Origin of the sequence: Streptomyces sp. NPDC002054, assembly GCF_040296685.1 — a bacterium.
In the GTDB taxonomy this organism is placed as follows: Bacteria; Actinomycetota; Actinomycetes; order Streptomycetales; family Streptomycetaceae; genus Streptomyces.
This window is the reverse complement of record NZ_JBEOXT010000002.1, coordinates 285,140-340,796: the sequence shown is the minus strand read 5'-3', so window position 1 is coordinate 340,796 and position 55,657 is coordinate 285,140. Positions and strand designations below refer to the sequence as shown.

Here is a 55,657-nt window from a genome sequence, read left to right as displayed (position 1 = left end):
GGGACGGTCGGTGAAGGCGTCGACGATTCGGATACGCATGCCCCGACGGTAGGGCGCCCCCGCATCGATCACCCAAGGCCAATTCGGGAGCACTGGCCTGGCCCGCCGTCGGCCCACGCGCCGCCTTCCCCTGCGGCCGTTCCCGGCTGTCTCTGGTGTCCCTGGTGTCCCCGGTGGGCCCGGGCCGCGGCCATCAGCCCGTCGAGCGCGTCCCTGGTCCGCACGAGGTCGGCGATGTGTGCGGAGAGCCGCTCGCGCTCCAGCGCCATCCGCTCCAGTGCCGCGTCGGAGTTCTCCGCGCTGGGCGCGTCGACGCAGGGCAGCAGTTCGGCGATGGTGCGGCTGGACAGGCCCGCGGTGTAGAGCCGCTGGATGAACGCGACCCGCTCGACCTCCTCGTCCGTGTAGTGCCGCTGACCGCTGGGACTGCGGGTGCTGGTGAGCAGCCCCTGCTCCTCGTAATAGCGCACGGACCGGACGCTGACTCCGGTCCGTGACGCGAGTTCCCCGATCCGCACGATGCCTCCCGGCTGTGTCCCGCGCCACAACAGCTTGCCTCTGACGTCAATGTCAGGTTCTAGCGTAGCTGCCGTGCCCGAGGTCCGGGCACGGTGGTTCGCGAAGGAGTCCTGACATGACGACCCTTTTCACCGGTTACGAGCTCGGTGGCCTCATGCTGCCCAACCGGATGGTCATGGCCCCGATGACCCGGGCCCGGGCCGCCGCCGGCGGTCTGGCGACTGCGTCCATGGCGACCTACTACGCCCAGCGGGCCTCGGCCGGGCTGATCGTGAGCGAGGGCGTGCAGCCCAGCGCGGTCGGGCAGTCCAATCCGGGCACGCCGGGACTGCACACCGACGAGCAGGTCGAGGCCTGGCGTCCGGTGACTGCAGCCGTCCACGCCAACGGTGGACGGATCTTCGCCCAGCTCATGCACGGTGGCCGGGTCTCCCACGCCGACACCACCGGCCTCCAGCCGGTCGGGCCCTCGGCCGTCCCCGCCGTCGGCGAGGTGTTCACCCCGACCGGACCCCAGCCCGCTCCGATGCCTCGCGCGCTGGACACCGCCGAGGTGCCCGAGCATGCACAGTCCTACGCCCGGGCCGCCCGCCGCGCCGTCGACGCGGGTTTCGACGGCGTGGAGCTGCACGGTGCCAACGGCTACCTGATCTCGCAGTTCCTCTCGTCCAACGCCAACCTGCGCACGGACCGCTACGGAGGCCCGATCGCCCACCGCATCAGGTTCGCCGTCGAAGCCGTCGCCGCCACCGTGGCGGAAGTCGGCGGGGCCAGGACCGGCATCCGGCTCTCCCCGGGCGCAACGTTCTGGGGGGTCGAGGAGGCCGATGTCCTCGAGCTCTACACCGCGCTGCTGACCGAACTGGCCTCCCTCGGGCTGGCCTACGTGCACCTCGAAGCCACCGCCGACGAAGAGGTGCTGATCGCCCTGCGCCGGGCGTGGCCGGGAACCCTCGTCATGAACCCCGTACTTCCGATGGGGCCGAAGCAGGCCGGCCGGGACGACGCCGAACACTGGCTCGGCCTGGGGGCCGACCTCATCAGCTTCGGCCGCGGCTTCCTCGCCAACCCCGACCTGGTCGAGCGGTTGCGGGGCGGGCTTCCGATCGCCCCCGTCGACGAGGCCACGTACTACCAGGGGGGCGACGCGGGCTATCTGACCTACTCGGCCCACCAGCACGCGGCGTAGGACGTGTGGCTCCGAGGATCCTTGCCGAACGAACAGTCCCGATATATCGTTGACGCATCGCGAACGATCGACGATGAAAGGAGCGTAACCATGCGTTCACGTGGACACGGGCACGGGCACTGTGGGCCCGATCGTCAGGGAGAGTTCGAGGGGCGCCGCGGGGCCTTCGGTCCGTTCGGCCCCGGCTGGGGTGGCGGTCCCGGCGGGCCCTTCGGGGGTCGTGGCGGCCGTGGCGGCCCGCACCGGCGCGCCCGGCGCGGCGACGTACGCGCCTCGATCCTGGCGCTGCTCGCCGACCGGCCGATGCACGGCTACGAGATGATCCAGGAGATCGGCCAGCGCAGCGACGGAGCCTGGAAGCCCAGCCCGGGCTCGGTCTACCCGACCCTGCAGATGCTCGAGGACGAGGGCCTGATCACCAGCGCGAGCGAGGGTGGCAAGAAGCTGTTCACGCTCACCGAGGCCGGCCGCACCGAAGCGGAGGCCGGTCCGGCGGCGCCCTGGGAAGAGGCCGGGCGCGGCGTCGACTGGGAGGCCATGAACGAGATCCGGGCGGCCGGCTTCGGTCTCATGGAGGCGTTCGGGCAGGTCTGGAAGGCCGGCACGCCCGACCAGCGGCAGAAGGCGATCGCGGTCATCAACGAGGCGCGCAAGAAGCTCTACCTGATCCTGGCCGGCGAGCACTGATGACGGACGGCAGGCAGCGCGGCCGTGCTGCCTGCCGTGGCCGAGGTCAGGCGGGTCAGGCGACCAAGACCGCCAGCTTGCGCAGCGATTCGTTGAGCGCGGCCGTGGCCGAGTCCTTCAGCTTGCCCGCCATCAGCGAGACGGCTGCGCCGGTGAACTCCCCGTCGATGCGGACCGTGGTCGCCCCGCCGTCGGGGATCAGGGTGTATTTGGTGCCCACGATCACGCCCATCGGGCCCTTGCCCTTGATGGCGAAGACCCGCTCCGCCTCCAGCTCCTCGATCGTCCAGGTGACTTCGGCGGGGAAGCCCATCATCTTCATGTTCTCCTCGAAGGTGGACCCGACCGCGAAGGTCTCCGGTCCGCCCTTGGGGAAGCTGGTGTGGGTCATGCTCCACTGGCCGTACGCACCCCAGTCCGTCAGCTGGGACCAGACCTTCGCGGCAGACGCCTCGATGCGTGATTCCGCGGTGACTTCAGCCATGCGACCAGCCCTTCTCGTCGGGTACGTGCGCGGAACGTAGCCCCGGCGGCCGTAAGATTCAATACTGGCGGCCTGTCAGAAAATCTGTGACCGTCTCAACAGGCGTCACCGGCGTGACGCTCCTGACGGCGACTGTCATGATGGCCCGATGCAAGCGTCAGGGAAGAACGCCGGACTGGGCCTCGCGCTCGTCTCGGCAGCCGCGTTCGGCGGTTCGGGAGTTGCGGCGAAGCCGCTGATCGAGGCGGGTCTGGACCCGCTGCACATGGTGTGGCTCAGGGTGGCCGGGGCCGCGCTGGTGCTCTCGCCGCTCGCGTGGCGGCACCGCGATCTGGTGCGCCGCAAACCCGCCCTGCTGGCCGGCTTCGGCCTGATAGCGGTGGCCGGTGTGCAGGCCTTCTACTTCGCCTCCCTGTCCCGCATCCCGGTCGGCGTGGCCCTCCTCCTGGAGTACCTGGGCCCGGCGCTGCTCCTCGGCTACATCCGCTTCGTCCAGCGCAAGCCGGTCACCCGGGCCGCCGCCGCCGGTGCGGCCGTCGCCGTGGTCGGGCTGGCCTGCGTGGTGGAGATCTGGGCGGGGCTGAGCCTGGACCCGCTGGGCGTGGCGCTGGGTCTGGCCGCTGCCTGCTGCCAGGCCTGCTACTTCATCTTCGCCGACCAGGGCACGGACGGGGACGACGTCCCGGACCCGCTCGGCGTCGCGGCGTACGGGCTGATCATCGGAACCCTGGTGATGACGCTGATCGCCCGGCCCTGGCAGATGGACTGGGAGGTGCTCTCCGGGGACGCCTCGCTGGGCGGCGCGGAGGTGCCGGCCCTGGCGCTGCTCGCCTGGGTGGTGCTGATCGCGACCGTGCTCGCGTACCTGACCGGGGTGGTCTCGGTGCGCAGGCTCTCGCCGCAGGTGGCCGGGGTGGTGGCCTGCCTGGAGGCGGTCGTCGCCACCGTGCTGGCCTGGGTGCTGCTCGGCGAACACCTCTCCGCGCCCCAGATCCTGGGCGGCGGCCTGGTGCTGGGCGGGGCGCTGATCGCCCAGACCGCCCGGCCGCAGGCGCCGGCCGGGCCCGAAGTGGACGCGGTGGACGCGTTGGACGCGTTGGACGCGTTGGGCGCGGTGGACCGGGCAAAGACCACGGCTTAGGGTGAGGACCGTGCATTCGACCGTGCTTCCGCCGCCTGCCGCCTGACGCGGGCGGCCACCGCTGAGAGCGAGACCTCGGCCCGGGCAGTTCCCGGGCCGGTCCGTGCTGCCCGCGAAGCGATGACACACACCCTTCATCCTTCACGCATTTCACGCACGCACGGAGAAACACGTGTCGAACCACTCGCCCGCCGGGCGCAGTCTGCTGTACCTCGTCGTCGCCGGAGCCGCCTGGGGCACTGCCGGGGCGGCTGCCTCCCTCCTCTTCCTGGCCAGTGATCTCGGGCCGCTGTCCCTGTCGTTCTGGCGGTCCGCGGGCGGCCTGGCCGTCCTGCTCGGTGTGCTGGCGGTGCGCCGCCGCGGCCCGGCGAGCGGCGCACCGCGCCCGTCGTTCGGCTCGCTGGTCTGCACCGGCCTGCTGTTCACCCTCTTCCAGGCCGCGTACTTCGGTGCGGTGCAGCAGACCGGGCTGGCCGTCGGGACCGTGGTCACCCTGGGCGCCGGCCCGGTGCTGATCGCCCTGGGCGCGCGGTACTGGATGGGCGAGCGGCTCGGGCGCGGTGGCGCGGCGGCCGTGGTGGGGGCGCTTGCCGGGCTGGTGGTCCTGGTGCTGGGCAGCGGGGGCGGCGAGGTGCGTCCGCTGGGCGTCGGCCTGGCCTTGCTGTCGGCGGCGGGATACGCGGGGATGACCCTGCGGACCCGGTGGAGCGGGCAGCGCGGCGCGGCCGGGGACCCGCTGGTGACCACGGCGTGGTCGGTCGGGGTGGGGGCGGTCTGCCTGTTCCCGCTCGCCGCGGTGGAGGGGCTGCTTCCGCACACCGCCGAACTCGGGCGGGTGCTCTGGCTGCTGGTGTACGTGGCCACGGTGCCGACCGCGCTCGCGTACGCGCTCTACTTCACCGGAGCCGCGGCGGTGCGGGCCGCCACGGTGTCGGTGATCATGCTGATCGAGCCGGTGAGCGCGGCGGTGATCGCCGTTCTGGTGCTGGGGGAGGAGCTGACCGGGGCGGTGGTGCTGGGCACCGTACTGCTGCTGACGGCGGTCCTCGCGCTGATTGTCGCGGAGGCCCGCCGTCCGGTGTCGGCCCGGCAGGAGCCGGAGCCTGAGCAGGAGCAGGTGCCCGTGCCGGTTCAGAGCGCGGCGAGGTAGTCCGGGGTCGCGATGCCGGGGGCCAGATCGGCGGCCGGGACGGGAGCCCCGTACGTCTGCGCGACCGGGACCACGCCCGACCAGTGCGGGAGGGACAGGTCCGCGGGGTCGTCGTTCGGGCCGCCGGTACGGATCTTCGCCGAGACCTCGGCCAGGTCCAGCCGGATCACGGCGGTGGCGGCCAGCTCCTTGGCGTTGGCCGGCCGGGAGTCGGCGGCGCGGCCCGGAACCACGTGGTCCACGAGGGCGTCGAGGGCGCTGCGGCGCTCCGCCTCGTCGGTGACGGTGCGGGCGATGCCGTGGATCACCACCGAGCGGTAGTTGATCGAGTGGTGGAACGCGGACTTGGCGAGCACCAGGCCGTCCACGTGGGTGACGGTCACGCAGACCGGCAGGCCCGGGTCCGCGGCGGAGGAGCGGAGCGGGCGAGATCCGGTGGAACCGTGGAGGTAGAGGGTTTCGCCGACCCGGCCGTAGAGGGTGGGCAGGACCACCGGAGCGCCGTCGCGGACGAAGCCGAGGTGGCAGACGTACGCCTCGTCGAGTATCGCGTGCACCGTTTCGCGGTCGTAGTGGGCCCGGTCGGCGGACCGGGTGGGGACGGTCCGTTCGGTGGGCTGGTAGGTGGCGGGGGCTTCGGTGGGGGCGGTGGTGGAGGTGGCGGGGGCGGTCATGGTGCGAACTCCATTGCACTAGTGCATAATGCTGTTTGTGCTAGGAGATTACCTGATCACTGGTGGCCGCGCATCGGAGATTGCGGCGAGCGTCGAAGCGGGGGTGGGCTCGGGGGAGCTCGCGCCCGGCGCACTGCTGCCCCCGATGCGGGAGCTCGCGGCCCGGCTGGGCGTCAACCCGAACACGGTTGCGGCGGCCTACCGGACGCTGCGCGAGCGGGGGGTCATCGAGACGGACGGCCGGCGCGGCAGCCGGGTCCGGGCGCGGCCGGCCAGCGCCCCGCGGGAGGCGATGGGCATCGCCGTACCGGCGGGCGCCCGGGACCTGTCCAGCGGCAACCCGGACCTGGCGCTGCTGCCCGCGCTGGCGGGGCCGTTGGCGGCGGCTGCGCGCCGGTATGCGCAGGCGCCCACGGAGTACGGGCAGGAACCGGTGGTCCCGGAGCTGGCGAGGCTGGCGCGCGCCGGGCTGTCGGCAGAGGGGGTGCCGGACGGGCCGCTGGCACTGACCTCGGGCGCCCTGGACGGCATCGAGCGGGTGCTCGCGGCGCACCTGAAGCCGGGCGACGCGGTGGCGGTCGAGGACCCGGGGTGGGGAAGCGTGCTGGATCTGGTGCCGGCGCTGGGGCTGCGGGTCCTGCCGGTCGAGGTGGACGAGGAGGGGCCGCGTCCGGCCGCGGTGGCCGCGGCGCTGGCGGCCGGGGCGCGGGCCCTGCTGGTCACCTCGCGGGCGCAGAACCCGACAGGGGCGCTGGTCGGCGCCGCCCGGGCAGCCGCGCTGCGGTCCCTGCTGGCCCGGTACCCCGGGGTGCTCGTCATCGAGGACGACCACGGCCACGGCATCGTGGACCTCCCGCTGCATCCGCTGGGCGGGCTGACCCGGCACTGGGCGCTGGTGCGGTCCACCGCGAAGGCGTACGGGCCGGACCTGCGGCTCGCGATCGTCACCGGCGACCCGGTGACCCTGGACCGGGTGCGCGGCCGGCAGCGGCTGGGGCCCGGCTGGGTCAGCCGGCTGTTGCAGTACGCGCTGCTGGAGCTCTGGAACACGGGTGCGGTGGACCCGGTCGTGGTGGCGCGGGGGTACGGGGAGCGGCGTGATGCGCTGGTGGCTGCGCTGGCGGCGCGGGGCGTGGCCGCGTACGGGCGCAGCGGGATGAACGTGTGGATCCCGGTCGGGGACGAGACGGCCGTGGTCACCCGCCTGCTGGCGGCGGGCTGGGCGGTGGCTCCGGGGGCGCGCTTCCGGGTGGAGAGCGCGCCGGGCATCCGGATCACGGTCTCCCGCCTGACCCCGGCAGACGTCCCGTCCCTGGCGGAGGCCATCGCCACCGCGGTCCGCCCGACCTCGGCGACCCGGTACGTCTAGGCCCTGTCCGGGGCCGGCCTCGCCCGGCGCCGCCCTCGCCCGGCGCCGCCCTCGCCCGGCGCCGCCCTCGCCCGGCGCCGCCCTCGACCTCGCACGTCAGGTCCGGCGGCGGGGTTGGGTCAGGGCGGCGCCTGCCAGGATGATGGCCGCGCCTACCGGGGTGTTCCAGTGGAGCTGTTCGCCGAGGACCAGGACGCCGGCCGTCGTGGCGATGACCGGGATGAAGTAGGTGACCATCTGGGCGGTGGTCGGGCCGATCTCGGTGACCAGGGCGTACTGCATCTGCAGGGCCATACCGGTGCCCAGCGCGCCCAGCGCGATCACCGAGAGGGTCGGCCAGAGCGGGAAGGCGGCCGGGGCCGTGGTGAACAGCGCACTTGTCAGGGCGAGCTGGAGGGTCGACAGCAGCAGCTGGCCGCCGGTCAGGGCGACCGGGGATCCCGGGGTGTCCGCCAGGGTGCGGCGGACGTAGATCCAGCCGATCGGGTAGCAGAGCGCGGCCAGCAGCGCGAGCGCGGTGCCCTTCGCGTCGACGCCCGCGAAGCCCTGCCAGGCGCCGAGCACCGTGAGCACCCCGAGGAAGCCGAGGCCCAGGCCGGCGACCCGGCGGCGGGTCGGGCGGTCCTCGGAGAGGGCGACCAGAGAGAGCGCCATGCCCCACAGCGGCGAGGTGGCGTTGCAGATCCCGGCGAGGCTGGAAGGGATGGTCAGCTCGGCGTACGCGAACAGCGAGAACGGCGCGGTGTTGAGGAGCAGTGCGGCCACCGCCAGATGGCCCCAGGTACGCAGGCCCCGCGGCAGCGGTTCACGCCGGACCAGCAGGACGGCGAGCAGCGCGAGCGCGCCGAAGAAGACCCGGCCGAGGGCCACCTGGAACGGTGCGTACGCCTCGGTGCCGACCTTGATCAGGAGGAAGCTGAAGCCCCAGATCACGGAGAGCACGCCGAACCGGATCCGCCAGTCGAGGGCGGCGCGGCCGGTGCCGGTGCCGGTGCCGGTGCCGGTCGTGGCGGGGAGGGAGCGGAGGGAAGGGGACCGGGTGGGGGTGCTCATGCACCTACTCTGCGACCGGTGATCTCGTAGGACAAGCGAGATTCTTTTGGGTGCACGGCGTAGCATTGCTTACATGTTGAACCTGGAGCGCCTCCGCACCCTCGATGCCCTCGCCCGCCACGGCTCGGTCAGCGGCGCCGCCGAAGGACTGCACGTCACCACCTCGGCCGTGTCCCAGCAGATGGCCAAGCTGGAACGCGAGGTCGGCCAGCCGCTGCTGGCCAAGTACGGCCGCGGGGTGCGGCTGACGGACGCGGGGCGGCTGCTCGCCGGCCATGCCGCGCGGATCATCTCCCAGGTGGAGCTCGCCCAGGCCGATGTGGAGGCCCAGCGCGGCTGTGCGGTGGGGGAGCTGCGGATCGGGGCGTTCCCCACCGCCATGCGGGGGCTGCTTCCGGACACCCTGACGGGACTGCGGGCGGACCATCCGGAGCTGCGCGTGCGGGTGCGCGAGATGGAGCCGGAGGAGAGCATGGCCGCCGTGGTGCGCGGCGACCTCGATCTCGCGCTGGCGATCGACTGGTACAACAAGCGGATGCCCGTCCCCGGCGAACTGGTCCGGGCGCACCTCCTCGACGACGCGGCCGATGTGGCGGTCCCGGCCTCGCATCCGCTCGCCGACCGCACCGAGATCTCCCTGGCGGAGTTCGCCGAGGACGACTGGGTCTCCTGGAACGAAGGCCAGTTCTGCCACGAATGGCTGGTCTTCACGCTCCGCGGCACCGGCATCGAGCCGCGCATCGCGCACATCGCCGAGGAGCACCACACCCAGCTGGCCTTCGTGGAGGCCGGGCTCGGCGTCTGCATCACGCCTCGGCTGGGCCGCGGCCCGGTGCCGCCCGGGGTCCGGCTGCTGCCGGTCTGTGACACCGTACGGCGCCATGTGTACGTGGTCTGGCGCGCGGACGCCGACCGCAGGCCCTCCGTCCGGGCGGCGGTGGACGCGCTGCGCGCCACGGCGGCGCGGATCGAGGGCTGAGCCCCGGCTGCCCCCGAACGCCCCGGCCCTCCCGGCCGCCCTACAGCTTGCGGAAGTCCCAGGAGACCACGGCATCCGGGGTGAGCCGCAGCCATGCATGGCGTCCGTCGTGCGGCATCTCGTCGATCCCGAAGTTCTTCGCCGGAAAGAGGCGTTCGACCTCCTCCAGCTCGGGGCAGGGCTCGCCGGTCCGGGGGGCCTCGCCCACGAAGTCGGCGCTGCCCGAGAGTTCCACCCCGCGCAGCTCCTCGTACGACTCGCCCGCGTCCACCACCACCGAGATCCGCGGGTCCTTGCGCAGGTCCGCCCAGCGCCTGCTGCGGGTGATCGAGTACAGCCAGAGGGAGCTGCCGTCCCAGGCGAACCACAGGGCGCCGACGTGGGGGCGGCCGTCGGGGGACACCGTGGCCACCCGGCAGGTCCGCTGTTCCCGCAGGAAGGCGTCGACTTCCTGCTCGGTCATCATGATCCGCCGGCCGCGCCGCTGGGTCTCGTCCATCCGTGCCGCACCCCTTCACATCTGACTGTGTGTCAGGAATCATGCGGGTTCCGCCGTCGTCACACCAGGGGGAGAGATGCAGAGGCTGGAACCCGCAACCACCGCGCTGCTCACCGTCGAATGCCAGAACGGCGTGGTCGGCGAGGACAGCGCCCTGCCCGAGCTGGCCAAGGAGGCGCAGGCCTCCGGCATGCTCGCCCGGGTGGCCGAGCTGGTGGCCGGCGCGCACCGGGCCGGCGTACAGGTGCTGCACGCGGTCGCCGAGCGGCGGCCGGACGGCCGGGGCGCCAACACCAATGCGCGGCTGTTCCGCGCCGCGGGGAAGCTGCCGGTGCAGCAGCTGACCGGCAGCGCGGCCGTGCGGGTGGCCGCGCCCATCGAGGTCGCCGAACAGGACCTGGTCGTCCGGCGGCTGCACGGCCTGTCCCCGATGGCCGGGACCGATCTGGACGCGCTGCTGCGCAACCTCGGCTGCCGGACCCTGGTGGTCACCGGGGTGTCCTCGAACGTGGCCATTCCCAACACCGTGTTCGACGCGGTGAACCTCGGCTACCAGGTGGTCGTCCCGGCCGATGCGATCGCCGGAGTGCCGGCCGAGTACACCGCGCAGGTGCTGCGGAACTCCCTCGCCCTGGTCGCCGCGGTCACCACCACCGAGGAGGTCCTCGCCGCCTGGTCGTGACGAATCGCTTTATGGCTCCACCGCTGTCGGATAGTTGGTCTATCTTCCTTCCGTGGACGATCTCCTTGCCGAAGACCCGGCTTCCATAGGCCCGTACCGCCTGATCGGCCGGTTGGGCGAGGGCGGAATGGGCCTCGTCTATCTGGGACGCTCAGAGGGCGGACGCACCGTTGCCGTGAAGGTGGTGCAGGCCGAATACGCCGGCCACCCCGAGTTCCGCAGGCGCTTTGCGCGCGAAGTGGCCGCTGCGCGGCGGGTGGGCGGGAGTTGGACGGCCGCCGTGCTCGACGCCGATACCGAGGCCGCCGTGCCTTGGGTGGCGACCCAGTACGTCCCCGGGCCCGACCTGCACTCCGTGGTCGCCCAGGACTTCGGGCCGCTGCCCGAGCACTCGGTCCACACCCTCGCCAACCGCCTCGCCCTCGCCCTGCAGACCGTGCACGAGGCGGGCCTGATCCACCGCGACCTCAAGCCGTCCAACGTGCTCGTCACCGTGGACGGCCCCCGCGTCATCGACTTCGGCATCGCACGGGCGATGGACAGCCTCGCCGGGGACAGCCTGCACACCCGCACCGGCACGCTGATCGGCTCGCCCGGGTTCATGTCCCCGGAACAGGTCCGCGGCCTCGAACTCACCCCCGCCAGCGATGTCTTCTGCCTGGGCGCCGTCCTCGTGTACGCCGCCACCGGGCGCCTCCTGTTCGGCGCCGCGGACACCGGGCTGAGCGCCCACCTCTTCCGGATCGCCGAGGAGGAGGCGGACCTGACCGGCGTACCGGAGACGCTGGTGGAACTCATCGGCGCATGTCTGCACAAGGACCCGGCGAAGCGGCCCACTCCCGAGGAGGTGGCCGCGCGGACGGCAACCGATCAGGCGGCGGAATGGCTGCCGGGCGCGGTGCTGGCCCAACTCGGCCGCCATGCGGGCCGGTTGCTCGACTACGCCCCGGCGGCAGCCGCCGGAACCACGGCGGACCCGCGGATCCGTCCCGTGGCGCCCCAGTCTCAGTCCCAGCCGCCGCTGTCGCCCCCGCCGCCCCCGTACGCCCCGACGGCTCCGGTGCACGCCGTCCCCGGGCAGGGATTCGGACCGCCCCCGGGCCCGCTTCCCGGTGCCTGGTCCGCGCCCCCGCCCCCGCCCGTCTTCCAGGAGCAGGCGCCCCCGCACCCCAGGCGCTGGTGGGGCCTGGTGGTGATCGTCCTGGCGCAGCTGCTGGTGCTGCTCGAAGCAACGACCTTCACCCTGGTGACGCCGATACTCCAGCAGGACCTGAACCTCGCCCCCGACGACATGGACCCGCTGTACCGGGCCCATGTGCTGGCCTTCGGCGGCATGCTGCTGCTCGGCGGCCACATCGCGGACCTGGTGGGGCCCAAACGGACCTTGACCATCGGACTGGTCGGATCCGCAGCGGCGTTCGCGCTCGCCGGCTCAGCCGACGGTGCCGACCTGCTGGTCTGGGCGCGCGTCGCGCAGGGCGTCTTCGGCGCGCTGGTGACCACGTCCGCGCTGTCCCTGGTGGCCAACGGCTTCACCGAACCGAAGGAACGCGGCAGGGCTTTCGGGATCTACGCCGCGACCGTCGGCAGCGGCACGGCACTCGGACTGCTCATGGGCGGCTGGCTGCTCGAGAGCCTGGACTGGCGCTGGTCCCTGTACGCCGGCATCCCCGTCGCCGTGATCGCCGTCATCGGCGCGCTGACCCTGCTGCCCAACCGGCCGGTCGGCCGCACCGGCGCCCGCTTCGACGTACTCGGCGTGCTGCTCGGCACCGGCGGACTCACCGCCCTTGTGTACGGCCTCCACGAGGGCCAGCCGCGCGGCTGGATCGACCCCTTGACCCTGACTCTGATCGTCGGGGGCGTCCTGCTGTTCGCGGGCTTCCTGGGGTGGCAGGCCATCACCTCGAGCCCGCTCCTTCCGCCGTACGTCTTCCGGGACCGCAACCGCCTCGGCTGCCTCATCGCCATGGTCCTGGCGGGCGCGGTCACCCTCACCTTGTTCCCGCTGCTGAGCTTCTATCTGCAGCGCGCCCTCGGCTACCCCCCGGCCAGAATCGGAGTGGCCCTGCTGCCGATGGTTGCCGCACTCGTCATCGGCGCCACCCAGGTCTCCGCCCGCCTGCTGCACCGCACGGCGCCCCGGATCCTGATCGTGGCGGGCCTGGCGATCACGGCACTCGGGCTGGCGCTGCTGACCGGCCTCGAGCCCGGGGGCACGTACGCGGCGCAGGTCCTGCCGGGCATTGTCCTCGTCGGCTTCGGCACCGGTCTGTCCTCCATGCCGATCTACGCCACCGCGACCGCCGGCGTCGCCCCGCAGCACTCCGGCGCGACCTCGGCCACCCTCAATGTGGCCGATCACGTGGGCGCGGCGATCGCCTCGGTGGTGCTCGGCAGCATCGTCACCGCGAACCTGCGCGAGGCGCTGCCCCAGGAGTTCGGCCTGGTGGTGCTGGACGCCTACACCACCGGCCTCTGGTGGGCGGCGGGCGGCCTGTTGCTCGCGTGCCTGATCGTCGGAGTGCTGGTCACGGCCAAGGGCAGCGCCGCGGCATCGCTCGCGCGGCAGGCCGGCGAGCCGGCCCGGTAGGGCGTACCCCCGGCGCCGACTCGAACGCGGCCGGGGAGACCGCCGCCCGATGGGGATTCCGCCATCAGGCGGACTTCAGCCGCGCCTTCCGGCTCTCGTACGCGATGTCTCCCACCGACTTCCGTCGTATGGCCACGGCCACGGTCCGCGCTTCGGATCGTGACGTTCGCGGATAACCTGGGCGGATGTTGTCCGAAGTGATCGCGACCCGCTACGTCACGCCCTTGCGTGAGGGCGGCTCGCTCCCGGGAATCGTCGAGGCCGATGATCTCGGTACCTACGTCATGAAGTTCACCGGAGCCGGTCAGGGGCGCAAGACCCTGGTCGCCGAAGTCATCTGCGGGCGGCTGGCCCAGCGGCTGGGCTTTCGGGTTCCCGAGCTGGTGCAGATCGAGTTGGACCCGGTCATCGGGCTCGGCGAGCCGGACCAGGAGGTGCAGGAACTGCTCAAGGCGAGCGGCGGTTTGAACCTCGGGATGGACTATCTGCCGGGCTCGATCGGCTTCGACCCGCTGGCTTATGTGGTGGACCCGGTGGAGGCGGGCCGGGTGGTCTGGTTCGACGCGCTGATCAACAATGTCGACCGGTCCTGGCGCAATCCCAACATGCTGGTCTGGCACGGCGATCTGTGGCTCATCGACCACGGCGCCACGATGATCTGGCACCACAACTGGCCGGGCGCGCAGGGGGCGGCTGCCAAGCCGTACAACGCCTCCGACCACGCGCTGGCCCCGGTCGGGCCGGACATCGCCGCGGCTGCGGCGGAGCTGGCCCCGCGGGTCACCGAGGAACTGCTGACCGAGGTCGCGGCGGACGTTCCGGACGAGTGGCTGGTCGACGAGCCGGGCTTCGGCTCCACCGACGAGCTGCGGCGGGCGTACGTGGAGGTGCTGCTGGCGCGGGCGGCCACGATCCACGAACGGATCTCCATGGAGGCCGAGGCGAAGGCCCCGTCCCAGCCGCCCGGCTGGCTCGCCGACCGACTGGCCGTACGGCCCCGCGAGAAGAAGAGCGACAGCCGGTGACCAAGCGGGATGTGTTCGAGTACGCGCTGGTGCGGGTGGTGCCGCGGATGGAGCGCGGGGAGTGTTTCAACGCGGGGGTGATCGTCTACTGCCGGGCGCACGGCTTCGTGGCGGCGCGGACGCACCTGGACGAGGCGAAGCTGCTGGCGCTGGACCCGGAGGCCGATGTGACCGGCGTACGGGCCGCCCTGCGGGCGGTCGAGGGGGTCTGCGCGGGCGGGGAGGCCGCGGGCCAGGCCGCGGGGGACGAAGCGGGGCGGCGGTTCCGGTGGCTGATCGCGCCACGGAGCACGGTGGTGCAGCCGGGGCCGGTCCATACGGGGCTGACCGCGGACCCGGCGGCAGAGGTGGACCGCCTCCTGGACCTCCTGGTCCACTGACCCCCGCCCGGCGCCGCCCGGCGCGGGGCCGGGGCCCGCTGCGCGGGGCTGTCCCCTCCCCGCCCCTTCCCGAAACTGGGGCCTGCGGCCCCAGCCCCCGCCCGCGGGGCTGCGCCCCCCACCCCGAGGTGCCTGGGCTTCGCCCGGCACCGACATGCGGGCTGCGCCCTGCCCCCAGGGTGCACGGGCTTCGCCCGGCACCGTGACGCGGGGCTGCGCCCTGCACCCCGCCGGGGTGCACGGGCTTCGCCCGGCACCGACGGGCGCGATGCGCCCCGGGCCCGCCGGGGTGCGCGGATGCGGGCCGGGGCCTGGGGGCCCGGCTCGAACGTGGCGGCGGGAGGCGGATGGCGTTGACAGCGGGGGGTGTGATCCCTAGCGTCTCCTCAGCTGAAGCTACTAAGCGGTTGCTCAGGCCTGGGCGGCCGTATCTCAAGGGCGAGGAGAACCAGCATGTCCACCACCGAGCAGCGCGTCGCCGTCGTCACCGGGGCGGCCCGGGGGATCGGCGCCGCCACCGCCGTGCGGCTGGCCGCCGAGGGCCGGGCCGTGGCGGTACTCGACCTGGACGAGGGGGCCTGCAAGGACACCGTCGAGGCGATCACGGCCGCCGGCGGCACGGCCCTCGCCGTCGGCTGCGACGTGTCCGACGCCGCCCAGGTGGAGGCCGCCGTCGAGCGGATCGCCGCCACCCTCGGCGGCCCGACCGTCCTGGTCAACAATGCCGGCGTGCTCCGCGACAACCTGCTCTTCAAGATGAGCGAGAACGACTGGGACACGGTCATGAACGTGCACCTTCGCGGTGCCTTCCTGATGTCCCGGGCCTGCCAGAAGTACATGGTGGAGGCCAAGTTCGGCCGGATCGTCAACCTGTCCAGCAGCTCCGCGCTGGGCAACCGAGGCCAGGCCAACTACTCCGCCGCCAAGGCCGGCCTGCAGGGCCTCACCAAGACCCTGGCCATCGAGCTCGGCAAGTTCGGCGTCACCGCCAACGCCGTCGCCCCCGGCTTCATCGTCACCGAGATGACCGCCGCGACCGCCGCCCGCGTGGGCATGGGCTTCGAGGACTTCCAGGCCGCCGCCGCCACCCAGATCCCGGTCCAGCGGGTCGGCCGGCCCGAGGACATCGCCAACGCCATCGCCTTCTTCACCGGCGAAGCGGCCGGGTTCGTGTCCGGCCAGGTCATGTACGTGGCCGGCGGCCCGCTCAGCTAGCCCCCAACGCGAGAGAGGGCGTACGTCATGGCGTACCAAGGCAACGACAGTGGCAAGGTTGCGCTGATCACCGGCGCGAGCCGCGGCATCGGCTACGGCATCGCCGAGGCGCTGGTCGCCCGCGGCGACCGGGTCTGCATCACCGGCCGGAACGAGGAGACCCTCAAGGAGGCCGTCGAGCAGCTCGGCGCCGACCGGGTCATCGGGGTCCCCGGCAAGGCGCACGACGAGGCCCACCAGGCCGTCGCCGTCGAGCGCGCGATGGAGGCCTTCGGGCGGGTCGACTTCCTGATCAACAACGCCGGCACCAATCCGGTCTTCGGCCCCATCGCCGACCTGGACCTCGGGGTCGCGCGCAAGGTCTTCGAGACCAATGTGATCTCGGCGCTCGGCTTCGCCCAGCGCACCTGGCACGCGTGGCAGAAGGACAACGGCGGGGCGATCGTGAACATCGCCTCCATCGCCGGGGTCTCCGCCTCGCCGTTCATCGGCGCGTACGGGATGAGCAAGGCCGCCATGGTCAACCTCACCCTCCAGCTTGCGCACGAGATGGCGCCGGGGGTGCGGGTGAACGCGATCGCCCCGGCGGTGGTCAAGACGAAGTTCGCGCAGGCGCTCTACGAGGGCCGGGAGGCCGAGGCGGCAGCCGCCTATCCGCTCGGCCGGCTCGGCGTTCCGGCCGATATCGGCGGGGCCGCCGCATTCCTCACCTCGGCACAAGCGGAATGGATCACAGGTCAGACACTTGTTGTTGATGGGGGAATGTTTCTTAATGCCGGCGTTCACTAACCGATAATCGGACGGATTTGGCCCCCATAGGGTGGCAAATGTGTCCCGAATGTGTACGGAACCGGTCAAGTACCCCACGGAACCTGCCCATTGGATTCGTGGGGTACTGCGGTAGGGTCTGCCGCACCCAGCCTGATCGAGGAGCGTGCACGTGTTCAACCGGACCAGATGCCTGCAGATCACTGCGGCCCTTGCGTCCATATCCCTGGTTGCCGGCTGCGGGCTGATCTCGGGCGACGGGGGAGAGGACGGCAAGAGGATTGTCGTCGGCACGACGAGCGCGCCCAGCACGCTCGATCCGGCGGCGGCCTGGGACGGCTCGTGGGAGCTGTACCGGAACGTCTACCAGACCCTACTGGCATTCCCCACCGGCAGCCTCAAGCCGCAGCCGGACGCAGCACAGAGCTGCGAATTCACCGACTCCGTCAACGAGTCCTACCGCTGCACGCTCCGCAAGGGCCTCAAGTTCTCCAACGGCGAGCCGCTGGACTCCAAGGCGGTCAAGCACTCCTTCGACCGGATCCGGACGATCAATTCCAAGGTCGGCCCGAAGGACCTGTTCGGCAGCCTGGACAAGATCGAGACCCCGGACGCGCAGACGGTCGTCTTCCACCTGAAGGCCTCAGACGCGACCTTCCCCTACGTGCTCGGCTCCCCGGCCGCCTCCCTCGTGGCGCCCAAGGACTACCCGGCCGACAAGCTCCGCGAGGACGGGAAGATCACCGGCTCCGGGCCGTACGTCCTGGACGAGTACGTGGAGAAGGAGAAGGCGGAGCTCACCGGCTACGCCGACTACCAGGGCTTCGCACAGCGCCGGAACGACGGAGTCACCATCCGGTACTTCGACGACTCCGGAAAGATGGTGGCCTCCCTCAAGGACAAGAAGATCGACGCCACCTACCGCGGTCTGACCGCCGACGAGATCAAGGGACTGCAGAGCCCGCAGTCGCGCGATCTCGGCATCCAGGTGGTCGCCAACGTCGGGGCCGAGATCCGCTACCTGGTCTTCAACCCCAAGGACCCCGTCGTCCGCCAGCTGCCGGTGCGCCAGGCCATCGCCCAGGTCGTCGACCGCGGCACGCTGATCTCCGAGGTCTACCAGGGCACCGCCGAGCCGCTGTACTCGATGGTTCCCAAGGGCGTGCTGGGCCACAAGACGCCGTTCTTCGACAAGTTCGCCCACCCCGACGTCCCCAAGGCCAAGAAGCTCCTGAAGGAGGCCGGCATCCAGACCCCGGTCGACCTGAGCTTCTTCTACACCACCGACCGCTACGGCTCCTCCACCGAGGCGGAGTTCAAGGAGCTCAAGCGGCAGCTGGAGGACAGCGGCCTGTTCCGGGTCGCCCTCGAGGGCAAGCCCTGGAAGGAGTTCCAGGCCGGCTACAAGAACGGCCAGTACCCCGTCTTCGGGCGCGGCTGGTTCCCCGACTTCCCGGACCCGGACAACTTCATCGCGCCGTTCGTCGGCAAGGAGAACGCCGTCGGTACGCCGTACGAGCCCCCGGCGATCCTCAACGACCTGCTGCCCAAGTCCCGCCGCTCCGGCGACCGCTCGGCCGTCAGCAGCCAGTTCGAGGAAGCGCAGAAGATCTTCGCCGACGACGTGCGGCTGCTGCCGCTCTGGCAGGGCAAGCTCTACGTGGCCTCCGGCGAGGACATCGCGGGCACCGAGCGGGCGCTCGACCCGCAGACCGCCATGCAGATGTGGGAGCTGTACCGCAAGACCAGCTGGTAACGGGCGGTCGGCCGGACGCAGGTTCGGGCAGTGTCAGTGGTGGCGGGTAAGTTCTCCGATCAGTTGCAGAACGATTGTCGGAGGTTGTCGACGTGACCGAGATGCTGCCCGAATCCTGGCTGCCCGTACTGGGCGAGGAACTGGACAAGCCCTACTTCAAGGAGCTCACCGAGTTCGTCGAGCTGGAGCGGGCCCAGGGGCCGGTCTACCCGCCGCGCGAGGAGGTCTTCGCCGCGCTGGAGGCCACGCCGTACGACCGGGTCAAGGTGCTGGTGCTCGGCCAGGACCCGTACCACGGCGCCGGCCAGGGCCACGGCCTGTGCTTCTCGGTCCGCCCCGGGGTGAAGACCCCGCCCTCGCTGCGCAACATCTACAAGGAGATGCAGGCCGAGCTGGGCACCCCCATCCCCGACAACGGCTATCTGATGCCGTGGGCCCAGCAGGGCGTGCTGCTGCTCAACGCGGTGCTCACGGTCCGCGAGGCCGAGCCCAACTCGCACAAGGGCAAGGGCTGGGAGAAGTTCACCGACGCGGTGATCCGCGCGGTGGCCGAGCGGCCCGACCCCGCCGTGTTCGTGCTGTGGGGCGCCTACGCCCAGAAGAAGCTGCCGCTGATCGACGAGACCCGGCACGTGGTCGTCAAGGGCGCCCACCCCTCGCCGCTCTCGGCGAAGAAGTTCTTCGGCTCCCGGCCCTTCACCCAGATCAACGAGGCGGTGGCCGCGCAGGGCCACGAGGCGATCGACTGGCGGATCCCCGACCTCGGCTGAGGCTGACGCCCGATCGCGCGCCCGCGCCTCGGCGGCTTTGTCAGTGCCTCCGGCTAGCGTCGTGACGATCAGACCGGACCGGTCTGACGGGACGAAGCCGGAGGCCGCCTTGACGGAGCAGCAGGAGGCGTCGGAAGACGCCGTCATGACCAGGATCGGCCAGGCGATCATGCTGCTGCACGCGGGAGACCGCGAGGAGGCCCGCAACCGTCTCGGAGAGATCTGGGCGGAGATCGGCGAGGAGGGCGACCCCCTCCACCGCTGCACGCTGGCGCACTACATGGCCGATGCGCAGGACGACCCCGCCGACGAACTCTCCTGGGACCTGAGGGCCCTGACGGCCGCCGACGGGCTGGGGGACGAGCGGCTCGCCCGGCACGAGCCCGATGTGGCGGTACGGGCCTTCTACCCGTCCCTGCACCTCAATCTGGCCGCCGACTACGTCAAGCTGCAGCGGCCGGAGGCGGCCCGGATCCACCTGGCCCGGGCCCGCGCGGCCACCACCGCGCTCGCCGACGACGGGTACGGGAACGGGATCCGCGCGGCCATCGCCCGGCTGGAGCTCCAGCTGGCCGAGGAGCCGGGCCCGGACCCCCGCCCGGGCCCCTTCCCGGGCCAGCAATAGGAGACGCGGAGCGGGGGAGACGGGGAGGGGACGCGGGGGCGGGGCGGTCAGCCGTCGTGGACGCCCGCGCAGATACGGGCCTCCGGGCTGTCCGGTTGCCAGCTGCCGTGTTTGCGCCCCAGCGCACACACATCGGACGGCCGCACCGGCAGGCGCTTCATCAGCTCCCGCTCCACCTTCCGGGCCTCCCGCCGGTTCCGCTTCCTGTCGGCCTCGCTCTCGCCCTTGCCCTCGCTCCGCCCGGGCGCCGACCCGGCCGGGGCCGGCGGCTCCGGGATGTCCAGAACCGGCGGCGGCAGTTCCACGTGGGCCGGGGCCGTCCCCTGCGGGGCGCTCCCCGCGGGCGGGGCATCGGCCCGCGGGGCCGGGGCGGCCGGCGCCGCCGCGTCCTCCGCCACCGGATCCGGCGCGGTCCGCAACGCCTCCAGGGCCGGCGCCTGCACCTCCACCGGCGCGGCCCCCCGGCCGCTCCGCGTCTCGTGCTGCGGCGGCACCCCCGCCGCGGGGGCCACCGCGGGCCGCACCGCGGCCGGGTTCACATGCACGCAGCCGGAGACGGCCGATACGGCACAGGCCACTCCGAGCAGCAGGGTTGTCGTGGTTCGGGTTGGATGCACTCGCGCAACTCTGCTCTGCGCGGACCCGGTTGCGAAAATCCTGAGCCGATATTCACCCCGCATGAGTGACGCTACTCGCCGGTTGCCCCGTCTATCTGCTCGCGCAGCAGGTCCGCGTGGCCGTTGTGGCGGGCGTACTCCTCGATCATGTGGGTGTAGATCCAGCGGAGGTTGATCCGCTCCTTGCGGCGCGGGTGCTCGACCTCCGACAGCGCGTCCAGCGAGCGGCCCGCCACCGCCGCCCGGGCCTCCTCGATCTCCGACCGCCACCGCCGTTCGGCCTCCGCCCAGGTGTCCTCGGGGCCGAAGTGGAAGTCGCCGTCCACGTCTTCGGGCGTGGAGTACAGCTCGGGCAGGTCAAGGCCCAGCGTGATCTCCCGGAACCACCACTGCTCCACCAACGTCATGTGCCGCACCAGGCCCAGCAGGGTCAGTTCGGAGGGCGGCAGGGCGGCCCGCCGGAGCTGCTCCTCGTCCAGTCCACGGCACTTCAGGGCGAGGGTGGCCCGGTGGTAGTCCAGCCAGCCCTCCAACATCTCCCGCTCGCCTGCGGTGGTGGACGGCTCGGTACGCTCGTGTTCAGAAGAGATCATGGGCGTCATCCTCGGCGAATCCACCCTCCCGCACCAGGGATTAAGCTGCCGGCAACGAGCAGCAACGAGGAGGACCCCCGGTGAAGGTCGCATGCATCGGACTCGGCGACATCGCGCAGAAGGCGTACCTGCCGGTCCTCACGGCCCGCCCGGGTGTCGAACTGCACCTCCAGACCCGCAATCCCGCCGTCCTGACGGAACTCGGCGACCGGTACGCCGTCCCGGCCGCCCGCCGCCACGGCAGCCTCGACTCCCTGCTCGCCGCAGGTCCCGACGCCGCCTTCGTGCACGCCGCCACCCCGGCCCACCCGGAGATCGTGACCAGGCTGCTGGAAGCGGGCATCGCCACCTACGTGGACAAACCGCTCGCCTACGCCTACGAAGACTCCCGGCGGCTGGTCGAACTCGCCGAGGAACGCGGGGTGTCCCTCGCGGTCGGCTTCAACCGGCGGTACGCCCCCGGCTACGCGCAGTGCGCCGACCACCCGCGCGACCTGATCGTCATGCAGAAGAACCGGGTCGGGCTGCCCGAGGACCCGCGCACGCTGGTGCTGGACGACTTCATCCACGTGGTGGACACCCTCCGCTTCCTGCTGCCCGGCGAGGCCGACCACATCGACGTCCGGGCCCGGATCCGGGACGGCCTGATGCACCACGTGGTGCTCCAGATGTCCGGTGACGGCTTCACCGCCCTCGGCATCATGAACCGGCTCTCCGGCTCCACCGAGGAGATCCTGGAGGTCTCCGGCCAGGACACCAAGCGCCAGGTGGTCAACCTCGCGGAGATCATCGACCACCGGGGCCAGCCCACCGTCCGGCGGCGCGGCGACTGGGTGCCGGTGGCCCGCCAGCGCGGGATCGAGCAGGTGGTGGACGCCTTCCTGGAGGCCGTCGCCGCGGGCCGGCCGCTGAGCGCCCGGGACGCCCTGCTCACTCACGAGCTGTGCGAGCGGGTGGTTCTGTCGGCGCTGGAGCAGGATCCGTCATAAGCCGTGCCGTCAGCCGTGACCGGATCCTCCCGGCGGCCAGGACCAGGCCGTACCCGGCGAGGGCGGTCAGGGCGACGGCCACCGGCCAGTCCCCGAAGCGCAGGTAGAGCGTGCTGCCCCGGGCCAGCGGTACGGCGTACACCTCGGCCGTGCTCGCCGAGACCGGCACCGGCCGGCCCAGACGCTCCCCGGACGGGCCGTGCACGGCGCTGATGCCGGTCAGGGTGGCGTGCACCATCGGGCGGCCGGTCTCGGCGGCCCGCAGCGCGGCCAGCGAGGCGTGCTGGGCCGGAGCCCAGCTGTCCTGGAAGGTGGAGGTCGCCGACTGGGCGACCAGCAGGGCGGCCCCGTCCCGGGCCAGCCGCCGGCCCATGTCGGGGAAGGCCGACTCGAAGCAGACCAGCGGACCGACCGCCACCCCGGGCCGGCCCGGCAGCGCCATCAGCACCGGGGCGGTGCCCCGCCGGCGGTCCTCGCCGGCGGCCTTGCCCACCGAGGTGACCCAGCCGAGCGCGGTCCGCGCCGGCACGTACTCGCCGAACGGCACCAGCCGCATCTTGTCGTAGCGGGGGCCGGTGGGGCCGTCCGGGCCCACGAGCACCGAGGACTTGTAGATCCCGGGCCGATCCGCCGCCCGGGCGTCCACGTTCACCAGCACCGGAGCCCCCACCTCAGCCGACAGGGCCGCCAGCCGCCGGGCCAGGTCCGGCCGGGCCGCCAGGTCCGCCCCGACACTGCTCTCGCCCCACACCACCAGATCGAGCCGCTGCCCGGCCAGGCCCCGGGTCAGCCGCTCCCCGGCGTCGAAGCGCCGCTCCACACTGTCCACGCCGTTCACCACCCCGGGCTGGACCACCGCCACCCGCAGCCCGCCCGAGATCTCCGGCCGGGGGGCCCACAGCCACACCGTCCCGGTCAGCAGGGCGCAGCCCGTCAGCCCGGCCAGGGCGGGCACCCGGGCGGCGGGCACCGCCAGCAGCAGCACCAGCGCACAGTTCACCGCAACCACCAGCAGGCTCACCAGCCACACCCCGCCCACCGAGGCCAGCCGCAGCGCGGCCGGCACCTGCCACTGGCTGGCCCCCAGCAGCCCCCACGGCCCGCCCAGCCCCTCCCAGGACCGGGCCAGCTCGGAGAGGAGCCAGCCGGCCGGTACGAGCACCAGCGCAGCCGCCACCCGGCCCGCCCCCGGGCTCCCGCCGAGCAGCGTCCGCACCAGCAGGGCCCAGGGGATCCACAGCAGCCCCAGCAGCGCGGCCAGCGGCAGCAGGAACACATGGAGGCTCGGCAGCAGCCAGTGGTGCACCGCAAGGATGAACCCGGCCCCGCCCAGCCACCCCTCCAGCGCGGCCCGCCGCCCGCTCGACGCGCCCCGCAGCAGCAGCATCCACGGCACCAGGGCCACGTACGCGAACCACCACAGGGCAGGCGCGGGAAAGGCGAGCGCAGGCAGAGCCCCGGCCGGCACCGCAGCCGCGGCCCGCCACCACCGGGACCGGCCCGGCCGGTCGGTCAGCATGAGGCGCCTCCCCCTCCAGTGTGGACCGGACGGTCCGGGTCGGCCGGGGCTGTACGGCCGGTCAGGTCAGCCGGACACATCTGCCGGTCAGGTCGGCCGGAGCCGTCTCAGCCGGCTCAGCCGGACAGGTGGCGCCACTTCTCCTGCACCGTGACCGACGACAGCCGCCAGCCCTCGGGGGTCCGGGTGAGGCCGAAGGTGTACCGCCCGGCGGCCACGAAGTTCGGGGCCGTGACGCTGCCGTCCTCCGCCTCGCCCGCCAGCCGCATCGGGTTGACGAAATCGGCGCGCACCTCGGCCCGGTCGCCCGGCGAACCGCCCAGGTCCTCCAGCGTCACCCGACGGTTGACGATCAGGTGCTGGCGGACCGGGAACAGCTTCATCGTTTCCGCCAGCCAGTCCGCGACCTCCGCGGCGGCGCCCTCGATCCCGCCGGCCGAGCGGTAGTCGGCCCGCCCACCGGGCACGAACAGGGCCTTGTACGCCGCCCAGTCGCCGTCGTCCACGGCAACCGCGTACCCGGTGATCACCTCGTCCACGGCCAGCCGGTCCATTACGGTCGCCAGGTCCACACGCTGCGTCATCGGGACAGTGTGGATCAGCCGGGCACGGACGCCAAGGGGTGCGGCGGAGCCAGGACGCCCCCGAGCCGGTTCAGTGGCCGGATCGGGCGTCGCGCTGCCGCACGACGACCAGGAAGGCATCGGTGGCCAGATCCATCACCACCTCCGCCGGCACCCCCTCCCGCATCCGCTCCGCCGCATACTCCTCGGCCGGCCAGCTCCCCCTCGGACTCCCCGCCGGAAATCGCTCCAGCACCACACGCCCCATCGGACACCCCCTGCACGTCACCTGTCGTTCGTATGTCTGCCTTCTTCGGGAACAACGACGCAGGGCCCTCCCGGGAACGTTCCCGGGAGGGCCCTGCGCTGCGGAATACCCGCGGGTCAGTGGCCGGACTCGCCCGCATGGGGGCTCAGCGTGTCCGTGCCGACCAGCACGAACAGGGCGATGCCCAGCAGAATCCGGTAGATCACGAAGGGCATGAAGCTCTTCGTGGTGATGAACTTCATGAACCATGCGATGACGGCGTAGCCGACCACGAAGGCGATCACCGTGGCGAAAATGGTCGGCCCCCAGGAGACGTGGCCCCCCTCACCCGCGTCCTTCAACTCGTAGGCCCCGGAGGCCAGCACCGCCGGGATCGCCAGCAGGAAGGAGTAACGGGCCGCCGCCTCACGGGTGTAGCCCATCAGCAGACCGCCGGAGATGGTCGCGCCCGACCGGGAGACACCCGGGATCAGCGCCATCGCCTGGCAGACACCGAAGATCAGACCGTCCTTCACACCCAGGTCCTTGAGCGTCTTGCGCTCCCGGATCGCCCGGTGCCGACCGCCGATCTCGTCGCGGGCCGCCAGCCGGTCGGCGATGCCCAGCACGATGCCCATCACGATCAAGGTGGTGGCGATCAGCCGCAGATCACGGAACGGACCCTCGATCTGGTCCTTGAGCGTCACGCCCAGCACACCAATCGGGATCGAGCCGACGATCACCAACCAGCCCATCTGTGCGTCGTGATCGGAGCGCATCGCCTTGTTCGTCAGCGATCGGAACCAGGCGGAGATGATCCGCATGATGTCCTTGCGGAAGTAGATGAGCACCGCCGTCTCGGTGCCGATCTGCGTGATGGCGGTGAAGGCCGCACCCGGGTCCTCCCAGCCGGCGAACGCCGCGGTCAGCCGCAGGTGGGCGCTGGAAGAGATCGGGAGGAACTCCGTAAGCCCCTGGACGAGACCGAGGATTAGGGATTCGAACCAGCTCATGTCGGGGTGCGCTCGTCCTTGTGATCGTTGGGCAGGATGGGTCCGATGCTAGGGCCCGTTGGTTGCCCCGTTGACCACTGGGGTGGCCTGGGCGGAAATTCCGCCCGTCAGCCGGTGCCGCTTGCGCCACGCCACCGCACTTGCGAGCAGCCCCGATACGGCGATGAAGCCGAACGAGGCCAGAAAAGCGGGGGAGGTCGGGGAGGAGGCGTTGCCGCCCGCGATCACATAGGCCGCGGTGTTGGGCACCGTACCGATTGCCGTCGCCACCAGGAACGGCAGCCAGCCGCACCGGGAGACCGCGGCGCAGTAGTTGGCCGCCGCGAAGGGCACCCCGGGGAAGATCCGCACCGCCAGCATCGACCGGAATCCGTGCCGGCTCAGCTGTCCGTCCGCCGCCTGCAGCCAGCGACCGCGCACCAGCGGCCGGAGGGCGTCCTGTCCCATGATCCGGCCCAGCCCGAAGGCCAGCCCGGCCCCGAGCACGGTCCCGCCGACCGCCGCCACCAGCCCGAACTGCGCGCCGAAGACCGCACCCGCACCCAGGTTCAGCAGTGGCCGGGGCACGAACGCCGCCGTGCACAGTCCGTACCCGCCGGCGAAGAGCAGCACCGCCGTGCCCACCGGGAGCCCCGGCGGCCAGCCCTCGGACAGCAGCCGCTGGGGCTCGAACAGCAGCACGCACACGCCCGCCGCCGCCAGCAGCAGGACGAGCAGCGACAGCCTGATCCACGGCGCGAGGAGGAGGGACATCCGGGGAGACTAACCGACGCATGCGGCACTGCGCCGTAATCTGGACCTCATCCGGTCGAACGACCGGCCACGACGGGGGGCGGACATGGCGGTGACGGGCGACGGAACCGCACTGGTGCTGGGCGGCGGCGGGCTGACCGGCATCGGCTGGGAATGCGGCATCCTGCACGGCCTGGCCGAGGCCGGGGTGGACCTCTTCGACGCCGACCTCGTCGTCGGCACCTCCGCCGGCTCCGTGGTCGGCGCACAGCTCACCTCCGGGCTGCTCGACCCCCGGGAACTGTACGAACGCCAGCTCGTCGACCCCGCCCGGGAGGTCGCGGCCCGGTTCGGCACCGGCACCCTGGCCCGCTACGCCCTGGCGATGCTGCGCTCCCGCAGCGCCACCGCCTACCGGCAGCGGGTCGGCGCGCTCGCCCTCGCGGCGGATCCGGCGGACACCGGCGAGGAAGCGGACCGGCGCGGCGTGCTCGCCGCCCGGCTGCGCTCGCACACCTGGCCGCAGCGGAAACTGCTGATCAGCGCGGTGGACGCGGTCACCGGCGAGCTCAAGGCCTTCGACCGGGACAGCGGGGCCGGACTGGTCGACGCGGTCACCGCGAGCTGCGCCGTACCGCTGGTGTGGCCGGCCGTGACCATCGACGGGCGCCGCTACATCGACGGCGGCATCCGGTCCTCCGCCAATGCGGACCTCGCGGCGGGCCACCGCCGGGTGGTGATCCTGGCACCGATGACCCTGGGCACCCGGCTGGCCCCCTCGGCCCGGGCACAGGCGGCCGAGCTGCGGAAGGCCGGCGCGGAGGTGGTGGTGATCCACCCCTCGGACGAGGCCCGCAGGGCCTTCGGCCGCAATGTGCTGGACCCGGCGCGGCGGGCCCCCGCGGCCCGGGCCGGCCTGGCCCAGGCCGCTGCGCACGCGGACGAGGTGGCCCGGGTCTGGCGGGCCTGACCCACCGCCCACAATGGTGCGGTGAGCGACGAGCAGATCCCGGTGATCCGGGACGTGGGGCAGGGCACCGCCAAGCTGATGCCGGACGTGGACCGGGACCGGGCGTGGCTGCTGACCGTGGACGGGGCCCCGCAGTCGTATGTGGACCTCGACGATCCGGAGCACCTGGAGTTCGAGTACGTACGGCGCCTCGCGCACGTCCTGGACTGCGCGGCGGAGCCGGGCGCGCCGCTGGACCTGGTGCACCTGGGCGGCGGCGCACTGACCCTGCCGCGCTATGCCGCGGCGACCCGGCCCGGTTCCCGCCAGCAGGTGGTCGAGTTCGACGCGGGGCTGCTGGAGCTGGTCGCGGAGCACCTGCCGGTGCCTGAGGACGCGGGGGTGGCCCTGCACGCCGCCGATGCCCGGGCGTGGCTGGAGGGGGCGCCCGCGGGCGGAGCGGACGTGCTGATCGCCGATGTGTTCGGCGGCTCGCGGGTGCCGGCCCAGCTGACCTCGGTGGAGTACGCGCGGGAGGCGGCGCGGGTGCTGCGGCCGGGCGGGCTGTACGCGGCGAACCTCGCGGACGGGGCGCCCTTCGCCTTCCTGCGGGCCCAGCTGGCCAATTTCCGTTCGGTGTTCGCGGAGCTGGCGCTGATCGCGGAACCGTCGGTGCTGCGGGGGCGGCGGTTCGGGAACGCGGTGCTGCTGGCCTCGGACGCGGAGATTCCGGTTGCGGCCCTGTCCCGCCGGTGCGCGGCGGATGCGTTTCCCGCCCGGGTGGTGGCGGGCCCGGCCCTGGCGAAGCTCATCGGCTCCGCGGTCCCGGTGCCCGACCGCGATGCGGTGGCCTCACCACCCCCGCCGGCCGGCGCGTTCTCCCTGAGCTGACCACCGCAGCCGGCCAGGCCCCGGTCAGCGGGTGATGTGATCGGCAGCCGGAGCGCCCGGGACGGCCGGCGGGGTCGGGGTGGGCAGTGGCACGGTGGCCTTCGGGCCGGCGGGGCGGCGGGTCAGGTTTCGGACGTCCGGGACCAGGAGGACCAGCGCCGTGACCACGACGATCAGAGCGGAACAGCCCCACAGCGCCTCGGTCCGCCCGAATGCCGACTCGGCCGGCCCGGCCAGCGCGGTGGCCAGCGGCAGCATCGACACCGAGCCGAACCAGTCGTAGGCGGAGACCCGGGAGAACTTGTCCTCGGGGATCTCCTGGTGCATCGTCCCCATCCAGTTGACGCCGAAGACCTCGACCGCCGTGCCGCTGGCGAACATCACCACGCACAGGCCCCAGGCGGGCAGCGGGACGGCCAGCCCCGCCGCGGGCAGCGCCATCGGGAACACCCACAGGGTGGCGACCAGCAGCATTCGGCGCGGCTTCCACACCATCATCAGCACGGCCCCGGCGATGGTGCCGACACCGAAGAAGGCCAGGGCGATGCCCCAGGGCGCGGGTCCGCCCAGCTGTTCCCGGGCGACCAGCGGGCCGTATACCGACTCGGCGGCGCCGATCACGCCCACCACCACCGAGAACTGGAGCACGATGCTCCACAGCCAGGGGCGGGTCCGGAACTCCACCCAGCCCTCGCGGAGGTCGGACAGCAGTCCGCCGCCCGGTTCCCGGGCGGTGGTGCGGCTGACGTCCAGGAAGGCGCGCAGCAGGCCCGCGACGGCAAAGGCGGCGGCATCGACCGCGAGCACCCAGCCCGGCCCCATCGCGGCGATCATCGCCCCGCCGAGTGCCGCGCCGCCGATGCCCGCGCCGTTCACGGCCATCCGGTACAGGGCGAAGGGCCGGTTGGTGTTCTCGCCGAAGACGGTGGACAGCAGCATGCCCTCGGCGGCCGGGTTGAAGAAGGCCTGGCCGGTGCCGCAGAGCGCGGTGAGGACCATCATCTGCCACAGCCGGGGCTCGCCGAGCAGCACCAGCGCCGCGAACGCGCCCTGGGAGACACAGTTGAGGGCGTTGGCCGCGACCATCACGTGATGGCGCGGCAGCCGGTCGGCGAGGGCGCCGCCGACCAGCAGGAACAGCACGAGGGGGAGCGTACGGGCGGCAGCGACCAGGCCCACGTCCCGGCCCGAGCCGCCGGCCTCCAGCACGGCGAAGGCCGTGGCGATCAGCGCGCCGTGCGCGCCGAGGTTGGTGATGACCGCGGAGGCCGTGAGCAGGCGGTAGTTGCGGCCGGCCCATTCCGGGCTCCGGCGGGGTGTCCGGGGGTGGTGGGGAGAGGCGTTGCGAGAGCTCACCCCCGGACTATCCCCGGCCGGAGCCGTTCTGCCAAACCGTTTATCCGGTCGTCAGCCGGAGCGAGCTGAGAACCTTCTCCGCCACGTCCTGCTGGTACTCGTCCTTGACGCCGGCCGCGCCGTACATCACCCAGCTGGCGAAGTCACCGCTGGCCGTCTTGAAGCCGAAGCCGATGCCCTTGCCGTCCGTGGCGCACTTGTGGGGCTTCTTCACGCCGGTGGCCGTGGCGGTCACCATGTGGCCCTTGAGGCCGGACTTGGTGGTGTACTCCACCGGCTTGGTGATTTTGGTGGTGCCCTTCGGCTCCTTCTGCGCATAGCCGGCCCACACCCAGCTGCCGGTGTTCTGGTACGCGGCATCGCCGGTGTCCTTCGCACCGTTGGCGCCCTTCACGCCGGTGCCGGCCAGGGACCACTCCTCGGTGTCGCCGTCCTTGTCCTCGTCGACCGTGCACCACTCTTCCTTCAGGTACGCGGGCGCCGACATGCTGATGACCGGCATGCCGTCCTTCTTGATCTCGTCCGTGATGCCCGAGGAGACGCCGGAACCCAGCACCTTCCACTCCTGCGGGACGTCGAAGGCCACGCCGTACTTCGTGTTGACGACCACCTTCCAGCCGGGGATGACCGGCTGGATCGCCCCGCCCGCGCGCGGGTTGTCGGCGGGCTTCGTGGCCGGTGCCGAGCTCGCGGGCGTGCTCGCCGGGGCGGACGCGGAGTTCTGCGGCGTGCTGCCGCCGGCGTCGTCGGTCTTGTCGTCGTCCCGGGTCAGTACGAAGGCGCCGGTGACGGCTGCCGCCACGACCACCGCGGAGGCCGCGACGATGGCCACGGTCTTCGTCGAGTTGGACGATCCGGAGCCGCCGCCCTGCGGGGGCAGCGGGGGCTGGGCCGGCTGCGGGCCCCAGGGCTGCGGGGCGGGCGGCGGCTGCTGGCCGTAGCCCTGTTGCGGGTAGCCGTAGCCCGGCTGTTGCGGCTGTCCGTACGCCGGCTGCTGCTGGTACGGGTTCGGCTGCCCGGGCTGCTGCTGGTACGGGTTCTGGTGGGGGGCGGGGTCGTTGGGGTGCTGCTCGCCCCCGGGCTGCTGCTGCTGTCCTGGCCACATGGCCGGTAACGATAGTGGGAGGGGCCAGACGGGGCCACGTCCACCCCTCCCCGGGGTCTGGCCAAGAGCTTCTACTCGCGGGTAACATCCGATTCCATGAGCGCAGATCAGATGAACATGGGCGAACTGCTCGCCGCGACGGTGCCGATGGTCCGCACCCTGAACCTCGAATGCGTGGAGACCACGCCGGAGCGCGCGGTCTTCCGCCTCCCGGACCAGCCCGACTACCACAACCACATCCAGGGCCCGCACGCCGGAGCCATGTTCACCCTGGCCGAGTCGGCGAGCGGCGCGATCGTCCTCGCCGCCTTCCAGGAGCAGCTCGGCAAGGCCGTCCCGCTCGCCGTCAGCGCCTCCATCGGCTACAAGAAGGTCGCCAAGGGCCCGGTCACCGCGACCGCCACCCTCGGCCGCCCGGCCGCCGAGGTCATCGCCGAACTCGACGCCGGCGGCCGTCCCGAGTTCCCGGTGGCCATCACCATCCAGCGCGACTCCGACGAGGCCGTGACCGGTGAGATGACCGTCGTCTGGACCCTGCGTCCCAACAGCTGAACGGGCCGCCCCCGGCCGCGCGTCTGACCGGGGGAGCAGGCCGGCGGGCGCACAGTGGGCGGGGCGGTCCGGAGCGGGCCGTTCCGCCGCCGCAGGGAGCGCCCATGAGCGAGGCCGTGTCCAGACGATCCGCCCTGCGGCTGCTCGGAGCGGCCGGCGCCGCCCTGGGGGCCGCCGGGGCCGGCGGCTGCGTGGCCACCGTGCCCCCCGGCACCGGACCCGGCTCCGCCACCAGCCCGCCCCCGGAAGGCGGCGGCCCGCCCGGCGCACCCCGCCCGGCCCGGGCCGCCCGGGTCGACGCCCTGCTGGAGCGGCTCACCCTGGAGGAGAAGACCGCCCTGCTGCACGGCCGGCCGGACCCCGCCTCCCTCGGCCAGGCCGGCTACCTGCCCGGCGTACCCCGGCTGGGCATTCCGCCGCTGCGGCTCGCCGAGGGCACCGCCGGCGTACGAGTGGCCGGACCGGCCACCGCCCTGCCCGCACCCGTCCTCCTCGCCTCCGCCTTCGATCCGGAACTCGCCCGCGAGTACGGGCGGGTCCTCGGCCGCGAAGGCCGGGCGCTGGGCCAGGACATCCTGCTCGGGCCGAACGCCAACCTGATCCGCACCCCGTACGCCGGCCGGAACGCCCAGCGCTTCGCCGAGGACCCGCGGCTGACCGCCGACCTGGTCGCCCAGGTGATCCGCGGCATCCAGGACGAGGGCCTCATCGCCACCGTCCGCCACTTCGCCCTCCGCAACCAGGAACAGGGCCGCGGCACCGTCGACGTGAGCATCGGCGAGCAGGCCCTGCACGAGACCGAACTGCGCGGCTTCGAAGCCGCCGTGGCCGCGGGCGCCGGAGCGGTGATGGCCGCCGACCACAAGGTCAACGGAGTCCACGCCGGCGAGAGCCGGCCGCTGCTCGAAGAACTGCTGCGCGCCCGCTGGCGGTTCGACGGCTGGGTGATGTCCGACTGGAACGCCACCCGCAGCACCGTCGCCGCCATCACCGCCGGCCTCGACATGGAAATGCCCGGCGGCACCCACTTCGGCGAACCGCTGCGGCAGGCGGTGCGCGGCGGCTCGGTGTCCGAACCCGCCGTCGACCAGGCCGTCCGCCGGATCCTCGGCACCCTGGACCGGTTCGGCCTGCTCGACGGGCGGGCACCCCGCCGGCCCCCGCGGGACCCGGTGGCCGGCGCCCGGACCGCCCGCCGGATCGCCACCGCCGGGGCGGTCCTGCTGCGCAACGAAGGCGGCACCCTGCCGCTGACCGGCGCCGCCGCCCGGTCGATCGCCGTCATCGGCCCCATCGGCGCCGGTACGTCCGGGGCGGCCGGCGTGCCCGGGGTGCGCGGCCGGGTGACCGCACCGCTGACCGCCATCAAGAAGCGGGCCGGCCGGACCGCCACCGTCCGCTACGCCCTCGGCGAGGACGTCCACGGCCGGCCGCTGCCCGCCGGGCTGCTCACCCCGGCGGTCGACCTCGACGACCGGCGGATCGACGCGGGCCGCAGCTGGAGCTGGACGGGCACCTTCACCCTGCCCGCCGACGACGAGTGGACCCTGCTGGTCCACTACTCCGGCCAGCGGCCCGACGTACGACTCGACGGCGCGGAGCTGTTCCCCGGACCCGCCCAACCCGGCGCCGGCGGACTGCTGGGCACCGCCCCGGACGGGCTCACCGTGCGCCGCCACACCCTCGCCCTCAAGGCCGGCCCGCACCGGCTCGCCGTCACCGCCCGGGGCGGAGCGGGCGGCCGGCGGTTCCGGCTGCGCCACACCACGAAGGCCACCCGGGCCGCCGACCTCGCCGAGGCGGTGCGGGCCGCCAAGGCGTCCCGCAGCGTGGTGCTCTTCGCCCACGAGGATGCCGCCGAGGGCACCGACCGCGCCGGCCTCGGCCTGCCCGGCGGGCAGCCGCAGCTGATCGAGGCGGTGGCGGCGGCCAATCCGCGGACCACGGTGGTGCTCCACACCTCCTCCGCCACCACCATGCCCTGGCTGGCGGGGACCGGAGCGGTGCTGCAGATGTACCACCCCGGCCAGGAGGGCGCCGGAGCCACCGCCGATCTGCTCTTCGGCGATGCCGAGCCGGGCGGCCGGCTCACCCAGACCTTCCCGGCGGACGAGCGCGCCCACCCGGCCGGCGGCGATCCGCTGCGCTATCCGGGGGTGGGCGGGCGTGAGGAGTACACCGAGGGCATCCAGGTCGGCCACCGCTGGTACGACGTGCAGCGGGTGGCCCCGCTGTTCCCGTTCGGGCACGGCCTGTCGTACACCACCTGGCAGTACGAGCAGCCCGCGGTCCGGCCCGAGGGCGGCGGCCTGCGGGTGGAGTTCACCGTCCGCAACACCGGCCGCCGCAGGGGCACCGAGGTGGCCCAGGTGTACCTCGGGCCCTCGCCCGATCTGAAGCTCGCCCAGGCCGTCCGCGCGCTGGCCGGCTACCGGCGGCTCACCCTCGCCCCCGGCGAGGCGCGGCGGGTCACCGTCGACATCGACCGGCGCACCCTGTCCTCCTGGGACCCGGGCAGACACGCCTGGGTGCTGGGGACCGGCCGGCGGGAGGTGTTCGTGGGGCGGTCCTCCCGGGAACTGCCGCTGCGGACAAAGACGGTGGTCCGGAGCCGGTAGGCTGCCCGGTCGGGTGCGTCGCAGGGGACGCGCCGGGGCCCGCCGCGGGGACGGCGTGGGCCTGACGCGGGCATGATCTGGGAGGACGTACCGGTGCACATCCAGGAATGGCTGGAAACCGTTCCGGCGGTGGTGATCTATCTCCTGGTGGGACTGGTCATCGGACTGGAGAGCCTGGGCATCCCGCTGCCGGGCGAGATCATCCTGGTGAGCTCGGCCCTGCTGGCCTCGCAGCACGGCGAGATCGACCCGCTGGTGCTGGGCATCTGTGCCACCACCGGTGCGATCGTCGGCGACTCGATCGGCTATGCGATCGGACGGCGGGGCGGCAAGCCGCTGCTGGAGCGGCTGGGGAAGCGGTTCCCCAAGCACTTCGGCGAGCAGAACATCGCGATGGCGGAGCGGTCCTTCCAGAAGTGGGGCATGTGGGCCGTCTTCTTCGGCCGGTTCGTGGCCCTGCTGCGGATCTTCGCCGGTCCGCTGGCGGGCGTGCTGCACATGCCGTACTGGAAGTTCCTGATCGCCAATGTCTTCGGCGGCATCCTGTGGGCGGGCGGCACCACGGCCGTCATCTACTACGTCGGCATCGTCGCCGAGGCCTGGCTGAAGCGGTTCTCCTGGCTGGGGCTGGTGCTGGCGGTGCTCGTCGGAGCGACCTCGATGCTGGTGCTGAAGCGGCGGGCGGCCAAGGGCGCGGCTGCGGCGGAGGCCGAGGCCAAGGCCGCAGCCGGCGGCGCGGTGCCGGAGCAGCCCGCCGCCGCGGCCGAGCCGGCCCTGGCCGCCCGGGCCAAGGCCGACCGGGCCTGACGGCTGGGTCCTTCAGGCCTGGGCTCAGCCCACCGAGGCGCGGTGCTGCTTCGCCAGCTCCCGGTACATCGCCGCGTTCAGGCGGATGCCCTCCCGCTCCTCCTCGGTGAGCTCGCGCCGGACCTTCGCCGGCACCCCGGCCACCAGCGAGCCGGGCGGGACCACCATGCCCTGCGGGACCAGGGCCTGGGCCGCCACCAGCGAACCCGCACCGATCACCGCACCGTTGAGGACGGTGGCGCCCATGCCGATCAGGCAGTCGTCCTCCACCGTGCAGCCGTGCACCACCGCGTTGTGGCCGATCGACACCCGCTCACCGATGGAGACCGGGAAGCCGGGGTCCACGTGGAGGGTGCAGTTGTCCTGGACATTGCTGTCCGCGCCGAGCGAGATCGGACCGCAGTCCGCCCGCAGCACCGCCGAGTACCAGATGCTCGTACCGGCGGCCAGCGTGACATCGCCGATCACCACCGAGGTGGGCGCGGTGAAGGCCTCGGCGTCGATCTGCGGGCTCTTCCCGCCCACGCCCGCGACCAGTGCCCCATCCGACTGATACGCCATGTGTGGTCTCTTCTCCTCTTGTGTACCGGTTGCCGCGCTGCCAGCACCGTAGACGATGGGGTGAAGATCACAGGATCCCGGTCCGGCCCTCCGCGGCGCGGCGCATTACCGTGGCCGGGTGCCGAAGAACAGAAACACGTTCTCATCCCTGGCGGACTGGCGCCGCCGGGCCGCCAGCCGCGCCGTCCACGCCGGGTGGCGCTGGATGCAGCGGGCCGGCGCGGTCACCGCGCAGACCCCCGGCGGACACCGGTTCGGTGCGATCGGCAGCGGCACCCGGCTTGCCTTCCCGCAGGGCACCGTCTTCGGCGCACCCTGGATCCGGCTCGGCGAGCACTGCATCATCGGCGAGCAGGTCACCCTCACCGCCGGCATGATGCCCGACCTCGACCTCGGCCCGGACCCGATGCTGGTCCTCGGCAACGGCGTGGTGCTCGGCCGCGGCAGCCATGTCATCGCCGACGCACCGATCTCCATCGGCAACGACACCTTCTGCGGTCCCGGGGTGTACATCACCTCCACCAACCACAGCTACGACGACCCGCACGAGCCGGTCGGCCGGCAGTGGCCGCGCAGCGCCCCGGTGGAGATCGGCCCCGGCTGCTGGCTCGGCACCGGAGCGGTGATCCTGCCCGGGGCCCGGCTCGGCCGCAACGTGGTGGTGGCCGCGGGGGCCGTCGTACGGGGCGAGGTGCCCGACCACGCCGTGGTGGCGGGCGCGCCCGCGCGGATCGTACGCCGCTGGGAGCCCGACACCGGCTGGCAGCCACCCCTGCGCACCCCGGCCCCGGTCCCCATCCCGGCCGGAGTCACCCCGGCACAGCTCCGCGCCCTGGCCAACCTCGACCTCGACCACCCGGCCGACGCAGGGCCCGTCCCGGACCGGACCTAGCCGGCCGCCAGGAGTACGGTGCCCGCCAGGGCGAGGCCCGCGCCGGCCGCCTGGACCGTGCGCAGGCGCTCCTTCAGCAGGGCGAACGCGGCCAGCGCCGTGACCACCGGATACAGCGAGGAGAGCACGGCGGCCACGGTCACCGGGCCGTTCTGCGCGGCGATCGAGTACGTGCCGTTGGCCGCGACATCGGCCAGACCCACGAAGGCCAGGGCCGGCACCAGCCGCCAGAGCGCCTTCGCGCCCGTCCCCTCCGGCAGCACCGGCCGGCCGCGCCGGGCCTGCACCCACAGCGCGGTCCCGCCCGCCGCCACATTGGTGACCCGCTGCACGAACAGCGCCAGGAACAGCCCCGTCACCGTGGCGGACGCCTCCGCGATCAGCGCCATCACCGCGCCGAAACCGAACGCGGCGACCAGCGTCAGGACGATCGCCTGCCGCTGCACCGGGGCACCGCGCAGCTCGGGGCCGCCCGCCAGCACGATGCCGGCCACCGCCACCGCGATCCCGGCGACCTGACCGAGCCCCGGCCGCTCACCGATCGCCAGCCCCACCCCGACCGGCACCACCACGCCGAGCGAGCCCAGCGGGGACACCACCCCCATCGGGCCCATCGCCAGGGCCTTGTAGAAGCTGAGCATGGCGACCGGCCCGACCAGGCCGGCGGCCACCGCGAACCACAGCTGCGGGCCGGCCTCCCGCCAGGCCCCGGTGCCCAGGACGACCGCACCCAGCACCACCACGGCGATCACCTGGGAGGCCATCACCACCGTGAGCGCGGGCAGCCGCCGGGTGAGGAGGCCGCCGCCGAAGTCGGCGAACCCCCAGAGCACGGCGGTGGCCAGGGCGAACAGGGCGGTCATGGCAGGACCTCGCAGAACGGAAGAGCAGACAGCAGAAGAACAGACGTGATGAAACGCTCGAGTACATCACACGGCTGTCCGACTGCTCGGCTGCCCTCCTATCGGACGAGCGCCGGGATCTCGATTGCGGGGCAGCGGTCCATCACCATGTGGAGGCCCGCCGCCCGGGTCCGCTCGTACGCCGCCTCGTCGACCACACCGAGCTGGAACCAGACGGCCTGCGCCCCCGCCGCCGCGGCCTGGTCGGCCACCGGGCCGGCCAGCGCGCTGTTCACGAACACATCGACCACATCCACCGGGAACGGGATCGCCTCCAGCGAGGGGTAGCCCTGCTCGCCGTGGACCGTCTCGGCCTTCGGGTGGACCGGGATCACCCGCTTGCCGAACCGCTGGAGGACCTGCGCCACCCCGTACGCCGCCCGGTCGCGGTTGTTGGACAGGCCCACGACCGCCCAGGTGTCGCCGAGTTCGGTGAGGATGGTCCGGATGGTTGCCGGGTCGCCGTACACGCGTGCCGCCTCCTGCTGCTGGCGGGGCCGGCCCGCTGCCGGCCCGCACCAGGGATCAACGGCCGGGACGCGGGTCCGATTCCCCGCCCCCGCTCCGCTTAGGGTGGAGAGGTGAAGGCAGACCAGTACGTGACGGTCGCCCGGGAGGGCGTACACGAGGCGGAGATCAACCGCTCCCGGTTCATCTGCGCGCTCGCGCCCGCCGCGACCGAGCAGGAGGCGCAGGAGTTCGTCGCCCGCATCCGCAAGGAGCACCCCACCGCCACGCACAACTGCTACGCGTACGTGATCGGGGCGGATGCCTCGGTGCAGAAGGCCAGCGACGACGGCGAACCGGGCGGCACCGCCGGTGTGCCCATGCTCCAGATGCTCACCCGGCGCGACATCCGCTACGCGGTGGCCGTGGTCACCCGCTACTACGGCGGGGTCAAGCTGGGGGCCGGCGGGCTGATCCGCGCGTACGGCGGGGTGGTCGGCGAGGCCCTGGACGCGCTCGGCACCGTCACCCGGCACCGGTACCGGCTGGCCACCGTCACCGTGGACCACCAGCGGGCCGGGAAGACCCAGAACGATCTGCGCTCCACCGGCCGCACCGTGCTGGACGTCCGCTACGGGGAGGCCGTCTCCCTGGACATCGGCCTCCCCGAGTCCGACATCGACTCCTTCCGGGCCTGGCTGGCCGACACCACCGCCGGCACCGCCGGATTCGAGCTCGGTGGCGAGGCGTACAGCGAGGGGTAGAGGGGAGAGGGCGCGGGTCAGACCCAGTTGACCTCCGCCCGCTCCAGCAGCGGGTCCTCGGTCAGCGCGAACAGCGGCACGGCGAAGTTGCCGGACCGGAACCTGCCGCCGAAGTGCAGCCCCAGCACCCGGTGATCGGCCAGGTCGAAGACCGGGGAGCCGCTGTTGCCGCCCAGCGTGGAGCAATCGTGGGTCATCGTGAGCCCGTCCGGGAGCAGGGCCGTCGCCGTGCCCGGCTGGAGCCGCTTCACGTTGTAGATGTCCATGAAGATCCGGCTCATCGCCTCGGGCTCGTTGCGGCGGCCGTCTGCCGCCGGGTATCCCACCACGTACACGGGCCGGCCGGCCAGATCCGGCGGGGCGTCCGCGGCGACCGGCAGCGGGGTGGGCAGCGTTCCGCCGCCGCCCGAGGCCGGGGCCACCCGCAGCAGCGCCATGTCCACCTCCGGGTGGATGCCCAGCACCTCGGTGACCGCGAACTCGAAGGAGCCGTCGGACGCCGGCGCGCCCAGTTCCTCCGCCGTGTCGATGCGCGCGCCCATGCCCGGGCGGAAGGAGAACCCGCCCCGGCCGTCGGCGCGGGTGAACTCGCCGGCCACATGCCGGTTGGTCATCACCACGTCCGGCGACACCAGGAAGCCGGTGCCCAGCCACTCCAGATCCGGATGGCCGGTCACCTCCACCCGGCCGACCCGGGCGAGGGACTCGCGGATGCCGGCCCGCTGGCCGTCCAGGACCGCCCAGTCGCCGGCCTGCGGGGCGAAGTCCCGGCCCTGGACCAGGATCGCCGGCCGGCCCTCGAGCAGGACGATCGCCTCCAGCCCGAAGTACTCGTCCTCGTCGACGTCGTCAGAGCGGCCCGCGGCCAGCTTCTCCAGCCCGCGCACCCCCGCCTCCAGCACCCTGGCCCGCTCCTCATGGGCGGCCCGCTCGACCTGCGCGGCGCTCGCCTCCTGCGGCGGGTAGGCGTCCTCGGGCACGGCGGACTCGGAGACCTCCGCCTCCGCTTCCAGACCCTTGCGTACACGTGCGGCGACCTCCAGCAGGTCTTCGCGGAAGACCTGCTCGGGCCCGGTCGCCACCGGGGAACCACCGTGCATCTCACACCTCCTGGGGTTGCCGGGGCCGGCTCAGGGCGGACTGGGCCGCCGTGATCTCGGCGTGGACCTGCGGGCTGTGTTCCTGCAGGTGCCGCATGAGGGCGCTCAGTTGGGTGCCCACGTTCACAAAGGCCGTGCTCTTGCCCTGGAAGCTGACGTCGGAGACACGGCGGGTACCGCGGTGCAGGGCCACCACCGTCCAGTCGTCGGTGAGGACGGGCGAGCCGGAGGAACCGCCCCGGGTGTCGGTGAAGTAGCGCAGGTCCTGCGCGTCCGCCTCGAAGACCAGGTTGTTGCGCAGGGCGATCCGCTTCGGCTCCCCGCCCGGGTGCTGGATGATGTTGACCGCTACGGGTACGTCCGGGGTCACCGTCAGCGGCTCGGTGGCCACCCGCAGGAAGGGCCGGGGCGGCGCGTCCGCCAGCCGCAGGACCGCGTAGTCGAGCTCCTCGTCCCAGGCCAGGAGTTCGCTGGCGGGCAGCTCGGCGGTGGCGCCGGAGTCCCCCTCGTCCTCGGCGAGGTAGTCGAACCGGGAGCGGGAGCCCAGGGCCTGGAGCCGCAGGTCCGCCGGGTCCACCACGGGGCGCTCGCCGGCGGTGCGCTTGCGGGCGTTGACCACGTGGTGGTTGGTCACCAGCAGGCCCGGGGCGATCAGCCAGCCCGTGCCGGTGTGCGGCAGGGCCAGCGGCTGGAGCGGGGCGCCCGCGGCATACGGGAGCACCTTGACCCGGGCCACCGAGGTGCCGGCCAGCGCGCCGCCGCCGAGGAACTCGAACGGCACCGTGTCGTCCCGGAAGACGATCTCCTCCTTGGTCTCCCCGGTGGGGAGGTCCGGAGCCACGTCGGGCTCGCCCGCCGCATCGCGCACCACCCGGTCCAGGGCGTCCTGGAACACGTCCCGGGCGGCGGCGTCGCTGAGCTGGGCCACGGCGTTCCGCAGCCAGACCGCCAGCGGCACGCTGCCGTCGATCAGCCGCTCCACCCGGTTCATCTCGTTCAGGTCGGAATGGACCTGCTGGCCGGGCGCCGGGAGCATCGGCAGCGAGCCGCGGTACTTCGGGAGGATGCCCTCGAAGAGCAGCCGCCGCAGCATCGGATCGGTCAGACCCTGCTCCACGGCAATGTCGCGCAGCCGCACGATCTCGTCCTGCGGGAGATACGGGTCGCTCATGTCGATCAGGCCGCTCGGTGGCCGTTCCCTTCCGCCGTGCCCCCGCTGGTCCCCGCTGTCCCACCGGTCGCCCCTGCTGCGCCTCCGGTCGACCCCGCTGCGCCTCCGGTCACCAGGCCGGCGGGCGTACCGGGCCCGGGCGCACCGGGCCCGGGGGCGGCGGCGACCGGGACGAGGCCGGGCGGGGTGGGGCCGGAGCTCATGGCCGCCGCCACGCCCGAGACCAGTTCCCCGCTCCGGTCGTCCAGGTTCAGCAGCCGCCGGGCCAGCCGGTCCAGGGTGCCCCGGCGCTGTGCCTCGCGCAGGATGCCCGTCACCCCGGTGTGCGTGCCTCCGGTTCCGGGCCTCGCGTCCGGCGGGCCCACCGCGTTCTCCAGCAGGCTCCGCAGCGCGTCGCGCAGCTCGGGCCGCTGGGCCACCGCCTCCCCGATCGCCTGCTCCAGGGTGTCCAGTACCGCCTGCTCGCCGTCCGGCAGGCCCACCACGTCCAGGGTGTGCTCCAGGACCCGCGGATGGTCGTGGGACACCTCGGCCGCCGCGGCCCGCACCAGGGCGGGCTGTTGGACGAGTTCGGCGTCGGGCAGCCGGCGCAGCCGGTCCGCGAGCCGGTCGCCGACCTCCGGATCGGGCCGCTCCGCTGCCGCGCCCAGCCGGACCCGGGCCAGCAGTGCCCCCATGGCCTCGAAGTCCCGGCCGAGGCCGGTGGCGATCTCCTCGGCCTCCGCCAGATCGTCGAAGGCCTCGCCCAGGTCGCCGTCCGCCTCCGCCAGCCGGGCGGACAGCAGCAGCAGTTCCAGCTGGAGTTCGGGGAAACCGGCCTCGTCGGCGCGGTCCGCGGCCTCGTCCGCGGCCTTCCTGGCCTCCGTACGGTGGCCCTGCCGGTCCAGGGTCTCCACCCACAAGGGGTGCAGGGGGCTGCCGGCGGTCCAGGGCCGGCGTTCCGCCAGCCGGGCGGCGGCTGCGTCCGTGTACTCCTGGGACAGCAGGTCCTCAACCTCCCGGGCGGCGATCCGCTCCCAGTCCTCCTGGTCGGCCTCCGCCATCACCTCGTCGGGGGTGTGGCCGCCCAGGTGCCCGGCCAGGTAGGCGGCGGAGCGGCCCGCCATGTCCGGGTGGGCCCCGCCGAGATACCGCTCCACCCCGGGCAGCCAGCGCTGCTCCACCGTGCGCGGGCTCTCGTTGAGCCGCAGCCGGTGGTAGATCTCCTCGGCCCGGGCCTCCGGCCCCTCGCGGGCCGCGTAGTAGACCACCGCCCGCTGGCCGACTGCCCGCATCAGGTCCGTCCGGCCCCGGTCGGCCAGCCGCAGCATGATGGCCCGCAGGTCGGAGCGGTGCCGGATGGCGCCGGGTCCGGCGGACTCCACGAGGTCGAGCCGGGACAGCAGGTCGAACAGGCGGTCGGCCGCCTCCGCCGTGTCCACCCGGAGCCCGCACGGTTCGGCGAGCACCTCCCGGATCAGCTCGGGGGTGATGCTGCGCAGGGCCAGCCCCGCCTGGGCCAGGGCGCGGACCTCGTCGTCCGCGATGCGCTTGAGGATCCGCTCGTACAGGGTGCCCTGGATGAGCATCTGGTCGACCTTGCGGAAGAAGTGCCGGCGGCGGGCGGGCAGGCTCTCGATGAGCTCGCTCACGGACTCCGCCCCGGCGCCCTCCTGTACGGCGGCCCGCGCGGCCAGTTTCAGGCTCAGCGGGTGTCCGCCCACCCGGGCGGCGAGCTCCTCCGCGAGCCGTTCGTCGGTCACCCCGCCGGCCACCAGCAGGGCCACCGCGGCCTCCGGGTCGAGTTCGCCGAGCTCGATGGTCCGCGGCTGGACCACCCGGGCCGGGTGGTCGGCCAGCAGCCGTCCGGACACGACGTTCCGCAGCCGGGGGTGGGCCGCCTGGAGGGCGTACCAGACCGCCCAGAGCCGGCCGAGCACCGGTGAGCCCCGGTACTGGGCCGCCTCGAAGGAGTCGATCACGAGCACCAGTGGCGGCTGCGGCCGGTCCGGCGGAATGCCCACCGCCGCGACGACCAGCGTGCCGAGCCGGCGGGCCAGGTCGGCCTCGTGGGCGGCGGTCTGGGCGTGCAGCCCGGAGGACGACTCCCGGCCCAGGGTCGCCCGGGTGGTGGACAGCCGGAAGAGCTCGTCCACGGCGCCCTGCTCCACCCGGTGGGCTCCGGCGGTCTCCTCGCACTCCTGGGCCAGCGCGTCGAAGGCCACCCGGTGGTCGGGGTACTGGATGCCGAGCTGGCGGGCCATTTCGGCGACCAGGGTGGCCGGTTCGTGCACGGACAGGGTGGGCCGCTCGAAGTCCACGTACGCGAAGGGGAACCCGGACGGAAAATCGCGCAGGCTGTCCAGCAGGAATTTGGCGAGCAGGGTGCTCTTGCCGATGCCGCCGAGCCCGTGGATCAGCAGGGGCGGCACCGGCCCGCTGCCGATGGTCCTGGTGACGCTCTCCCGGGCCTGCGCCAGCCGGCCGTGCAGCGAGTCGGGCGGCAGCCCGATGTAGGCGCGCAGCTCGGCGAGTTCCTGGGAGCGGCCCTGGAAGGAGTCCCGTACGAGGCGTTCCAGGGGATCCAGCAGCCGGGCCCGCTCCAGCCGCCGCTGCACCACCGCCGTGTCGGGGATGCCGGTGATGCCTGGGATCTGGGCGAGCCACAGCACCGCCTGGAGGGTGTGCGGCAGTTCGTCGAGGTGCTGGCCGGGCAGATCCGGGGGAGTGCCGCCGAGATAGGCGAGGGCGGTGCGTTCGGGGCCCGGGCCGGGCGGGATCTGGTCCTGGTTGGCGAGCAGGGCCAGCCGGGCCTGGTCGGGGCCGGTGAGGCTGCGCAGCGCGGTGTCGCGGATCTCCGGTTTGAGGACCCAGGTGAGGGTGGACCGGGTGCCCACGGCCCGGCAGTCGTGGACCAGCTCCAGGTCCGCCCGGCCGGTGGGTTCCGCCTCGCCGGGCAGCCGCAGCCGGGAGGGGTCGAACCGGGTGAGCAGACAGGCGGCCTCCCGGTAGGCCTGCCGGAGGTCCGGCACGGGTGCCGGATGCGGGGCGGTGGCGGCGGCGCACAGCCGCTCGCGCAGCCGGGCGCCGAAGTCCTCGCCGGGCGCGAGGGACCGGTACAGCCGGACGGTCTCCTCGGCGGCGGTGCACACCTTGCGCATGTAGCTGTCTCCGCCCGGGGTCCGGGCGGCGTCCAGCACGGTCGGGACCACCGTCTCCACCAGGGCGGTGACCCCGTGCTCGTCGGGCGGTGCGGTGGCGGCGGGCGCCGCGGTCTCGGTGAAGAACTGCCGGAAGAACTGCTGGAGGTCGTCGGCCCCGGCCGCCCGGGCGGTGTCCCGGACCTCGTTCTTGCGTATCTCGTACGGGAGCTGCCGGATCGTCGCCGAGTAGCCGAGGAGCACCAGCCGCGGGGCGGTCTGCCGGCGGACGGGGGTGTGTTCGTAGATGGCCAGGGCGAGCTTGCCGATGCAGTCCCAGACGTCGGAATTGACGTCGAGCTTGTCGCACTCGTCCAGGACCAGCCAGAACTGCTCGGTGGCGGCGGTGGCCTGGCTGACGATGCGGTGCACCGCCGCGTCCACCGAGGGCAGTGGATCGTTCAACTGTGTGGGATTCAACGGCGAGATGCCCAGGCGCGGGTCGGCGACGAACTCGGCGAGCCGCTGGACCACCTGCTCGGCCGTCGAGGTCCGGTTGAGCGTCACCCGCACCGGGCGGAATTCACAGTGCACACCGAGATGGCGAATGAAGTTGTAGGTGTAGGAACGGCCGCTGTCCGGGTCCCCGTCCACCACCAGAACCGTTTTGTCGGGGTCTTCGACGAATTCCCTGAGCCGTTTTCTCAGTTCCAGCCGGTCGATGAAGACCTCGGTGCCGTTCTTCAGTACGCCGGCCAGATAGTGGTCCCGCGGGGAGGTGTGCAGCCGGGTGGCGTCGTCCAGCTCCCGCTTCAACCGCAGTACCACTTCACCTGCGGGAATGGAGGTCAGTGAGTCGAGCCGGGCGAGCGTGTCGAGCAGCAGCTGCTGGGATTGGACCCCCTTGTTCCGCACGGCCTCGACCAGCGCCACGGCCTGTTCGCTGCTCGATCCGGATTCCCCGAAAGGGATGTCCCCCACGAATTCCTCGGAGAAACCGAATTGGACCAGGCGGGCGCGCGGGGAACCGACGATGAAAAGGTGGTCCCGGACCCATTCCGTGACGAGGTCCCATTCGGTATCGGTGAGCGACATAGCGCACCTGCACAGCCGCCGCAGCGGAGCGGCGAGACGGACTGCTGATACCAGTCATCGTTTCACTCGCCCCACTCCGCTGCAAGGCGGCCGTGCGCGGCGCGGAGCCCTGGCTCCGGCTCAGCTCCGCACGATCACGTCGTCGAAGGACTCCAGCCGCTTCCACCGTTCCGCGGGTGCCCGGGTGACCGGCATCAGGTCCGCCTCCGGCAGCGGTCCGAAGTCGAGACCGGTGAGTTCGGCGATGTCCGTGACCGGTACCTGGAACGTACGGAAGGGGCCAAGCGGCGGCGGGTCGCCCGCCTTCGCCCCCGCCATCGCCCGCTCGTAGTCCCGGCTCAGGTCCGGGCTCTGGTCGAGGATGTACCCGGTGGAGGCCAGCCGGCCGTCCTGGAGGAACGCGGCCACCTTCCAGAACCGCATCGGGACCTGGATGCCCCGGTACGGGGGGTCGGAGTCGTGCAGCACCGGGCCGGTCATCACGCTGAGCTTGCGGTCGAACTGGGCCGCATGGTCCAGGAGATGGTTCTCCAGGCCCTGCCACAGCTGCTTGCCCTGGTTGAACACATCCGCCTGGGGCGCGGCGTTGGTGTAGCGGAAGGTGTCGGTGTTGGCGCGGTGGGCCTCCGCGTTCGCCCCCCAGACCGGGTCGAGGCGCCGGACCAGATGGCCGCGGTCGAGGCTGTTGTTGCGGTAGATGTCGTTCCCGGCCTGCTGGGACTCCGGCACCCGGGGGTCGAACTCCCAGACGTCGTCGCGGGGCACATCCTCCAGCAGCTTCGCGCCGTCGATGCAGACCGCGGTGGCCGCCGCCAGCCTGCGGTCGGGGCGCAGGACCACGGTGAAGTGGGTGTAGGGGAGGGTGACGGTCCGCAGGCCGTTGCCGGTGGGCAGCGGCAGCGGCACCACCGGCCCCAGGAAGGCCTCGTCGTAGCCGGTCCGGTCGGAGAGGGAGTCCGCCCGGGCTCCCGGGGGCGTCTCGATTGCGTTCATGTGATGGAAGTACCGCGGATGTGCGGGCCTTCACGGTGTGGCGCAACGGGCCACCCGAACAGCGGCCACCCCTGATTCGGACGGCCCCGGGCACGGAAACCATGCTCTCGACCCCCGCTGTCCCCCCGCGCCCCAGGAGTCACCGTGCCCGTTGGTCTGTCCCTCCACGTAGGCCTGAACCAGGTCGATCCCGCCCAGTACGACGGCTGGGACGGCAAGCTCGTGGCCTGCGAGAACGATGCCCGTGACATGGCCGAGGCGGCCCGGTCCAACGGGTTCGAATCCACCGTGATCCTCACCGACGACGGCACCGTGGAGAACATCACCGCCGCCCTGCGCGAGGCGGCCGGCCGGCTCCGCACCGGGGACATGCTGCTCTTCACCTACTCGGGCCACGGCGGCCAGATCGACAACCTCGCCGGCTCGGACGACGAACCCGACCGGCAGGACGAGACCCTGGTCTTCTTCGACCGCCAGTTCCTCGACGACGAGCTGTACCGCGAGCTCCAGCGGTTCGAGCAGGACGTGCGGATCTTCGTCCTGCTGGACTGCTGCCACAGCGGCAGCGCCATCGAATCCGTCCGCGAGCTGCTCACGCCCCAGGCCCTGCAGACCCAGTTCCAGACCCGCGACCCGGGCCGCATCGAGGCCGCCTCCCGGCTGATGCCCCTGCTGAAGCAGCAGCAGATCGCCGCCCGGGACCGGTCCTTCTACACGGAACTCCAGCGCGAGCTCAAGGACGGGAACGGCGACGGCGCGGCGCAGAACGCCGTCCTCATCGGCGCCTGCCAGGACAACCAGCTCGCCTCCGACGGCGAGATCAACGGCCTGTTCACCGAACAGCTGCTGACCGTGTGGCGCAACGGGGCCTTCCGCGGCGACTACCGCACCTTCCACCGGGACATCCAGAAGCGGATGCCCGCCATCCAGAGCCCCAACCTCTACACCACCGGCCGGCCGACGTTCCTCGGCCAGAAGCCGTTCACCATCTGATCGCCATCTGACTCTGGTCCCGGCACCGGCGCGTTACTGTGGTGGGTGCCGTCCGCCGCACGCCTTCCGGGCCGCGCACGGCCCGGAAGCGCAAGGAGCGGACAACATGCAGGTCGGGGCGGGTGTGGGGGCAGCCATCGGGATGCCGGGCAAGGGCGCAGCGGGGGCTGCGGTGGCAGGGCCGTGAGGTTCCTGCACACCTCCGACTGGCACCTCGGCCGGACCTTCCACCGCGTCGGCCTGCTCAGGGCGCAGGCCGCCTTCATCGACCACCTGATCGACACCGTGCGCGAGCAGGCCGTCGACGCCGTCCTCGTGGCCGGCGACATCTACGACCGCGCCGTGCCGCCGCTGCCCGCCGTCGAGCTCTACGACCGGGCCCTGCACCGGCTCGCCGAGCTCGGCGTGCCCACCGTGATGATCTCCGGCAACCACGACTCCGCCCGCCGGCTCGGCGTCGGCGCCGGGCTCATCGGCCGAGCGGGCATCCACCTCCGCACCGACCCGGCCGGCTGCGCCGACCCCGTCCTGCTGGCCGACGTACACGGGGACGTGGCCCTCTACGGGCTTCCGTATCTGGAGCCCGCCCTGGTCAAGGATGCCTTCGCGGCCGAGAAGGTCAGCCACGAGGCGGTGCTCGGCGCCGCCATGGACCGGGTCCGCGCCGACCTCGCCGGCCGGGCCCCCGGCACCCGCTCCGTGGTCCTCGCCCATGCCTTCGTCACCGGCGGGCAGCCCAGCGACAGCGAACGCGACATCACCGTCGGCGGGGTCGAGGCCGTGCCCGCCGCGGTCTTCGACGGAGTGGACTACGCCGCCCTCGGCCACCTCCACGGCTGCCAGACCATCACCGACCGGGTCCGCTACTCCGGCTCCCCGCTCGCCTACTCCTTCTCCGAGGCCGATCACCGCAAGACCATGTGGCTGATCGACCTCGGCCCCGCCGGGGAACTCACCGCCGAACGCATCGACACCCCCGTGCCCCGGCCACTCGCCCGGCTCCGCGGCCACCTCGACCGGCTGCTCGACGACCCCGCCCTCGACGCGTACGAGGACTCCTGGGTGGAGGCCACCCTCACCGACCCGGTCCGCCCCGAGGACCCGATGGCCCGCATCGCCGCCCGCTTCCCGCACACCCTCAGCCTGGCCTTCGACCCCGAGGGCCGGCCCGAGGAGGGCACCGCCTCCTACGCCCAGCGCCTCATGGGCCGCAGCGACCAGCAGATCGCCGAGGACTTCGTCGCCCACGTCCGCGGCGGCGGCCTGCCCGACGAGGCCGAGCGCAGCGTGCTGCGCGAGGCCTTCGACACGGTCCGCACCGACACCGCGGTCGAGGAGACCGCCCGATGAGGCTGCACCGGCTCAAGGTCACCGCCTTCGGCCCCTTCGCCGACCTCCAGGAGATCGACTTCGACGCCCTCTCCGGCGCCGGCCTCTTCCTCCTCCACGGCCCCACCGGCGCCGGCAAGACCTCCGTCCTGGACGCCGTCTGCTACGCCCTGTACGGATCCGTGCCCGGCCCCCGCCAGGCCCCCGGCACCCGGCTGCGCAGCGACCACGCCGATCCGGGCACCCCCACCGAGGTCACCCTGGAGCTCACCGCCGGCGGCCGACGGCTGGAGATCACCCGGCGCCCCGAACAGGACCGCCCCAAGAAACGCGGCACCGGAACCACCCGCGACAAGGCGCAGTCCTGGCTCCGCGAGCACGGCACCGACCACACCGGTGAACCCGGCTGGCAGGCCCTGTCCCGCTCCCACCAGGAGATCGGCGAGGAGATCGAGCAGCTGCTCGGCATGAGCCGGGAACAGTTCTGCCAGGTGGTGCTGCTCCCGCAGGGCGACTTCGCCCGCTTCCTGCGCGCCGATGCCGAAGCCCGCGGCCGGCTGCTCGGCAGGCTCTTCGACACCCGCCGGTTCGCCGCCGTGGAAACCCTGCTCGCCGACCGCCGCCGGGCCGCCGAGGCCAAGGTCCGGGCCGGGGACGAGAAGGTGCTGGCCACCGCCCAGCGGCTGGCCCAGGCCGCCGGCGACACCGCCGACCTGCGCGCCTGGCCGCTGCCCGGCCTCGCCCCCGGGGACCCCGGCCTGGCCGGAGCGGTCCGGTCCTGGGCGGCCGTCGCCCGCAGCGGAGCCCGCGAACGGCTGACGATCGCCGAGTACGCCGTGACCGCCGCCGAGAGCCGCCACCATGCCGCCCGCCGAGACGCCGAGGAGGCCCGCGAACTCGACCGGCTCCAGCGCCGGCACGCCGACACCCTCGCCCGGGCCGCCGTACTGGACGCCGCCGCACCCGAACGCGACCGGGTCCGGGACCGGCTGGACCGGGCCCGTCGGGCCGCCCTGGTCCGCCCCGCCCTCGAACTCCGCGAGGCCGCGACCGCCGCCCACCGCGCGGCCGGCCGCGCCGAGACCGAGGCCCGCGGCCAGCTGCCGGCCCCCCTCGCCGAAGCCGGCACCGAACAGCTCGGCGCCCTCGAACGGAAGCTCCGCGAGGACCTCGGCGCGCTCGGCGCCGCCCACCGCGCCGAACAGCGCAGCGCCGAGATCGGCCGCGAGCGCGCCGCGCTGGACCGGGAGGCCCGCTCCGCCGAGGAACTCCTCCAGGACGACGCCGGCTGGCTGGCCCGCTGGGACGCCACCCGGGCCGGCCTGCGGGACCGCGTCGACTCCGCCCAGCAGGCCGCCACCCTCGCCGAACAGCTCGCCGGGGCCCTGGAACCCGCCCGGCTCCGGCTGGACGCCGCCCGCCGCCGGGACACCCTCGCCGCCGAGGCCGACACGACCGCCGGCGAGCTGCTCGCCGCCCGGGAGGATTCCGGGGCGGCGAAGGAACGCTGGCTGGAGCTCAAGGAGGCCCGGCTGCGCGGCATCGCCGCCGAACTGGCCGGGGCACTGGTCGCGGGCGAGGCCTGCACCGTGTGCGGCTCGGCCGAGCACCCCGCGCCGGCCCGGCCGGCCCCCGGCCATGTCGACCGGGCCGCCGAGGACGCCGCCCATGCCCGCTACGAGCTGGCCGAGGAACGCCGGGCAGCGGGCGAGCGCCGGCTGGCCGCCGTACGCCAGGCCGGAACCGAGGCCGCAGCCGCCGCCGGGGACACCGCCACCGCCGAACTGCTCACCCGTACGCAGGAACTGGCGGCCCGGCACGCCGAGGCGCATGCCGCGGCGACCGGACTGCACGCCGCCCGCGAGGCCCTCGCCGCTGCCGAACGCGAGCACGCCGCCCGCAGCGAGAACCGGCAGCAGGCCGAACGCCTCGCCGCCGCCCGCGCCTCCCGGCGCGAGGCCCTCGAGCGGGAACAGGCTGCCCTGGAGGCCGAACTTCTCCTGGTCCGGGGGGACTCGGGCAGCGTGGCCGAGCGGGCCCGGATTCTCTCGACGCGGGTCCGGCTGGTGGCCGGGGCCGCGGAGGCCCTGCGGCGTGCCGAAGCGGCGGCCCAGCGCCTGAAGGAGGCCGACGACCAGCTGTCCGACGCCGCCTTCGCCGCCGGATTCGACACCACGGACGAGGCCGCCGACGCCGTCCTGCCCGAGTACGAGCGTGCCGCGCTGCAACGGCGGCTGGACGGCTGGCAGGCCGAGGAGGCACTGCTGGCCGACCGGTTCGCGGAGGCCGACACGGCCGCGGCGGCCGGGCTGCCTCCCGCCGACCCGGCCCGCACCGAGGCCGCCGCCGACCGGGCCGCGACCGGACTGCGGGCCGCCGGCTCGGCCTGCGACGCCGCCCGGGTGCGCTGCGCCGAACTGGACCGGCTCTCCCGGCAGGCCGAAACGGAACTCCGGGCCCTGGGCCCGCTGCGCGAGGCCTATGACCGGGTGGCCCGGCTGGCCGCGCTGACCGCCGGCACCTCCGCCGACAATGAGCGCCGGATGCGGCTGGAGGCCTATGTGCTGGCCGCCCGGCTGGAGCAGGTCGCCGCCGCCGCCACGGTCCGCCTCCTCCGGATGTCCGGCGGCCGGTACACCCTCGTCCACTCCGATGCGCGGGCCGGCGGACGCGGACGCTCCGGGCTGGGCCTGCACGTGGTGGACGCCTGGACGGGCAGCGAGCGGGACACCGCCACCCTGTCCGGCGGCGAGACCTTCTTCGCCTCCCTCGCGCTGGCGCTCGGGCTGGCCGACGTGGTCACCGACGAGGCCGGCGGAATGCGGCTGGACACCCTGTTCATCGACGAGGGCTTCGGCAGCCTGGACGAACAGGCCCTGGACGAGGTGCTCGACGTACTGGACTCGCTGCGGGAACGCGACCGCAGCGTCGGCATCGTCAGCCATGTCGCCGACCTGCGCAGCCGGGTGCAGGCCCGGCTGGAGGTGGTCAAGCAGCGCGGCGGCTCGGTGGTCCGGCACCGCACCGGGCAGCTCACGGGCTGAGCGGGCGCCGGGGCAGGGGCGAGGAGTACACGATGCTCGTGGTCACCGGCCCGAGGCCGGAGATCCGGCCGGTGACCTCCTCCAGATGGGCCATCGAGCGGGCGGCGACCTTCAGCACGAAGCAGTCGTCACCGGTGACGTGATGGGCCTCCAGGATCTCCGTCGCACTCTCCAGGAAGTCGTGGAACGGCTTGTAGTTGCCGTGCGGATAGCGCAGCCGGACCAGCGCCAGGATGGACTTGCCGAGCTTCTCCGGGTCGACCACCGCCGTGTAGCCGGTGATCACCCCGGCCTCCTCCAGGCGGCGGACCCGCTCGGTGACGGCACTGGCGGACATCGCCACGGCCCGGGCGAGCTCGGCGAAGCTCGCCCGGCCGTCGCGCTGGAGGGCCTCAAGGATGCGCCAGTCCGTGGCGTCGGGGGAATAGCCGGTCATGCGGCAGGGATAGCAGGGGAATCCCCGGTCCAGCAAGTGATACGCCGGGGAAAGCCACTTCCTGGAGTTGATCAACGGTCGTAGATTTCTGGCCATGACGACGACGCAGAACACCGCGACCGCAGCAGCCGCCACCAACCCCGTGCTCCGGGTCCCCCCGGCCAGTCCGGCTGCAGCCGCCGCCTACTTCGCGGCGAGCCTCGCCTTCCACGCGGACGTGTCCGATGTCGCCGCCGCCGTCAAGGCCCACCGCGAGCAGGGTGCCGAACTCGGCTTCCAGCTGATCGACTCGCGCTCCACCCCGTCCTGGGACCAGGCTCATGTCCCCGGGGCCATCCACCTGCCGACCGCCCTGATCCCCGAGCAGGCCGAGCAGCTGCTGGACAAGAACGTCCCCGTGGTGACCTACTGCTGGGGTCCCGGCTGCAACGGCGCCACCCGGTCCGCCCTGGCACTCGCCGAACTCGGCTTCCAGGTCAAGGAGATGCTCGGCGGCATCGAGTACTGGATCCGCGAGGGCTTCGAGGTTGAGACCTGGCAGGGCACGGCGCAGCGGACCGAGGCCGACCCGCTGACCGCGCCCACCGACTCCGACGACTGCGGCTGCTGAGGCAGGCCCCCCCGGCGCCAGTCGCCGTCAGTCGCCGTCAGTCGCCGTTAGTCGCCGTCAGAGCTTCGACAGCTCGTCCACCAGGTCGTCCAGACCGAGCGACCCCTGCGACAGGGCCGCCATGTGCCAGGCCTTCAGGTCGAAGGCGTCGCCGTGCGCGGCCCGCGCGTTCTCCCGGCCCAGCAGCCAGGCCCGCTCGCCCAGCTTGTAGCCGATCGCCTGCGCCGGCATCGACAGGTAGCGGGTCAGCTCGCTCTCGACGTAGTCCGCCGGCCGGCCGCTGTGCAGGCCGAAGAACTCCTGCGCGAGCTCCGGGGTCCAGCGCTCGCCCGGGTGGAACGGCGAGTCCGCCGGGATATCCAGACCCAGGTGCATGCCGATGTCCACGATCACCCGGCAGGCCCGCATCATCTGGCAGTCCAGGTAGCCCAGCCGCTGCTCGGCGTCCTTGAGGTAGCCCAGCTCGTCCATCAGCCGCTCCGCGTACAGCGCCCAGCCCTCGGCGTTGGCGCTCACCAGGCCGATGGTGGCCTGATAGCGGGACAGCCGGTCGGCCACGTGCGCCCACTGCGCGAGTTGCAGGTGATGGCCCGGCACGCCCTCGTGGTACCAGGTGGAGACCAGGTCGTAGACCGCGAACCGGGTCTGCCCCATGGTCGGCAGCCAGGTGCGGCCCGGCCGGGAGAAGTCCTCCGAGGGGGCCGTGTAGTACGGGGCCGCGGCACCGCCGGGCGGGGCGATCCGGGACTCCACCTTCCGGACCCGCTCGGCGAGTTCGAAGTGGGTGCCGTCCAGGTTCTCGATGGCCTCGTCCATGATGCCCTGCAGCCAGGCCTGGACCTCGTCGACGCCCTCGATGTGGGTGCCGTGCTCGTCCAGGTGCCGCAGGGCCTCCCAGGGGCCGGCCCCGGGCAGGATCTTGGCCGCCTCGGTCTTCATCTCGGCGAGCAGCCGGTGGTACTCGGACCAGCCGTATGCGTACGCCTCGTCCAGGTCCAGGTCCGTGCCGTTGAAGTAGCGCGACCAGCGGGCGTACCGCTCCCGGCCGACGGTGTCGGGGCGCCCGTCGACCGCCGGGGCGTACACGTCCCGCATCCAGTCGCGGAGGTCGGCCACGGAGGCGGTGGCAGCGGCGCCCGCCGCGTCGAGCTCGGCGCGCAGGGCGTCCGGGCCGCCCGCGGCGAACTCGGTGAAGAAGGCGGGCTCCGTGCCGTCCTCGCCCGCCCAGGTGGTGAGCTGGCCGATGAAGGTGGCGGTGGGGCGCGGGCCGCCGTACAGGCCGCGGGACAGGCCCAGCTCCAGGCAGGCGCGGTAGCCGGCCAGGGCGGCCGGGACGGCGCGCAGCCGCTCGGCGATGGCGGCCCAGTCCTCGTCGGTGTCGGCCGGGGTGAGGGTGAACACCTCGCGCACCGCGTGCGCCGGGGAGTGGATGTTGCTGACGGCGAGCAGGTCCTCGTCGGCCTCGTGGACGGCGAGTTCGGCGTTCAGGCGCTCGCGCAGCAGGCGGGCGCAGCGGCGCTCGATGTCGCTGTCGGCGCCCGGCCGCTGTTCGGCGGCGTCCAGCCGGGCCAGGGTGGTGCGGGCGAGTTCGGCGACGGCGGCGCGTCCTGCCGGGGAGAAGTCCGGGAGCTTGCTCGAACTGGCGGCGACGCCGAGGTAGGTGCCGGTGATCGGGTCGAGGGCGATCAGCTCGTCGACGTAACCATCGGCGACCTGGCGCGGCAGCATGGCGGCGTGGAGGGTGTCTGACATGTGGACATCTTCGTACGGGGAACCCGCCCGCGTCACCACCGTTTTCATCCAGGCGCATGACGCGGGCGGGAAAGGGCCCGTGGCGGATGCGGTACCTAGTGCTGCGGCCGGGGCCGCTCGTACGGGACCTCGTACGGGAGCTCGTACGGCAGCCGCGAGCGGACCGGGGTGGCGTCCAGCCGGGCGGTGATCACCAGGGTGCCCTCCTCTATCAGGTAGTCGAGGGGCAGGCCGAGGGCGCGCATGGCCGCCACCATGCCGGTGTTGGAGGCCTGGGTGACGGCGTACACGCTGTCGCAGCCGGCCTCCACGGCCATCGCGATCAGCCGGCGCAGCAGCTCGGAGCCGATGCCGCGGCGCTGCCATTCGTCCTCGATCAGCAGCGCCACCTCGGTCTCGTCCCCGTCCCACAGCAGGTGGCCGAGGGCGACCAGCTTGCCGGAGGCCGTGGTGGCGGCGAGGGTGCGGCCGAACCGGGGGCTGAGCAGGTGGCCCAGGTAGCGGTCGGCGTCGGAGACCGGGCCGTGGTAGCGCAGGGACAGGGTGCGCGGGGAGCAGCGTTCGTGCATGGCGAGCGCGGCCCGGTGGTCGGCGGAGTCCGCGCGGCGCACGGTGATCTCGTTGCCCTCGGGGAGGGTCAGCACGTCCTGGCTGCGCGGGACCCGCGGTCCGAGCCGGGCGTCGAGCTCGACCAGGGCGCGGGCCCGGGCGAACTCGGTGGGAGTGAAGGGCAGATAGGGCCGTTCCACGGTGATCGCGCCGCCGGAAGGGTCGCGCAGCCGCATCACGGTGGCCTCCAGGACGCCCTCGACGGGGGCGTCGGCCGCCGCGTTCGGGCGGCCGGAGAGGGTGGTGGCGGGCAGCGAGTGAATGGTGCAGCGGCCGAGCAGCTGGCGCAGTGCGAGCGGGAGTTCGGCGGCGTCGAGGGCGGTCCGGGTGGCCAGGCCGAGGACCCGGGTGGGGGTGTCGACCAGGTCGTGGGCGTCGGCCCGCTCCATCCAGGTGCTGTGGCCGCCGGCCTCGGCGACGGCCCGCATCACCTCGGGGGAGGCCAGCTCCTGCGGGGCGCGCAGCAGGAACTCATCCACGGTGCCGCCCTCGGCGAGCGGGTGGGTCTGCAGGGTCAGGATGTCCACCCTGTGGGTGGCCAGGGCGGTGCAGAGCGCCGCCAGGCTGCCCGGTTCGTCCCGCACGGTCGTCCGCATCCGCCACAGGCTGGTGGATCCGGACGGGGCCGCGGGGACGCCGGTATCGGAGGGGGCCGTCGGCTCCGGCGGCGGGGCATGGCTGTGGCGCCGGGCCCACCAGGTGTGGAAGACGGCCGTGAGCAGGAGTGCGACGGCCGAGGCGATGAGCATGACGGGGCCGCGCGGGCCGCGGACGACGAGCTTGGCGATGGCGTCCGCGACCGCGACGGCGCAGAACAGGGCGGCCAGTTCGACGAGGTCGCGGCGCCAGTGGTGGCGGGTGGTCTTGGAACGCTGGTTCGGCTGAGTCATGCACACCACTGTGGCCAAGGGGTGTTGCGTGATCACGAACGATCTGTGACCGACTGGTTAAGGATCCATCTGGCCGATTTCGCCCTGTTTTCCTGGCGCCTTTCCCAGCTCCTTTCCTGGCGCTGTTCCGGTGCTCTTCATGGTCGGTCAGTGGCTGCCCACCTGGCCGGGCGGCAGGGTCCGGGCGAAGAGTACGCCTTCTCCCTCGGCCCGCAACCGGACGGTGAGCTCTCCGCTCTCGGCGTCGATCTCCACCTCTCCGTAATACGGCGGGTGCTCCGCCGGCGACATATTGGCCAGCGGCGCCGACCGGACGAACTCCTGGCGCGGGCCGAAGGTGGCGTCCAGCCGGCCGTGCGGGAACCCGCCGGCACCGACCGGTCCGGAGACGAACTCCCAGAACGGCGCGAAGTCGGTGAACGCGGCCCGCTCCGGCGCGTAGTGGTTCGCGGCCGTGTAGTGCACATCGGCGGTCAGCCACAGGGTGCCGGTGATCCGGCGGTGCTTGATGAAACGCAGCAGCTCGGCGATCTGGAGCTCGCGGCCGAGCGGGGCGCCGGGGTCGCCCTGGGCCACCGCCTCAAAGTCGGTGGCGCCGTCCGGGACGACGATGCCCAGCGGCATGTCGGAGGCGATGACCTTCCAGGTGGCGCGGGAGCGGGCCAGCTCGCGCCGGAGCCAGGCCAGCTGCTCGGCACCGAGGATGCCGACCGGATCGACGGTCTGGCGGCCGGGGGAGTTGGCGTTGCGGTGGGTCCGCATGTCGAGGACGAAGACGTCGAGCAGCGGACCGTGGCGGACCACCCGGTACATCCGGCCCTCGCGGCTCCGGCGCAGGTCG

At 73.0% G+C, this 55,657-nt stretch carries 52 protein-coding genes and 1 pseudogene (2 of these 53 cut by a window edge); 27 read left to right on the top strand and 26 right to left on the bottom strand.

Annotated features, from left to right (window positions below; translation table 11 throughout):
* Nucleotides 1-39, bottom strand: the start of a protein-coding gene (locus ABT123_RS03165) for a PhzF family phenazine biosynthesis protein (RefSeq protein ID WP_351308958.1). The gene continues 783 nt to the left of window position 1, outside the view; the window shows 39 of its 822 coding nt (coding positions 1-39); the start codon lies at nucleotides 37-39; its stop codon lies beyond the left edge, outside the window.
* A gap of 131 nt (nucleotides 40-170) precedes the next feature.
* A pseudogene (locus ABT123_RS03160) lies at nucleotides 171-518 on the bottom strand (MerR family transcriptional regulator); the annotation flags it as partial.
* Between the two features lie 116 nt (nucleotides 519-634).
* Between ABT123_RS03160 and ABT123_RS03155 the strand changes: the two are divergent.
* Both ABT123_RS03155 and ABT123_RS03150 read left to right on the top strand, forming a co-directional pair.
* Nucleotides 635-1,708 (top strand): alkene reductase, encoded by a 1,074-nt coding sequence (locus ABT123_RS03155; protein WP_351308955.1) that lies wholly within the window; start codon nucleotides 635-637, stop codon nucleotides 1,706-1,708.
* Nucleotides 1,709-1,798: 90 nt separating this feature from the next.
* Nucleotides 1,799-2,395 (top strand): PadR family transcriptional regulator, encoded by a 597-nt coding sequence (locus ABT123_RS03150; protein ID WP_351308952.1) that lies wholly within the window; start codon nucleotides 1,799-1,801, stop codon nucleotides 2,393-2,395.
* Between the two features lie 55 nt (nucleotides 2,396-2,450).
* On the opposite strand, the gene ABT123_RS03145 is transcribed toward ABT123_RS03150, so the two are convergent.
* Nucleotides 2,451-2,879, bottom strand: coding sequence for a type II toxin-antitoxin system Rv0910 family toxin (locus ABT123_RS03145; protein WP_351308949.1), 429 nt, complete (start codon nucleotides 2,877-2,879; stop codon nucleotides 2,451-2,453).
* 148 nt (nucleotides 2,880-3,027) lie between these two features.
* Here ABT123_RS03145 and ABT123_RS03140 point away from each other — a divergent pair, with 148 nt between their 5' ends.
* Complete coding sequence (locus tag ABT123_RS03140; RefSeq protein WP_351308946.1) at nucleotides 3,028-4,020, top strand: EamA family transporter; 993 nt, start codon at nucleotides 3,028-3,030, stop codon at nucleotides 4,018-4,020.
* A gap of 172 nt (nucleotides 4,021-4,192) precedes the next feature.
* Nucleotides 4,193-5,170, top strand: coding sequence for a DMT family transporter (locus ABT123_RS03135; RefSeq protein ID WP_351308943.1), 978 nt, complete (start codon nucleotides 4,193-4,195; stop codon nucleotides 5,168-5,170).
* On the opposite strand, the gene ABT123_RS03130 is transcribed toward ABT123_RS03135, so the two are convergent.
* Nucleotides 5,152-5,844: a pyridoxamine 5'-phosphate oxidase family protein gene (locus tag ABT123_RS03130; RefSeq protein WP_351308940.1), complete on the bottom strand. Its 693-nt coding sequence runs from the start codon at nucleotides 5,842-5,844 to the stop codon at nucleotides 5,152-5,154. The genes ABT123_RS03135 and ABT123_RS03130 overlap by 19 nt on opposite strands.
* A 28-nt stretch (nucleotides 5,845-5,872) precedes the next feature.
* Between ABT123_RS03130 and ABT123_RS03125 the strand changes: the two genes are divergently transcribed.
* Nucleotides 5,873-7,213, top strand: coding sequence for an aminotransferase class I/II-fold pyridoxal phosphate-dependent enzyme (locus ABT123_RS03125; protein WP_351308937.1), 1,341 nt, complete (start codon nucleotides 5,873-5,875; stop codon nucleotides 7,211-7,213).
* 96 nt (nucleotides 7,214-7,309) lie between these two features.
* Here the strand turns inward: ABT123_RS03125 and ABT123_RS03120 are convergent, their stop codons facing one another.
* Nucleotides 7,310-8,266, bottom strand: coding sequence for a DMT family transporter (locus ABT123_RS03120; RefSeq protein ID WP_351308934.1), 957 nt, complete (start codon nucleotides 8,264-8,266; stop codon nucleotides 7,310-7,312).
* A gap of 73 nt (nucleotides 8,267-8,339) precedes the next feature.
* Here ABT123_RS03120 and ABT123_RS03115 point away from each other — a divergent pair, with 73 nt between their 5' ends.
* The gene (locus ABT123_RS03115) at nucleotides 8,340-9,245 is read left to right on the top strand and encodes a LysR family transcriptional regulator (RefSeq protein ID WP_351308931.1); all 906 of its coding nucleotides are present in this window, start codon (nucleotides 8,340-8,342) and stop codon (nucleotides 9,243-9,245) included.
* Nucleotides 9,246-9,285: 40 nt separating this feature from the next.
* Here ABT123_RS03115 and ABT123_RS03110 read toward each other — a convergent pair whose 3' ends face one another.
* A complete protein-coding gene (locus ABT123_RS03110) occupies nucleotides 9,286-9,744 on the bottom strand; it encodes a pyridoxamine 5'-phosphate oxidase family protein (RefSeq protein WP_351308928.1) in 459 nt (152 codons plus the stop codon).
* Nucleotides 9,745-9,820: 76 nt separating this feature from the next.
* On the opposite strand from ABT123_RS03110, the gene ABT123_RS03105 reads away from it, so the two are divergent.
* The 9 genes from ABT123_RS03105 to ABT123_RS03065 all read left to right on the top strand — a co-directional run bounded on the left by ABT123_RS03105 (nucleotide 9,821) and on the right by ABT123_RS03065 (nucleotide 19,558).
* Complete coding sequence (locus tag ABT123_RS03105) at nucleotides 9,821-10,426, top strand: cysteine hydrolase family protein (RefSeq protein ID WP_351308926.1); 606 nt, start codon at nucleotides 9,821-9,823, stop codon at nucleotides 10,424-10,426.
* 52 nt (nucleotides 10,427-10,478) lie between these two features.
* Complete coding sequence (locus ABT123_RS03100) at nucleotides 10,479-13,019, top strand: MDR family MFS transporter (RefSeq protein WP_351308923.1); 2,541 nt, start codon at nucleotides 10,479-10,481, stop codon at nucleotides 13,017-13,019.
* 185 nt (nucleotides 13,020-13,204) lie between these two features.
* The gene (locus ABT123_RS03095; RefSeq protein WP_351308920.1) at nucleotides 13,205-14,044 is read left to right on the top strand and encodes a HipA family kinase; all 840 of its coding nucleotides are present in this window, start codon (nucleotides 13,205-13,207) and stop codon (nucleotides 14,042-14,044) included.
* Nucleotides 14,041-14,424: a DUF3037 domain-containing protein gene (locus ABT123_RS03090; protein WP_351308917.1), complete on the top strand. Its 384-nt coding sequence runs from the start codon at nucleotides 14,041-14,043 to the stop codon at nucleotides 14,422-14,424. The genes ABT123_RS03095 and ABT123_RS03090 overlap by 4 nt, the downstream gene beginning before the upstream one ends.
* Nucleotides 14,425-14,877: 453 nt before the next feature.
* Complete coding sequence (gene fabG / locus ABT123_RS03085; RefSeq protein WP_351308914.1) at nucleotides 14,878-15,639, top strand: 3-oxoacyl-ACP reductase FabG; 762 nt, start codon at nucleotides 14,878-14,880, stop codon at nucleotides 15,637-15,639.
* A 27-nt stretch (nucleotides 15,640-15,666) separates the two neighbouring features.
* Entirely contained in the window at nucleotides 15,667-16,428 is a 762-nt protein-coding gene (locus tag ABT123_RS03080) for an SDR family oxidoreductase (protein ID WP_351308911.1), read from the top strand.
* A 151-nt stretch (nucleotides 16,429-16,579) separates the two neighbouring features.
* Nucleotides 16,580-18,163, top strand: a complete 1,584-nt coding sequence (locus ABT123_RS03075) for an ABC transporter substrate-binding protein (protein ID WP_351308908.1) — start codon at nucleotides 16,580-16,582, stop codon at nucleotides 18,161-18,163.
* 101 nt (nucleotides 18,164-18,264) lie between these two features.
* On the top strand, nucleotides 18,265-18,933 hold the full coding sequence (locus ABT123_RS03070) for a uracil-DNA glycosylase (protein WP_351309038.1): 669 nt from the start codon (nucleotides 18,265-18,267) through the stop codon (nucleotides 18,931-18,933).
* Between the two features lie 109 nt (nucleotides 18,934-19,042).
* The gene (locus tag ABT123_RS03065) at nucleotides 19,043-19,558 is read left to right on the top strand and encodes a hypothetical protein (protein ID WP_351308905.1); all 516 of its coding nucleotides are present in this window, start codon (nucleotides 19,043-19,045) and stop codon (nucleotides 19,556-19,558) included.
* A 47-nt stretch (nucleotides 19,559-19,605) separates the two neighbouring features.
* On the opposite strand, the gene ABT123_RS03060 is transcribed toward ABT123_RS03065, so the two are convergent.
* Complete coding sequence (locus ABT123_RS03060; protein WP_351308902.1) at nucleotides 19,606-20,175, bottom strand: hypothetical protein; 570 nt, start codon at nucleotides 20,173-20,175, stop codon at nucleotides 19,606-19,608.
* A 71-nt stretch (nucleotides 20,176-20,246) separates the two neighbouring features.
* Nucleotides 20,247-20,768, bottom strand: a complete 522-nt coding sequence (locus tag ABT123_RS03055) for a DinB family protein (RefSeq protein WP_351308899.1) — start codon at nucleotides 20,766-20,768, stop codon at nucleotides 20,247-20,249.
* 80 nt (nucleotides 20,769-20,848) lie between these two features.
* Here ABT123_RS03055 and ABT123_RS03050 point away from each other — a divergent pair, with 80 nt between their 5' ends.
* On the top strand, nucleotides 20,849-21,757 hold the full coding sequence (locus ABT123_RS03050; protein ID WP_351308897.1) for a Gfo/Idh/MocA family protein: 909 nt from the start codon (nucleotides 20,849-20,851) through the stop codon (nucleotides 21,755-21,757).
* Here the strand turns inward: ABT123_RS03050 and lnt are convergent.
* The 5 genes from lnt to ABT123_RS03025 form a co-directional block, all read right to left on the bottom strand.
* On the bottom strand, nucleotides 21,699-23,276 hold the full coding sequence (lnt, locus tag ABT123_RS03045) for an apolipoprotein N-acyltransferase (protein ID WP_351308895.1): 1,578 nt from the start codon (nucleotides 23,274-23,276) through the stop codon (nucleotides 21,699-21,701). The genes ABT123_RS03050 and lnt overlap by 59 nt on opposite strands.
* Nucleotides 23,277-23,392: 116 nt before the next feature.
* Entirely contained in the window at nucleotides 23,393-23,860 is a 468-nt protein-coding gene (locus tag ABT123_RS03040) for a nuclear transport factor 2 family protein (protein WP_351308892.1), read from the bottom strand.
* Between the two features lie 70 nt (nucleotides 23,861-23,930).
* On the bottom strand, nucleotides 23,931-24,107 hold the full coding sequence (locus tag ABT123_RS03035) for a DUF8839 family protein (protein ID WP_150210986.1): 177 nt from the start codon (nucleotides 24,105-24,107) through the stop codon (nucleotides 23,931-23,933).
* Nucleotides 24,108-24,223: 116 nt separating this feature from the next.
* A complete protein-coding gene (locus ABT123_RS03030; RefSeq protein WP_351308889.1) occupies nucleotides 24,224-25,099 on the bottom strand; it encodes an undecaprenyl-diphosphate phosphatase in 876 nt (291 codons plus the stop codon).
* Between the two features lie 48 nt (nucleotides 25,100-25,147).
* Entirely contained in the window at nucleotides 25,148-25,852 is a 705-nt protein-coding gene (locus ABT123_RS03025; protein WP_351308886.1) for a TVP38/TMEM64 family protein, read from the bottom strand.
* Between the two features lie 85 nt (nucleotides 25,853-25,937).
* Here ABT123_RS03025 and ABT123_RS03020 point away from each other — a divergent pair, with 85 nt between their 5' ends.
* Entirely contained in the window at nucleotides 25,938-26,801 is an 864-nt protein-coding gene (locus ABT123_RS03020) for a patatin-like phospholipase family protein (RefSeq protein WP_351308883.1), read from the top strand.
* 78 nt (nucleotides 26,802-26,879) lie between these two features.
* On the top strand, nucleotides 26,880-27,671 hold the full coding sequence (locus ABT123_RS03015) for a spermidine synthase (protein WP_351309036.1): 792 nt from the start codon (nucleotides 26,880-26,882) through the stop codon (nucleotides 27,669-27,671).
* Nucleotides 27,672-27,695: 24 nt separating this feature from the next.
* Here the strand turns inward: ABT123_RS03015 and ABT123_RS03010 are convergent, their stop codons facing one another.
* Together ABT123_RS03010 and ABT123_RS03005 are read right to left on the bottom strand one after the other, a co-directional pair.
* Nucleotides 27,696-29,027 carry an MFS transporter gene (locus tag ABT123_RS03010; RefSeq protein WP_351308880.1) on the bottom strand — a complete coding sequence of 444 codons (1,332 nt, stop codon included), beginning with the start codon at nucleotides 29,025-29,027 and terminating at the stop codon, nucleotides 27,696-27,698.
* 40 nt (nucleotides 29,028-29,067) lie between these two features.
* Nucleotides 29,068-30,132, bottom strand: coding sequence for a DUF8017 domain-containing protein (locus ABT123_RS03005; RefSeq protein WP_351308877.1), 1,065 nt, complete (start codon nucleotides 30,130-30,132; stop codon nucleotides 29,068-29,070).
* 96 nt (nucleotides 30,133-30,228) lie between these two features.
* Here ABT123_RS03005 and ABT123_RS03000 point away from each other — a divergent pair, with 96 nt between their 5' ends.
* The 3 genes from ABT123_RS03000 to ABT123_RS02990 all read left to right on the top strand — a co-directional run bounded on the left by ABT123_RS03000 (nucleotide 30,229) and on the right by ABT123_RS02990 (nucleotide 34,109).
* Nucleotides 30,229-30,684 carry a DUF4442 domain-containing protein gene (locus tag ABT123_RS03000; protein WP_351308874.1) on the top strand — a complete coding sequence of 152 codons (456 nt, stop codon included), beginning with the start codon at nucleotides 30,229-30,231 and terminating at the stop codon, nucleotides 30,682-30,684.
* Nucleotides 30,685-30,788: 104 nt separating this feature from the next.
* A complete protein-coding gene (locus ABT123_RS02995) occupies nucleotides 30,789-33,302 on the top strand; it encodes a beta-glucosidase family protein (protein ID WP_351308871.1) in 2,514 nt (837 codons plus the stop codon).
* 93 nt (nucleotides 33,303-33,395) lie between these two features.
* Nucleotides 33,396-34,109, top strand: a complete 714-nt coding sequence (locus ABT123_RS02990) for a DedA family protein (protein ID WP_351309034.1) — start codon at nucleotides 33,396-33,398, stop codon at nucleotides 34,107-34,109.
* A 24-nt stretch (nucleotides 34,110-34,133) separates the two neighbouring features.
* Here the strand turns inward: ABT123_RS02990 and ABT123_RS02985 are convergent, their stop codons facing one another.
* The gene (locus ABT123_RS02985; protein WP_351308868.1) at nucleotides 34,134-34,670 is read right to left on the bottom strand and encodes a gamma carbonic anhydrase family protein; all 537 of its coding nucleotides are present in this window, start codon (nucleotides 34,668-34,670) and stop codon (nucleotides 34,134-34,136) included.
* Nucleotides 34,671-34,788: 118 nt separating this feature from the next.
* On the opposite strand from ABT123_RS02985, the gene ABT123_RS02980 reads away from it, so the two are divergent.
* Nucleotides 34,789-35,562, top strand: coding sequence for an acyltransferase (locus ABT123_RS02980; protein ID WP_351308865.1), 774 nt, complete (start codon nucleotides 34,789-34,791; stop codon nucleotides 35,560-35,562).
* Here the strand turns inward: ABT123_RS02980 and ABT123_RS02975 are convergent.
* Both ABT123_RS02975 and ABT123_RS02970 read right to left on the bottom strand, forming a co-directional pair.
* Nucleotides 35,559-36,425: an EamA family transporter gene (locus ABT123_RS02975; RefSeq protein WP_351308862.1), complete on the bottom strand. Its 867-nt coding sequence runs from the start codon at nucleotides 36,423-36,425 to the stop codon at nucleotides 35,559-35,561. The genes ABT123_RS02980 and ABT123_RS02975 overlap by 4 nt on opposite strands.
* A 98-nt stretch (nucleotides 36,426-36,523) precedes the next feature.
* A complete protein-coding gene (locus ABT123_RS02970) occupies nucleotides 36,524-36,934 on the bottom strand; it encodes a CoA-binding protein (protein WP_351308859.1) in 411 nt (136 codons plus the stop codon).
* A 111-nt stretch (nucleotides 36,935-37,045) separates the two neighbouring features.
* Here ABT123_RS02970 and ABT123_RS02965 point away from each other — a divergent pair, with 111 nt between their 5' ends.
* Nucleotides 37,046-37,675 (top strand): YigZ family protein, encoded by a 630-nt coding sequence (locus tag ABT123_RS02965; RefSeq protein WP_351308856.1) that lies wholly within the window; start codon nucleotides 37,046-37,048, stop codon nucleotides 37,673-37,675.
* Nucleotides 37,676-37,692: 17 nt separating this feature from the next.
* Here the strand turns inward: ABT123_RS02965 and ABT123_RS02960 are convergent, their stop codons facing one another.
* From ABT123_RS02960 to ABT123_RS02945, 4 genes are all read right to left on the bottom strand, one after another.
* Nucleotides 37,693-38,775 carry a trypsin-like serine peptidase gene (locus tag ABT123_RS02960; RefSeq protein ID WP_351308853.1) on the bottom strand — a complete coding sequence of 361 codons (1,083 nt, stop codon included), beginning with the start codon at nucleotides 38,773-38,775 and terminating at the stop codon, nucleotides 37,693-37,695.
* Between the two features lies 1 nt (nucleotide 38,776).
* Nucleotides 38,777-39,946, bottom strand: coding sequence for a trypsin-like peptidase domain-containing protein (locus ABT123_RS02955; RefSeq protein WP_351308850.1), 1,170 nt, complete (start codon nucleotides 39,944-39,946; stop codon nucleotides 38,777-38,779).
* A 5-nt stretch (nucleotides 39,947-39,951) separates the two neighbouring features.
* Nucleotides 39,952-44,160, bottom strand: a complete 4,209-nt coding sequence (locus tag ABT123_RS02950; RefSeq protein WP_351308847.1) for a hypothetical protein — start codon at nucleotides 44,158-44,160, stop codon at nucleotides 39,952-39,954.
* A 120-nt stretch (nucleotides 44,161-44,280) separates the two neighbouring features.
* Nucleotides 44,281-45,153 (bottom strand): DNA/RNA non-specific endonuclease, encoded by an 873-nt coding sequence (locus ABT123_RS02945; protein ID WP_351308844.1) that lies wholly within the window; start codon nucleotides 45,151-45,153, stop codon nucleotides 44,281-44,283.
* A 144-nt stretch (nucleotides 45,154-45,297) separates the two neighbouring features.
* On the opposite strand from ABT123_RS02945, the gene ABT123_RS02940 reads away from it, so the two are divergent.
* From ABT123_RS02940 to ABT123_RS02930, 3 genes are all read left to right on the top strand, one after another.
* Complete coding sequence (locus ABT123_RS02940; protein WP_351308841.1) at nucleotides 45,298-46,146, top strand: caspase family protein; 849 nt, start codon at nucleotides 45,298-45,300, stop codon at nucleotides 46,144-46,146.
* Between the two features lie 183 nt (nucleotides 46,147-46,329).
* Nucleotides 46,330-47,496, top strand: a complete 1,167-nt coding sequence (locus ABT123_RS02935) for an exonuclease SbcCD subunit D (RefSeq protein ID WP_351308838.1) — start codon at nucleotides 46,330-46,332, stop codon at nucleotides 47,494-47,496.
* The gene (locus ABT123_RS02930) at nucleotides 47,493-50,519 is read left to right on the top strand and encodes an AAA family ATPase (RefSeq protein ID WP_351308835.1); all 3,027 of its coding nucleotides are present in this window, start codon (nucleotides 47,493-47,495) and stop codon (nucleotides 50,517-50,519) included. Before ABT123_RS02935 ends, ABT123_RS02930 begins: the two co-directional genes overlap by 4 nt.
* Here the strand turns inward: ABT123_RS02930 and ABT123_RS02925 are convergent.
* Nucleotides 50,509-50,955, bottom strand: a complete 447-nt coding sequence (locus ABT123_RS02925) for an Lrp/AsnC family transcriptional regulator (protein ID WP_351308832.1) — start codon at nucleotides 50,953-50,955, stop codon at nucleotides 50,509-50,511. The two genes, ABT123_RS02930 and ABT123_RS02925, sit on opposite strands and share 11 nt — an antisense overlap.
* Before the next feature lie 94 nt (nucleotides 50,956-51,049).
* Between ABT123_RS02925 and ABT123_RS02920 the strand changes: the two genes are divergently transcribed.
* Nucleotides 51,050-51,565, top strand: a complete 516-nt coding sequence (locus tag ABT123_RS02920; protein WP_351308829.1) for a rhodanese-like domain-containing protein — start codon at nucleotides 51,050-51,052, stop codon at nucleotides 51,563-51,565.
* A 57-nt stretch (nucleotides 51,566-51,622) separates the two neighbouring features.
* Here the strand turns inward: ABT123_RS02920 and ABT123_RS02915 are convergent, their stop codons facing one another.
* From ABT123_RS02915 to ABT123_RS02905, 3 genes are all read right to left on the bottom strand, one after another.
* Nucleotides 51,623-53,317: a DUF885 domain-containing protein gene (locus ABT123_RS02915; RefSeq protein ID WP_351308826.1), complete on the bottom strand. Its 1,695-nt coding sequence runs from the start codon at nucleotides 53,315-53,317 to the stop codon at nucleotides 51,623-51,625.
* A gap of 95 nt (nucleotides 53,318-53,412) precedes the next feature.
* On the bottom strand, nucleotides 53,413-54,816 hold the full coding sequence (locus tag ABT123_RS02910; protein WP_351308823.1) for a GNAT family N-acetyltransferase: 1,404 nt from the start codon (nucleotides 54,814-54,816) through the stop codon (nucleotides 53,413-53,415).
* A gap of 147 nt (nucleotides 54,817-54,963) precedes the next feature.
* Nucleotides 54,964-55,657: the final stretch of an alkaline phosphatase D family protein gene (locus tag ABT123_RS02905; RefSeq protein WP_351308820.1), read on the bottom strand. 890 nt of this gene lie beyond the right edge of the window; 694 of the gene's 1,584 nt are visible here — the last part of the coding sequence; its start codon lies off the right edge, out of view; the stop codon is at nucleotides 54,964-54,966.

Excerpts from the sequence above, each read along its gene's own strand:
- ABT123_RS03155 (WP_351308955.1), top strand. The coding sequence starts at position 635 with ATGACGACCCTTTTCACCGGTTACGAGCTCGGTGGCCTCATGCTGCCC.
- ABT123_RS03150 (WP_351308952.1), top strand. The coding sequence starts at position 1,799 with ATGCGTTCACGTGGACACGGGCACGGGCACTGTGGGCCCGATCGTCAG.
- ABT123_RS03145 (WP_351308949.1), bottom strand. The coding sequence starts at position 2,879 with ATGGCTGAAGTCACCGCGGAATCACGCATCGAGGCGTCTGCCGCGAAG.
- ABT123_RS03140 (WP_351308946.1), top strand. The coding sequence starts at position 3,028 with ATGCAAGCGTCAGGGAAGAACGCCGGACTGGGCCTCGCGCTCGTCTCG.
- ABT123_RS03130 (WP_351308940.1), bottom strand. The coding sequence starts at position 5,844 with ATGACCGCCCCCGCCACCTCCACCACCGCCCCCACCGAAGCCCCCGCC.
- ABT123_RS03125 (WP_351308937.1), top strand. The coding sequence starts at position 5,873 with ATGCTGTTTGTGCTAGGAGATTACCTGATCACTGGTGGCCGCGCATCG.
- ABT123_RS03120 (WP_351308934.1), bottom strand. The coding sequence starts at position 8,266 with ATGAGCACCCCCACCCGGTCCCCTTCCCTCCGCTCCCTCCCCGCCACG.
- ABT123_RS03115 (WP_351308931.1), top strand. The coding sequence starts at position 8,340 with ATGTTGAACCTGGAGCGCCTCCGCACCCTCGATGCCCTCGCCCGCCAC.
- ABT123_RS03110 (WP_351308928.1), bottom strand. The coding sequence starts at position 9,744 with ATGGACGAGACCCAGCGGCGCGGCCGGCGGATCATGATGACCGAGCAG.
- ABT123_RS03105 (WP_351308926.1), top strand. The coding sequence starts at position 9,821 with ATGCAGAGGCTGGAACCCGCAACCACCGCGCTGCTCACCGTCGAATGC.
- ABT123_RS03095 (WP_351308920.1), top strand. The coding sequence starts at position 13,205 with ATGTTGTCCGAAGTGATCGCGACCCGCTACGTCACGCCCTTGCGTGAG.
- fabG (WP_351308914.1), top strand. The coding sequence starts at position 14,878 with ATGTCCACCACCGAGCAGCGCGTCGCCGTCGTCACCGGGGCGGCCCGG.
- ABT123_RS03080 (WP_351308911.1), top strand. The coding sequence starts at position 15,667 with ATGGCGTACCAAGGCAACGACAGTGGCAAGGTTGCGCTGATCACCGGC.
- ABT123_RS03070 (WP_351309038.1), top strand. The coding sequence starts at position 18,265 with ATGCTGCCCGAATCCTGGCTGCCCGTACTGGGCGAGGAACTGGACAAG.
- ABT123_RS03055 (WP_351308899.1), bottom strand. The coding sequence starts at position 20,768 with ATGATCTCTTCTGAACACGAGCGTACCGAGCCGTCCACCACCGCAGGC.
- lnt (WP_351308895.1), bottom strand. The coding sequence starts at position 23,276 with ATGCTGACCGACCGGCCGGGCCGGTCCCGGTGGTGGCGGGCCGCGGCT.
- ABT123_RS03040 (WP_351308892.1), bottom strand. The coding sequence starts at position 23,860 with ATGACGCAGCGTGTGGACCTGGCGACCGTAATGGACCGGCTGGCCGTG.
- ABT123_RS03035 (WP_150210986.1), bottom strand. The coding sequence starts at position 24,107 with ATGGGGCGTGTGGTGCTGGAGCGATTTCCGGCGGGGAGTCCGAGGGGG.
- ABT123_RS03030 (WP_351308889.1), bottom strand. The coding sequence starts at position 25,099 with ATGAGCTGGTTCGAATCCCTAATCCTCGGTCTCGTCCAGGGGCTTACG.
- ABT123_RS03025 (WP_351308886.1), bottom strand. The coding sequence starts at position 25,852 with ATGTCCCTCCTCCTCGCGCCGTGGATCAGGCTGTCGCTGCTCGTCCTG.
- ABT123_RS03020 (WP_351308883.1), top strand. The coding sequence starts at position 25,938 with ATGGCGGTGACGGGCGACGGAACCGCACTGGTGCTGGGCGGCGGCGGG.
- ABT123_RS03015 (WP_351309036.1), top strand. The coding sequence starts at position 26,880 with ATGCCGGACGTGGACCGGGACCGGGCGTGGCTGCTGACCGTGGACGGG.
- ABT123_RS03005 (WP_351308877.1), bottom strand. The coding sequence starts at position 30,132 with ATGTGGCCAGGACAGCAGCAGCAGCCCGGGGGCGAGCAGCACCCCAAC.
- ABT123_RS03000 (WP_351308874.1), top strand. The coding sequence starts at position 30,229 with ATGAGCGCAGATCAGATGAACATGGGCGAACTGCTCGCCGCGACGGTG.
- ABT123_RS02995 (WP_351308871.1), top strand. The coding sequence starts at position 30,789 with ATGAGCGAGGCCGTGTCCAGACGATCCGCCCTGCGGCTGCTCGGAGCG.
- ABT123_RS02985 (WP_351308868.1), bottom strand. The coding sequence starts at position 34,670 with ATGGCGTATCAGTCGGATGGGGCACTGGTCGCGGGCGTGGGCGGGAAG.
- ABT123_RS02975 (WP_351308862.1), bottom strand. The coding sequence starts at position 36,425 with ATGACCGCCCTGTTCGCCCTGGCCACCGCCGTGCTCTGGGGGTTCGCC.
- ABT123_RS02960 (WP_351308853.1), bottom strand. The coding sequence starts at position 38,775 with ATGCACGGTGGTTCCCCGGTGGCGACCGGGCCCGAGCAGGTCTTCCGC.
- ABT123_RS02955 (WP_351308850.1), bottom strand. The coding sequence starts at position 39,946 with ATGAGCGACCCGTATCTCCCGCAGGACGAGATCGTGCGGCTGCGCGAC.
- ABT123_RS02950 (WP_351308847.1), bottom strand. The coding sequence starts at position 44,160 with ATGTCGCTCACCGATACCGAATGGGACCTCGTCACGGAATGGGTCCGG.
- ABT123_RS02945 (WP_351308844.1), bottom strand. The coding sequence starts at position 45,153 with ATGAACGCAATCGAGACGCCCCCGGGAGCCCGGGCGGACTCCCTCTCC.
- ABT123_RS02930 (WP_351308835.1), top strand. The coding sequence starts at position 47,493 with ATGAGGCTGCACCGGCTCAAGGTCACCGCCTTCGGCCCCTTCGCCGAC.
- ABT123_RS02925 (WP_351308832.1), bottom strand. The coding sequence starts at position 50,955 with ATGACCGGCTATTCCCCCGACGCCACGGACTGGCGCATCCTTGAGGCC.
- ABT123_RS02920 (WP_351308829.1), top strand. The coding sequence starts at position 51,050 with ATGACGACGACGCAGAACACCGCGACCGCAGCAGCCGCCACCAACCCC.
- ABT123_RS02915 (WP_351308826.1), bottom strand. The coding sequence starts at position 53,317 with ATGTCAGACACCCTCCACGCCGCCATGCTGCCGCGCCAGGTCGCCGAT.
- ABT123_RS02910 (WP_351308823.1), bottom strand. The coding sequence starts at position 54,816 with ATGACTCAGCCGAACCAGCGTTCCAAGACCACCCGCCACCACTGGCGC.